Genomic DNA, 57,671 nt, shown 5'->3' with positions numbered 1-57,671 from the left:
CTGCAGTCCTCAAATTCTTCTGTCACCTCAAAGGTCTGTCGGTTATTTTGATCTGTCATGAGATTTCACTCCCGGTTTTAGTGAGTTTCCAAGTTCTTTTAGATCCTGATCCTTATAATAAAACAAAACTGTCAATATCAATATGACCGCGGAACATGTTACATAAATATCTGCTACATTAAATACAGGAAAATTAATAGCAGAAAAATAGAAAAAGTCAACTACATATCCCTGAAGAAACCGGTCTATAAAGTTTCCCACGGCTCCAGCTGCTATCAAAACAAGAAGTACTCTTAATAAAACAAACCTTTTGTGAGCAGGCATTCTGGCATAAATATATACAATCACAATTAGAATAACAATTGTAATAGCAATAAAAAACGGTTTACGTCCCTGCATAATACCGAAAGCTGCCCCTCTGTTTTCAAGATAATAAAGCTGAAAAACATTCCGAATCAGGTCTATGGGCTGCTGATCCTTTAAGTGCAGTACAGCAGCCTTTTTGGTAATCTGATCAATCAAAATTAAAACAAAAAAAGCAACAACCCCTATTACATTATAACAAATCTTAATATTTTTCTTCATAAATTCACTCAATCATTCACTTATTTTTTTTCAATACTTTGAATGGCCTTTAACAACTCTTCATCTGAAACAGATCTTTCAATATAAGCTTTGCCAGGAGCGCAAAGTAGAATAAACTTAATCTTACCTGCTTCCATTTTTTTATCATGTTTTGATGCTTCCAAAACACTTTCCGCAGAAGATACAGATGCCGTTACCGGCAGATGAAAGGACTGAAGAACCTGACAGATTCTCTGCTTCTCTTCTGCTGTAATGTTTCCTTTGATAACACTGAGCTCACAGGCAGCAGCAATCCCAATAGACACGCAGAATCCGTGAATCAGTTTAAAATCTGATAATTTTTCAATGGCATGACCAAGGGTATGACCAAAGTTTAACAGTGCTCGTTCTCCCTGCTCTTTCGGATCCTGTTCTACTACTTCACGCTTAATATTACAGCTGACTGCAATCATTTCCTCTAAAACTTCCGGTGATCTGTTAAGAATTTCCTGCCGGTGCTGAATCATCCATTGAAAATAGGAATTATCTTTGATTAGTCCATGCTTTAATATTTCCCCCAGCCCGGCATAAAAATGGTCCTTAGGTAAATCCTTTAAGGTGCTGATATTCATATACACCAGTCTTGGCTGATAAAATGCTCCCACCATATTTTTATATTGTCTGAAATCCACACCGGTCTTGCCACCAATACTGCTGTCCACCTGCGAAAGCAGTGTAGTAGGAACCTGTATAAAGTCTATCCCCCGCAGATAAGTTGCTGCCGCAAATCCGCACATGTCACCGCATACTCCGCCCCCCAAAGCAACAAGGAGGTCTTTTCTGTCAAAATGCTCCAGAATCAATTTCTCATAAATTTGGCCGATGGTTTCTAAGTTTTTCTGCTCTTCACCCGCCGGAAATACAAATGATGTAACAGTATCAAAAATCGTGCCAAGTTCCTTATGTATTGCCTCCAGATACAGAGGTTCCACATTTGTATCTGTAACAACGCATATTTTTGTAGATTTTAAATATCCAAGTTCCTTTATTTTAGAAGCCAGCAGATGAAAATCATGCTGAATTACAATCTCATAACAGGGCAGTCCGTTATAATTTACCTGAATACTTCTGCTCATAACATTTTACAACCTCTTTTTCAATTATTTCAGCAAAAATGAATCCTGCTTTAAAATTCTTACAGGAGATTGCTTCCTGTAAAATCAAAAAAACCAGCCAGTGATATTTATCTACCAACTGACTGGCGAATATACTTTCTAAATATCTGTCTGAATAGAAGATACATCAAACGCATCCATAATATTCTGGAAATCACCGGAAATGTCTACAGCTGCCGGTGTAACGATGAAAATATAATTTGAGATTTTCTGAAGATTTCCGTCAATGGCAAAGCAGGAACCTGATGTAAAATCAATGATTCGCTGAGCAATATCCAAATCCAGCCCTTCTAGATTCAAAACAACGGTACGGTTGTTTAATAATGTTTCTGTAATCTCTCTGGCATCTTCTACACTTGTCGGTTTAATTACACATACTTCCATTGGAACACTTCCCCCCTGTGCTTTCTTTGTCGGACGCATCGGTGTGATTTTTGGTGAAACCTTCGGTGCAGCTGATTTCTCACGTTCTCTTGCAGCAGATTTCTTCTCAAAAAACTCTTCGTCCTCTTCCACTTCTTTTTCCCTGCGGAAGCTTCTTCGTCTGGCAGGAGCCTCGTATTCATCATCTTCTTCATCTAAATAGTCATCATTGTAGAAATCATCCTCGTCATCCTCTGAATTCAAACGCATTGCATTTAACATTTTATCAAAAAAAGCCATTAATATTACTCTCCTATCTTTCTTTCCTGTTAGATGCTATAGTCTCTGGCGCCGAAAATACCTGTCCCAACCCGAACCATTGTAGCGCCTTCTTCTATCGCAACCATATAGTCCCCTGTCATACCCATGGACAGAGTGCTCATAGATACATTATCAATGTTTTTTTGTTTTATGTCAACAGATAATTTCCTGATTTCTTTAAAATATTGTCGGTTATCTTCCGCATTTTCAACATAAGGAGCAATGGTCATCAGGCCCTCCACCCTGAGATTGGAAAGTCTGGAAATATGTTCCACCAGTTTCACTGCATCCTCACGGGAGGTGCCAAATTTTGTCTCTTCACTGGCAATATTTACCTCAACTAGAATTTTTGTAACAACATCATTTTTTTCCGATAAACGGTTAATCTCTTCTGCCAGACGCAGAGAATCCACAGAGTGAATTAACGCCGTTTTTCCAATGAGATACTTTACTTTATTTCTTTGAAGATGTCCGATCATATGCCACTGAATATCCGATGGAAGCACTTCCTGTTTGTCCATCATTTCCTGGACTTTATTTTCTCCAAATACTCGGATTCCCTGATCATAAACTTCTTTTAACATTTCCACCGGTTTTGTTTTACTGACAGCAATCAATGTTACTTCATCTCTAGAACGGCCGGCCCTCTTACAGGCGCTGCATATATTTTCCTCTACCTGTTTTAAATTCTCTTTTAACACAGAACATCCCTCCTGCTAATTAATCAATTCACCTTCTGATATTTCATTTCCATTTAACGCAATATGATCGTATAGCGATAAACCATAACTTGTTCCTGTTTTCAAAATCGAATACTCTTCATTTTTGGAAAGAATATCAATTTGTTTAAATACTGCATATCCTTTATTAATGTTGTAAACTCCTTTTAATTTAGCTGTCTTCTGCAGCGTGTACTGATCTGAAGAGCCTTCCTTTTGTATCACATCACCGGATTGCAAATCCGTTTCGTCAATATAATAGGAAGTTTCCGTTTCATAGTATAAATCAGTGGATATAAATTCCACAGAAGATTTTCCCTTTTTGCTGTTTACTTTCAAAACACCAGGCTGGGAATCATCATCCCCATAGGTCAGATATGTTTTGGGAATTACATAAAATTCTTTTTCAACAATAGAAGTATTCGGAATTTTAAGTCCACTCTTATGATTGGTTCCAATCTCCAGCTCTACATAGCGATCCGAAATAAATCTGACCATAGAGCTGTTAAAGGAAAGAATCAGGTACTGCTGTCCGTCATAATCTTTCATTTTCATGGAAGGAGTGGCTGTTGTTCCATCTTTGCGGAAAGTAACCGTTACATACTCTTCATCCTTTAAGTTTTTAGCCATTTCATCGTCAATGGGTACCAGGATCTCCCAGTCCTCACTGGTAGAAAGTTTATACAAAGCCTGTCCATTTGACACTTTCTCACTGTTTTTTAAATTGTTTTTGGAGTAAGAAGAAGGATCAAACATAGAGTTTTTAAAAGTTTCCCCGGTAATTTCCTCATATCCGTCCGTATAAAAAGCAACCACACCATCTGTGGGTGAGTTTTCAAATGCAAATGTCTGATTTTTTACAGCCTTTTGGGTTTGATCTGTAAGACTTTCTAATGCATCTAAATACAGCGCTTCCTGAACCTGGGAATCAATACTGTTTTTAAATGAATACACATTGTAAAAAGTCATATCGGAACATTCTGCTATATATGTTTCAATGGAATTTTCAATAGCTGACAGACTTTTTTTATCCAGCTTGGTGCCGTCAAGTCCTGCTTTACTGATCTGTTCAGAAATCGTTCCCTTCTGGTCAAGGGAGCATACCAGATCATTTTTCCCTGCCTTATCTCCCTCTTTGATATAATAATTAATTGAGCCTGCACTATCCGCATATACAACCGTTTCATCTCTCAAAATTAATCCGGTATAAATATTCGTCTGGGCAATCTGTCCTTTCTGTACTTCATAGACAGCGATGTGTTTCGCCGTCAGATAGGAAAATAAATATACGCAAAAATAGATAAGTATCACTGCAAATACTACAATACCGATATTAATATGCAGAGGTTTTTTATATTTAACGATTTTCTTTTTCTTAACCATACAATTCACCTAAACTACTTTCATTTTCTGTATAATTTCCAGAAAATGTGAAAAACTATTACAAAAGGAGGAGCTTTTATGAATACAAAATTTTTAGATAACGTTTTACTGGCACTTGTAATTATCGGCGCCATTAACTGGGGACTTATCGGTTTTTTCCGTTTTGACCTGGTTGCATTTCTTTTTGGAAACATGTCCTGGCTGACAAGAGTGATTTACGCCCTTGTGGGAATTGGAGGACTTTATATGATCAGCGCTTTCGGACGCATTCATTCCCGCAAAAAATAAGGTGTCTTAAGCTGCACTTAAGACACCTGAATCAGTTATCATTTATAAAGAAACAATCAGTTTTGCCTTTGCGCACTCAGGCAGATCAACTTCGTTTCTGGAAACGCTTAAAACAAATTTAACATTATATTTTTCACTGATAATATCCAATTTTTCGATTGCATGTGTAATATCTTCTTTTTCAATATTTGCAATTGTCAGGAAGCTGTCAAGGTACATCTCCTGTAAATCATAATCCTGGGAAACGATTCCACAGATAAATCCAAGAAATTCATCACAATTTGTAACCGGATAATCGGCCACATTGATCAGACGGACTTTATTACTTAATTCATGCATATGTTTCTGACTTTTATCAAGATATACAATATTTCCGGTCACTGTCTGAACGGAATTATTTACCTTCTCTAATAAATATTTAGTTTTACCTTTTCCTTTTTCGCCGGCAATAATTTCAACCATGGTTTTGTCCTCCTACACCCTGCCTTTCCACGTCTAACAATTCTAAAATTTTGTAACATTTGTTAAGTTTCAAGCAGTTTTTTATAAAAATATTATAGTATATCCACATTTAAAATACAACTGTTAATTAGAAAAATTAGACAACATCTGAGACATCAGCAGATACAAATCTGAACGTCCATCTGCTTTCAGAACAATCGAAATAACCGGCTGTTTTTTTCTGTTTTCGCTTAACAGCACCAGACAGTATCCGGCATCTTTTGTAGTACCTGTTTTTCCACCGATCACCGTCACACCTTCCGGCTGTGCTTCTTCACCTGTAAGATACTTGTTTGTATTTTTCCATTTTTTCTCAACGGTCTGACTGTCTTTATCTTTATATACGGCATCATATTCTTTTGCATTTATAATTTCCACAAACTGCTCATTCTTTACAGCTACCTGAAAAATCAGATATAGATCATATACACTTGTATAGTGGTCTTCATCCGGCAATCCATGGGCATTGACGAAATGAGAATCTGTAGCTCCAAGAGCTAATGCCTCCTGATTCATTAAATCAGCAAATTTTTCCCTGCTCCCGGAAATTGTTTCTGCAATGGCTTCCGCAGCGTCATTTCCACTGCAAAGCATTAGACCGTATAGAAGGTCTTTCAGTGTCAGCTGATCTCCTGCCTGAACACCGCATACAGAAGAACTTGGATCTAGTCCCTTCTGAGATTCCTCTGAAACAGTAACTGTCTGGTCTAAGTCTCCATATTTTAAAGCTATGTAAGCTGTCAGTATCTTTGTTGTACTGGCCGGATAAAGCTTTTCATGTACGTTTTGAGTATAAGAAGCTGTCTTATCGGAGATCAGAAAAACACCTGCACCTTCGGCTGCTTCTGATAAAACATCATCACTTTCTGTATTATCAAATCCTGCAATACACAAATCCTGGGCAAAAGGTTTGATCATATTATCGGCCTCTGCCTGGGTCAGGCCATACTGGGCAGAAGTATTGTAAACATTATAAGCATCTTTGATGCTTTCCTTCTGGTTTGTGCATCCGCTGACAGGAAGTATTATAAATGCTCCGGACAGGAGCACAGCTATCAGTTTATTTATACATTTCACGCCAGTCAAGGTCTCCTCTGTCTAATGCATGAATTAAAAGCTCAGCTGTGGCAACATTTGTTGCCAGCGGTATATTGTGAGTATCACAAAGTTTTACTGTTTTGTCCACATCCGGTTCATGTACCTTAGGAGACAGGGAATCTCTTAAAAAAATAACCATATCCATATAATTCCCTTCGATATCAGCCCAAAGCTGATATTCTCCCCCAAGGGGACCCGGCAGATATTTGTGAACATTTAAATTGGTTGCTTCTTCAATCAGACGACCGGTTGTTCCGGTTGCAAATAATTTATGCTTCCCAAGGATTCCGCGGTAAGCAATGCAGAAATTCTGCATCAGCTTCTTCTTAGAATCATGCGCTATTAATCCTACATTCATTATATATTATCCCCCGATCCATATTTTCTGGGCTGCAGGCCCACATTCAGTACTAAACCTATTCCAATAAAAAGACTGACCAGCGACGTTAATCCATAGCTTACAAAAGGCAGAGGCAAACCTGTATTAGGCATCAGTCCGGTGGCAACACAGACATTTACAAATCCCTGAAAGCCAATCCATGCAGCAACCCCGCAGCAGATTAAACGTCCTGCAAGACCGTGGGCTCTGCGTGCAATTAAAATGCATTCTATTACAATTAAAAACAGCAGGATAATTACTATGATGCACCCTACAAATCCCAGCTCTTCGCCTATAATTGCAAAAATAAAGTCTGTCTGGGGCTCTGAAATAAAATTTGCATTTTTCACGGATGCTATGGAATTATTATTCAGTCCCTTTCCCCAGAGCTGTCCGGAGGCGATGGCCATAATTGAATTTGTCTGCTGATAAGCACTATCTGCATATTTCTCAGGCTGAAGCCAGGCAAGAATACGCTGATACTGGTAATCTTCCAGCGGCAGAACCTGATTCACAAGCAGAATCAGTCCCACAATGGTAACAGGAATACCTGCCGCTAGTATTGTTACTATTATTTTATAACTTAATCCCGCAATAAACAAGAGCGTAATAAAAATCAATGTAACGATTATTGTTGTGGAAAGGTTTGGCTGCTTTACAATCAGCAAAAGCGGAATTGCAGCAAGAACCAGTGAGATGCCAAGCATCTTCCAGGTATCCAGATAGTCCCGGTACCTGGTGAAAAAAGCTGCAAAAAAACATATAATCAAAACTTTGCAGAACTCTGACGGCTGAAATTGAAACCCTCCGATGGCAATCCATCTGGTGGCACCGTTTGCATCCTTGCCCAGAACATAAACGCTTGCAAGTAAAAGGATGATCAGTAAATAAATCAACGGCCAGAACCGCAGTATATATTTGTAATCAATCAGCGATACAACCGCCATACAGATAATTCCGCCCACAACGCCGATGATCTGTTTTGTCTGATATCCTTCTCTTGCACTTCCAACTACCAGAATTCCAATGATACAAAGTACAATAACGTATGCTACCAGGCGAAATCTATAATTTTTTAACTGATACTGTTTAAACATGGTACTTCCTTTTTTCTTATCTTATCTGTTTCATACTTATGACCGGAATCTTTGCATTAATATAGGATGTCCCGGAACCTTTATCTTTATTTGGCTGTTCAAACTGAATATGAACGCCCTTTTCATCCAGCTCCAGATATTTAGACATACAACGTATCAGATCCCGCTGTATGCGTTCTGTAAGATCAGATGAAAAATTCATTCGGTCTGCAACCAGGAGTATTTTCAGTCGTTCTCTGGCAATATTTCCAGAAGTCTTTCGTTTAAAGAAAAGAAACTTTTTCATACGAAATCCTCCTATTTACGATGCCCTTTCTGTTTTCTCCTGAAAAACCGCTTTTTCGGCGCCAGATTTAAATACGCAACCCGTTCGCCTGTCACTCTCCGGCTGATATTCATATAAGCCTGTCCGGCGGGAGAATCCGTTCCAACTAGAGGATTCCCCTGATTTGTAGAAATTACGATATTTTCATCATCCGGGACAGCTCCGATTAGATCAATTGCCAGTATTTCCGACACATCGTCAATGGACATCATATCTCCCCGGCGGATTAAATCCGGCCGGATACGGTTCACCACAAGCTTGGAATCCCGTACTCCGTTGGCCTCTAATAGTCCGATGATACGGTCTGCATCACGAATAGCAGATACCTCCGGTGTAGTAATAACAAGAGCTCTGTCTGCGCCTGCAATGGCATTTAAAAATCCCTGTTCAATGCCGGCCGGACAGTCCAGAATAATATAATCAAATTCTTCCTTTAGTTCCTCTGTTAATTTTTTCATCTGTTCCGGATTGACTGCATTTTTATCCCTGGTCTGGGCGGATGGCATCAAATACAAAGAATCGTATTTTTTATCTCTAATTAAAGCCTGCTTAACCCTGCAGCTTCCTTCGATCACGTCAACCAGGTTATAGACAATCCTGTTTTCAAGCCCCATCACTACATCCAGATTCCGTAATCCGATGTCGGTGTCTATCATAACCACCTTTTTTCCCAGTTTTGCAAGTCCGGTACCTACATTTGCCGTTGTCGTTGTCTTTCCGACACCACCTTTTCCGGATGTCACAACAATCACTTCGCTCATGCAAAATCCTCCTGAATTCTAAATACTGTTTAAATATCCTTTTGTAAGAGGTTCTATCATAATTCTGTTATCTTTTGCAACTGCGACCTGGGAAGAAGCTTTTTTCTTTTTTCTGAATCCTCCCAGAGATACCTTTGTATTTTTATATACGGCGTCAGCAATCCGGATATTCTCGGAAGCAAAGTCCAAAGCACAGATAAATGCGCTGCTGTTTCCGCTGGCTCCCGCAAAAGCATAACCGCAAAGAGAGCCAAGCACAATAATATTTCCCTTTGATATCACTTTTCCGCCGGAGAGTACACTCCCCATTACAATAACGCTGCTGTCACTTTCCAGGGTTTCTCCAGACTGTACGTTCCCTTTGAAAAACTGACCGCTTTTCATTAGTTTCTCATCATGAATCTGCTGCAGTTTTTCAGAAATATAGTCGTCCAGCAGATCATTTTCCTCTAAAATGCAGACAATATTTGCTCCGCAGCTTTCTGAGACCACATCTACAATGGCACATTCTTCTTCGGTATTTAAGACTCTGCCGCTAAAAGAAATAGCAAAATCTGCATTTTGAAAAAAATCTTTCGATTCTGTAAACTTTTCCCTGATTTTGCAAAGCAGCTCTTCAAAACTGACCTCACTGCTTAAAACCAGATGTATTCCCTTTTTTGTACTTTTTACAATCACAGGAAGCGCCATACTGTCATCCTCCTTAATCGTTTACACTGTTGGAAGAAGCGTCTACATTGGCAGCTGTTCCACTCAGCAGTTCATCTTTATCTTCCGGATTAAAGTAATATTGAATTACTTTAGCGGCGAAATCCGCTGTATTAGAAGAAGTATATCCACATGCAATTCTTGTTGCAATAGCAATTTCAGGATCATCATAGGGCGCATATCCTACAAAAAGTGCATGGTTCGGGGTGTTGGCCTGCTGTGCAGTACCTGTTTTTCCTGCAACCTGTACAGTCAGATCATCAAACTGGCTGTGGGTATCTGCTACCATCTTCATACCATAATGAATGGCATCCCAGGAAGAAGCAGCAACGTTATCCATGGTATTCTTAACGGTGGGACTGTAAGTCTCTAATACTTTCCCATCTGAATCTGTCACCTTACTCAGAAGTGTCATATTATAAACCGTTCCTGAATTTGCCACCGCGGATACATAACGGGCCAGCTGAACAGTGGTAAAGTTATTATTACTCTGTCCGATTGCTGTGGTAACCGGATATTCATCCGAAACACTGGCTTTGGCTTCATCAATTTCAAGCCCGGTTTTTTCGCCCAGTCCAAAGTCCTTCGCATACTGCGATAATATATCTACACCTTTCTTCTCATTATAGGTATCGCCGGACAAACTCAGACGATAACCAAGATCATAGAAGAAATAGTTACAGGAATCTCTAATAGCCTCAGAAATATTAATACTGCCGTGATTGGAAGGATAAATCCAGCATTTCGGGCTTGGGTGAATTTTATCAAACTGCCCTTTTGTCTGGATTTCCGTTGACGGGGTAATAATCCCTTCCGTGAGAGCCGCAGCTGCGGTCACCATCTTATAGGTAGAACCAGGAGCCGTTGTCTGCTGTGTGGCATTGTTATACAGAGGATGTGAGCCATCCGTATACAGCTTGTTATAATAATCTGAATCCATAACATTGGCAAGTTTATTGTTATCATATCCCGGATAGCTGACACAGGCCAAAAGCTCTCCTGTTTTGGGATTTGTAATCACACAGGATCCGGTACAGGGATTTAATGCCAGCTGAGCAGGTGTAATATCCAGATTCTTAATTTTTTTCCGCAGGAACGAGTAAGCACTCATAGAACCGGATTTTACAGAATCGTAATCACTATCTTTCTCCGGATCCAGTACTCCCTGCTCATACAAAATAACGCACAACTGCCTGCCGCTGATGGAATCACCCATAATCAGAGATTCATACACAAGCTTATCAAACTCTGCATCGGCTGAGAGTTCTTCTGAAATATAAGATACCAGTGCGTTATAAACTTCTTCAGAATCCGCATATTTATCATTGATATTAAATGCGGTAATATCAATCCACTTTTCTGAGATAGCATGTTCCAGATATTCTCTGATGCTGATACTCTCATTCCTCCAGTTCTGGTAAACGGTGTCAGAGGAATCTACTTTGTCCGCATCAAACACTTTTGTTTCCTGCAGCCAGGAAACAATATATTTCACATAGCTTTGCATATCATCTGACAGATCTTCATAAGGGGTATCTGAATTTTTCAGCTGTGTTTCTATCTGAGGGATGACCTGTTTCTTTTTGGACTGAAAGGTATCATAAACCTGCTTTTGAACGGAACTGTCGTCTGCTTTTTCAAACAGGCTGCTGTCAATGACACTGTTGCTTATCAGCGCTTTGTATACATCATAAATGGGGACAATCACATCAGAAGATGCTTTTACAGTGGTACTTTTAACATCCCGGATTTTTGAATATAGAATGCCGGCAAGCTGCTGTTCCAGCAGATTATAAACTGCCTTTTGAAGATCCGCATCAATGGACAGATACACATCATTGCCGGGAGCAGAGTCCGTGGAATCTTTAATTTTCTGCACTTTCCCCAGGTTGTCCACATAAACGGTTTCTTTCCCTTTTGTGCCTTTTAACTGGGATTCCATGGCCTTTTCAATACCGGAACGTCCCACAATATCTGTTGTCTCATAACTTTCGTCTTCCGCGTGAAGGGTTTCATATTCTTCTTCGGAAACTTTTCCAGTATATCCAATAATATGGGAATAATATTCCGGCTCATAATAGACCCGTTTGGTGTCTTCCAAAATTTCTGCACCCTGCAGCTGGTCTGCATTCTCCTTAACCATAGCAACGGTTTCATTGGAAACGTCTGTTGCAATTGGAGTTGCCACATATTTTTGATATGCATTTTGTGCCAGTGCATAGCGGAGTGTCATAATCTCAAATCGGCGCGTTTTATCATAATATACGGCTTCAGTAGAAGTCTGGCTTTCACTTTCCTGATATTTCTCATAATCCTTCTGAGTATCCTCCAGTCTGACATCATACTTATTCCGTGCACAAAGATAATCTACAATCTGCTGAGCGCTGGCTTTTGCTTCGTCGTAATCAAGATCCTTATTAAATTTCAGATCAGACGTTTTTTTCCGTCCATATACATCTGCCCGGAAACGCTGGAGACTAGAGCCCTCAACAGTAAATTTGTAATTTCCGTTTCCATCCATTACGATTGGAAAATCTTTTACTATTTCATCACCATTTGACTCAATCATATCTATCAGCGTATCAAATTCCTGATTCAAGGACTGGTTTTTTTCGTAAGTTGTATTATAGGTTCCATTGTCTTCTACTGTTACAGAATAGGACAGTTCATTGGACGCCAGAAGTTTGCCGTTCCGGTCATAAATATCTCCCCTGGTACCGCTGATGGTTCTGGTTTTTTCAATCTGCAGTGTGAAATTGTTCTGATATTCCTTACCATTTACTACCTGCAGGGAAAACAGATGCTGAATCAAAACCGCCGCCAGAATTACCATCACCAGAAAGAGAACTGTCAGTCTGGATTTTATTATTTTTACGAGAAGTTCTTTTATTGCATCAACCAAACTTTTTTGCACTCCTTTTTTCTATTTCTTCCAGCTTCTGATTTACTTTCAAAAGCAGGAAATAAACTACAACAGCTACAATCATTGTATATACAAGTTCCGGAATCATAATATGAACAAAATAGTAAAGAATTTCAAATCTGGATCTGAACAGGAACATCAGAAAATAAATCACTATATTAAAAGACAGATCACTGACTGCAATCAGAAAGATTGGCAGCTTAATATCTTCCGGATAAAAAATTTTCTTGAATATTCCATTGATATAACCAATAAACATATATAGAAGGGCATAAATACCAAGGACCGACCCAAAAAACAGATCCATCAGCAGACCACAGAAAAATCCTACAAACAATCCCTCTTTCCGACCTCTCATAAATCCAAAAGCCGCGGTAACCACAATCAGCAGATTCGGAGAAATGGAGGCAAAAGATAGTTTCTGAAAGATTGTTGACTGGAGTAAAAAACATATTAAGATAGTCACTGCTAAAACAATTTTTCTGCGCATAGGTATCCCCTTATTTCTTTAATGCTTCGGAATAATCTTTGGTCTGTTTAATCACCAGCACTTTTTCAAGGTGCTCAAAGTCTACAACAGTAGCAAGGTAACCGGATTTTGTCAGCTTGTTGGTATCCGTCTCTACTTCGGTCAGGTATCCGATGGGGATCCCCGGCAGATAACGGTCACTGATATTGGATGTAACAATCTGATCTCCTGCTTTTACCTTATTATCTTTATCTCTCATATCGGAGATTTCTAACTGCTGGCGTTCGTTCATTGTTTTTAAACCGCCGCTGACAATACAGGTATCTGAAGTAGACAAATCCATACCGCTGACATTACTGGTATCATCTATGATAGATTTTATTTTCGAATAATTATCTCCTACATCTGTTACAATTCCAACCAGACCGCCGTCGGCTATTACATTCATACCGATTTCAATCCCGTCTTTGCTTCCTTTGTCAATTAGAAAAGAAGAAAACCAGTTGCCGGCATCTTTTCCAATTACGTTGGCCGCTGTTTTGTCATAAGAATCATAACTCTGATCCAGCTGATACAGCTCTCTTAAACTCTCCAGCTCATACTGTTCTAGAGACACCCGGCTCAGCTGATCTTCCAGATCGGCTACCTGCTGCTTTAGTTCATCATTTTCCTTTTGAAGTTCTTTTTTGGAAGCTAAATTTTCACTTCCCAGGTGCAGAGCGTCACCGATTTTGTTAAGTCCCTTCTGCATGGGAATCACTACATATCCAACTGCTTTTCCCACAGGGCCGCTGGAAATCCCAAAGCCCACACTGCATCCGATAATGATCAGACAGAATACTGTCATAATCAACAAAATATATTTTGCCGGAAATTTATTGTTCTTTTTCCCTTTCATAGATGCCCTCTTACATTAAACTTATTTAAACACTTTCGTTTTCATACTGTAGGCCAGATGTTTAAATTTACTGTCCTTAACTACCAGACTAAGACCTCTTGCCACACATTCATCCGGATCCTCACAGGTATTCACCCGGATATTGGTCAGCTCCTTAAACAGATCGTCCAGCTTTTCGATTTTTGAACCTCCTCCGGTGAGATAAATTCCGGAAGCAATAATATCCTTTGCCAGCTCCGGCGGAATCTTTTCCAGAATCATCTTGATTGCATTGCACAGTGAATTCAGATTTTCTTTGATAGCATTATAGACAGTATCCGCAGTTACCTCCATCTGAATAGGCAGACCGCTGACCACATCAAGTCCTACGATTTCCATGGAACCCTCGGCATCCGGCATAGCACAGCCTAGATGCTCCTTTAACTGCATGGCTGTTTTCTGTCCGATTACAAGATTAAAATTGCGCTTCAGATAATTAATGATGGATTCATCCATTCTGTTTCCCCCAAAATGAAGGAGATTGCTAAGAACCAGACCGCCCAGAGAAATAACAGAAATCTCTGTTGTGTCCGCTCCCATATCTACAACCATAATACCTGTTGGCTCATTTACATCAAGTCCTAATCCAATGGCATCTGCAATAGGTTTATCACACAGCAGTACAGATTTCGGCTTATACTGGCTCTTATAAAAAAGGTCAAAAAAAGCCTTTTTCTCTACTTCTGTGATATCCGTTGGAACCGCTATAATATATTCTGACCCTTTCAGTCCTGATTTTGTATATTTCTCCAGAAAACTTCCAATCATGGTCTGAATATTATTATAATCGGCGATAACCCCGCTGACGATGGGAAAAGACACCTTGATACTTTCCGGTGCTTTTTCATACATAGCGTAAGCATCATCTCCAAAGGCATACATCTGATTTTTATTAATAATTGCGATTGTATCTTTTTCTTTTACAATCTGATCTGACTGTTTGTTATACACTTTCAGATTACATGTTCCTAAATCAATACCATAAACATTAGACATTATGATCTCCCTTTCTCTATAGGATGTCCTGCTCCTGAAAACTAAAATACCGGTTATCTCCGATAATAATATGGTCAAGCAGCGGGACTCCCAGTAATTTCCCACACTCTTTTATTCTGTTTGTGACGGCATAATCTTCTCTGCTGGCTTCCGGATTTCCACTTGGGTGGTTGTGAACCAGTACTACATATACTGCCTGATAAGTCAGCGCTTTTACAAAAATCTCCCGGGGCGAAATCAAAGACGCATTGCAGGTTCCTACTGACAGCACAATATCTTTTAAAAACATGCACTTACTGTCATACATGGCAAGAATCAAATGTTCCTGCTCCTTATGCCGAAGCCGCTCCATATAATAAGCGGCAATGGTAGATGCATCCTGCATAATCACAGATTCTGCCCTCCTGGTAGCTGCGATCCTTTTAGAAATTTCAGCCACACATTTTAACTGTACTGCTTTCACTTTTCCAATCCCATGAATGTTCTGCAGATTTTTTGCCGTCAGATACTCCAGATTCAAAATTCCTCCGGGAGAAACTTTTAAAATACGCTGAGCCAGGGCAACCGCTTTTTCCTGACGGCTTCCTGTCCGTATTACCACCGCAATAAGTTCTGCATCTGTCAGACTTTCTGCGCCGTCCTTTAGACACCTTTCATAAGGTTTTTCTGAATCCGGCAGTTCTTTCATACTTATATTTTTCTGCATCTAAAAGCCTTTCTACTCTTCTCTATGCAGCGGTTATGTAAACTAAAATGGCCATAACCGTATGTTCAATAATAGCACAAACGAACTTTTCTGTATATAAAATATCCGAAATAATCTCAGGACTTTTTCTTAAAACTTTCTTAAATAATGTTCTCTTCTTTTACAATTCCTGCATCCACAAGTTTCTGCAGGGACATTAAAATGCCAAGCTTGGCATGGTACCAGGTCAGTCCTCCCTGAAAATAAACCGCGTAAGGCGGTTTAATGGGACCGTCAGCACTAAGTTCGATGGATGAGCCCTGTACAAAGGCTCCCGCAGCCATAATAACCGGAGCATCATATCCCGGCATATCCCATGGTTCCGGGGTGACATAACTATCCACAGGCGCTGCCGCCTGAATCCCCTGGCAAAAAGCGATTACTCCCTCTGGAGAGCCAAAGGTTACCGCCTGAATAATGTCATGCCGGCTCTCTGTACTGTCAGGCACTACAGAAAATCCCAGCTTTTCATATATATTTGCGGCGAAAACTGCGCCTTTTAGCGCCCCCGCCACCACTGTGGGCGCCTGGAATAATCCCTGATAAAAAGACTGTATCACGCCAAGAGACGCCCCCACCTCTTTTCCAAGTCCCGGAGATGTCAGCCGGAAGGCTGCATTTTCAATGCATTCTTTTTTTCCCACAAGATAACCGCCGATAGGTGCCAGTCCTCCTCCAAGATTTTTAATCAGAGAGCCCACCATCAGATCGGCCCCCACCTCTAGAGGCTCTTTTTCTTCCACAAATTCGCCGTAACAATTATCCACCATGCAGATGACATCCGGCTTTATACTTTTTATAAAAGAAATCAGTTCTCCAATTTGATCTACCGAAAATGAAGGCCGGGCAGCATATCCTTTGGAACGCTGGATCGTAACCAGTTTTGTTCTTTCATTGACAGCCTGACGAATCCCGTCAAAATCAAAATCTCTGTCATTTATCAGATCTACCTGGCGGTACGTGATACCGTACTCAGCTAGTGAGCCCTTTGAGGGCCGGATACCTATCACTTCTTCCAGGGTATCGTAGGGTTTGCCCACCGGAGATAGTAGTTCATCACCGGGACGGAGATTTGACATCAACGCCAAAGCCAGTGCATGGGTACCGCAGGTAATCTGCGGACGCACCAGCGCCGCTTCTCCACAAAAGCATTCCGCATACACTTCCTCTAGTGTATCCCGTCCCAGATCATTGTAACCATAGCCGCTGGTGAATTGATTCAGACACTCTGCTGAAACTTTTCGTTCCTGCATGGCATGGATTACTTTCATCTGATTGTATTCTGCCACAGAATCAATGGTTTTAAATCTTTTTTCTAATTTTTCTTCTATTTTTTTTCCAAACGCATATACTGTAGGAGAGATTCCCAATTTACAGTATTGCTGGTTTATGACTTCGTCATTCATCAGAATGCCTCCTTATTATCTTATCAGCGCTTTGTATCATAAAAGTTAGAATTTTGTCATCATCATACTGAAATTCGTTTTTATTAACCCAGATTACATTCCTTTCCCGCCGAAACCAGGTTAACTGCCGTTTTGCAAAATGTCTGGTATCCCGTTTCAGAATATAGACAGCTTCTTCTAAAGATATCTCTCCATCCAGAAATGAAAGAATTTCTTTATAGCCAAGTCCCTGCATGGAAACCATCTCTTTTTGATAACCTTTGTTTTTCAGACCCTTTACTTCTTCTATCAATCCCTGTTTCAGCATCAGATCCACGCGTTTCTCAATTTTTTCATAAATATGCTCCCGCAGATCGTTTAAAACAAAGTAACAAAAATCATAGGGGGACGGCCGGGACGCCTCCTGTTCATTGTGATCTGAAATCCTTGTTCCGGTCTTCTCATAAAATTCCAGCGCCCGGATCATTCTCTTTACATTATTGCAGTGTATTTTCTCTGCCGATACCGGATCTGCTTTTTCCAGCATAGCGTGAAGGGCTTGATTTCCCTTTTCTACAGCCAGCTGTTCCAGCTTTTTCCTGTACAGGCTGTCTTCCTGCTCACTGGTAAAGTCAATATCATATAATACCGCCTGAATATAAAACCCGGTGCCTCCCACGAGAATCGGAATTTTATGCTTCCGGTATATTTCTTCCATAGCTGCTTTTGCCATTTCCTGAAAACGTACTACATGAAAGTCTTCATCCGGGTTTAGTACATCAATCAGATAATGAGGAATGCCATTCATTTCCTCTTTTGTTATTTTAGCCGATCCAATGTCCATTCCTTTGTATACCTGCATGGAATCAGCGGAAATTACCGCGCCGTTTATTTTCTCTGCCAGCTTCACAGAAAGAGAAGTCTTCCCCACTGCGGTAGGACCGGCTATGATAATCAGAGGTTTCTTTTGTCCCTGCTCCATATTATCCGCCCCTTTTCGTCTTATTATTTTCTTTTACTCTTTTAAAATGATATTTGTTATATAATACGTTTAAATTTCTTTTCTATTTCATATTTGCTCATAGAAACAATCACCGGTCTGCCATGAGGGCAGTGATATGGATTCTCCAGGGTCAGCAGTTCTCCAATTAACGTTTCTATCTCCGCCTTTGAAAGCCTTTGATTTCCTTTTACTGCTGCTTTGCAGGACATCGTGGCAACTTTCTCCAGTACCTGTTCAGGGGCTTCCTCTGCTGTAATCTGACTTAACCCGTCCATAATTTCCACTACAAGCTCCTGCCCGTCCAGATTGTAAAGGTTTCCCGGAACCGCACGGACTGCATATTCTCTTCCTCCGAAAGGCTCTATTTCAAATCCCAGCTTCTCAAACTGAGGCAGAAATTTCTTAAGTAATATTTCTTCCTGCATAGTCAGTGAAAGAATGATCGGCGGGCTGATATACTGAGAGGTAAATTCTTTGTCCTGATAAGCTTTCATGGTCCGTTCAAACAGTACTTTTTCATGGGCCGCATGCTGGTCGATCATATACAGCTGATCCCGAAACTCTACCAGCCAGTAGGTATCAAACAGCTGACCTATGATTTTATGATAAGGAACGGCAGTCTGATCTAACAGTTTGTCCGTTTTTGGAAGCAGATCTTTCATTTCCAGCTGGGTCGTTTCCTGCTTGGCGGAATCTGTACCTTCTCTTTCTGCCTGTGGATCCGCTTTTTTCTCTGCTTTCGTTGATAAGCCTGCATCTGATGTTCCATCTGTTTTCTTTATTTCCTGTTTATCCGTCCATATACATTCAACTGTTCTCTCATTCTCTGCAGCTTCTTTCTGATTTAGAGACGAAGTTTCTTTTAAAACGTTTCCAAAACTGTTTTTCTGCTGTTCTAACACAGACTGATAGACACTTCTAGAGGAAGATTCTTTCGGAAATTCCGTTTCGTCCGGAAGAGGCGGCAGCTTTGGCCGTTCCTGCTTTCTGTCATATTTCTTCTCATAAGGACTGTCCTTTGCCACAGACCTGCGAAGCTGCTCTATGCGTTGAACCTCAAAAGGTTCCGGAATGGCTTTTTTTATAATTTTCTCTTCCTTTTTTTCCTCTTCCTGGAGCGAAACCTGGGGAATCAGCTCTCTGCCCCTTAAAACCTGTTTGATTTCAGAGGCCAGATGACGGTAGATTTCTTCTCCATTTGAGAAACGAAGCTCCATTTTTGCCGGATGTACATTTACATCCACCAGCTCCCCCTTTAAAGATAATTTCAACACTGTAAAGGGATATTTATGCTGCATCATAAAGCCTTTATAGGCATCTTCAATTGTCTTTGCCAGCAGACTGCTTTTTACATATCGTCCGTTTACAAAATAATTTTCAAAATTTCTGTTTCCCCTGGAGATCACCGGCTTTCCAATAAAGCCGGATACAGAAAAGCTGCCAAACTCTTTTTCTATAGGCAGAAGATTAGCGGCAATGTCCCGGCCGTATACATGATAAATAATATCTTTCAGATTAGAATTTCCAGAAGTATGCAGCTTCACCTGGCCATTATTAATAAACTTAAATGATACTTCCGGATTGGAAAGAGCAAGCCGTTCCATCAGGTCACTGATGTATCCGGCCTCTGTGGAAGCAGTTTTTAAAAATTTCCGGCGGGCAGGGGTATTATAAAAGAGGTTTTTAACAAGGAAGGTTGTTCCATTGGGGGCCCCGATATCTTCTAACTCTTTTTCTTCCCCGCCTTCTATCAGGTAACGGCACCCGGTAAGCTCACCGGATGTCTTCGTAATTAACTCCACCTGGGCCACAGAGGCGATACTTGACAGAGCCTCCCCCCGGAAACCAAGGGAAGAAATCGTTACAAGATCTTCCACTGACCGGATTTTACTGGTGGAATGCCGGCAGAATGCAAGCTGAATCTGATCCTTTTCAATCCCGCATCCATTATCTGTAATGCGGATAAAAGAAATCCCGCCTTCTTTAATTTCCACCGTTACCGCGGTAGCTTTGGCATCAACGGCATTTTCCACAAGCTCCTTTACCACAGAGGCAGGCCGGTCCACAACTTCCCCTGCGGCAATTTTATCAATTGTATTTTTATCCAGTAATGTAATCTGAGGCATGACATACTCCTTTCCCCTTCAATTACCAGCGGTTTTTTATCTTATTCTGCAGTTCATACAGTTTATTCAGTGCATCAATGGGAGTCAGATTTCCAAGATTTAACTCTCTTACCTCTTCGATAATATCATCATCCTTTACCGTATCGAACAAAGAGATCTGGGCCATTTCAAGATCATCCGGTTTTTTTGCCTTTTTCTTACTGCTCTGCCCTACTTCCAGATTTCTTGTAATATTGCTCAGATCTGCCAGCTCAAGCTCTTCGCAGATTTCTTTAGATCTGGCTATTACCATTTCTGGGACGCCGGCCAGCTTTGCCACCTGAATACCATAGCTTCTGTCTGCTCCCCCAGGCACAATTTTACGAAGAAAGACAATATCGTCCCCCTTTTCTTTTACGGCAATACAGTAATTATTGACATTACTCAGTTTTCCTTCAAGCTCTGTCAGTTCATGATAGTGGGTGGCAAACAATGTCTTGGCTCCTAAAAGCTTTGGATTGCTGATATGCTCTACAACTGCCCAGGCAATACTAAGCCCGTCAATGGTGCTGGTGCCTCTGCCGATCTCGTCTAAAATCAGCAGACTGCTGCTGGTGGCATTTCTCAAAATATTGGCAACTTCTGTCATCTCCACCATAAAAGTACTCTGTCCCGAAGCAAGATCATCAGAAGCTCCCACTCTGGTAAAAATCCGGTCCACAATCCCGATATCTGCACTGTCTGCCGGAACAAAACTTCCAAGCTGGGCCATCAGAACAATCAGTGCGCTCTGACGCATATAGGTAGATTTTCCCGCCATATTCGGGCCTGTAATAATAGAAATCCTCTGATTTTTATTATCAAGATAAGTATCATTAGCAATAAACATATCATTGCTGATCATCCGCTCCACCACCGGATGGCGTCCGTTTTTAATATCAATGATACCTTTTTCATTGATTTTGGGACGGCAGTAACCGTTCTGGTCCGCAGCAAAAGCCATAGATGCCAGCACATCAATGGCAGCCACGGCTTTTGCTGTCTGCTGAATCCGAAGCACTTCATCTGCAATTTTTCTGCGCACCTGGCAGAAAATATCGTATTCTAACGCTGTCAGCTTATCTTCTGCTCCCAGTATTACATCCTCTAGTTCTTTTAGTTCCGGGGTAATATACCGTTCTGCATTTGTAAGCGTCTGTTTTCTTGTATAATAATCCGGAACCATGTCTTTGTAAGAATTGGTAACCTCCAGATAATAACCAAACACTTTGTTGTATTTAATTTTCAGGTTTTTAATCCCTGTTTTTTCCCGTTCATCCTCTTCTAATTTCGCCAGCCAGCTTTTTCCTTCTGTTTTGGCGTTTCTTAAACGGTCGATTTCATCATCATAACCATTTTTGATCATTCCTCCATCCCGTACGGAAATAGGAGGGTCATCATCTATGGATTGTTCTATCAAAGAACACAAATCCTTTAGTGTATCCAGCTGCTCTGACAATTTGCTAAGCAGACTGCAGGAAAAATCTTTCATAAGGACTTTCACCGGCGGAAGCATTTTCAAAGAATTTTTAAATGCAGTAAGATCTCTTGGATTGGCTGTCTGATATACCACTTTTCCAATAAGCCGCTCCAGATCATAAATGGGATTTAGATATTCCCGGAGTTCTTCTCTTGTAATCATATTCTTATTGAGTTCTTCTAACGCATCCAGTCTGGCCTCAATTTCACTTTTTTCAATGAGAGGCTGTTCTAACATAGTACGGAGCATCCGCGCACCCATAGCTGTTTTTGTCTTATCCAGCACCCACAAAAGAGAACCTCTCTTCTGCTTTTCCCGCATGGTTTCCACAAGTTCCAGATTCCGTCTTGTGGAGCTGTCTATAATCATAAATTTACTGGTGGAATAGGCCTGTATTCTGGACATATGTTCCAGAAAAGTTTTCTGAGTTTCATAAAGATATTTCAGCAGCGCTCCTGCAGCGATGACTCCACAGTCGTATTCCTTAAGTCCAAGTCCGCTTAAAGAAGCCACTTTAAAATGACTCTTTAAGGTATCAATGGCCGTATCATCCCCGAAATACCAAGATTCCAGCGAATAGACAGTAATGCCCAGCCGGTGTCTTAAATCCTCAAGATCTACAGAACTCATATAAAAAGATTCATTACAGATAATCTCTGAAGGCGTAAACTTACTGATCTCATCCAAAAGCTTTCTCTCAGTATCCACCTCTGTCACATAATAATCCCCGGTTGTTACATCAGCAGTGGAAATACCGTATTTATTTTCAGTGTATACAATACACATAATATAATTATTTTTTGTCTCATCTAAAGCATTGGTATCCAGATTGGTGCCGGGTGTAACAATCCGTACCACTTCCCGTTTTACCAGACCCTTAGCCGTCTTTGGGTCCTCCACCTGTTCACAGATAGCTACTTTATAGCCTTTAGATACCAGTTTATTTAAATATCCCTCCACCGAATGAAAAGGAACTCCGCACATAGGCGCCCGCTCCTTTGTTCCGCAGTTTTTCCCGGTAAGGGTAATCTCAAGTTCTCTGGAAGCTGTCAGGGCATCCTCAAAGAACATTTCATAAAAATCGCCCAGACGGTAAAATAAAATACAGTCTTTATATTCTTCTTTGGTTTCCAGATATTTCTGCATCATTGGTGTGTATTCAGCCATTGATTTACCTTCCATTTCTAATTTCCCTCTGGGGGATATATTTTTTCATTACTGCCTCCGCAGTTTTCATACCATCCATAGCTGCTGAAGTAATTCCTCCTGCATATCCGGCACCCTCTCCGCAGGGGTAAAATCCCCGGACACTGCTTTCAAAAGTCTCATCCCTTAAAATCCGCACCGGAGAAGAAGTTCTGCTCTCAACTGCCGACAAAATAGTATCCGGCCGGTCAAATCCTTTTATTCTGGATGCAAAACCGTGCATTCCTTCGCAGAAAGCCGTATTCAGCTCTTCTGGAAGAATGCTTCGAAGATCTGCAAATACAGTCTGCCCCTTCTCACAGCCCCTAAAGTCTCCGTAGCTTTCAGAAATTTTATTGCTTTCAAAATCACCAAGCAGCTGCTGGGGAATCTTTCCCTTTCCAAGCTGATAGGCAGTACGCTCCAGCTTCTGCTGAAACCGCATTCCTGCTAGTACATCATCACCGGAAAAATCATCCGGCGTTACAGAAACAATAACAGCACTGTTTGCATTCCGGCTGTCCCGTTTCCGGTAACTCATACCATTTACTACCGTTTTTTCTGCCTCTGAAGAAGCATTTACAACGTATCCGCCGGGACACATACAAAAAGAGTAAACACTGCGGCCTCCTGGGGCGTGATAGGTTACTTTATAATCTGCCGCCGGCAGATAGGTTCTGTCTGTAGTCTCATATTGAGCCATCTGAATCATATCCTGGGGATGCTCTACCCGAAAGCCCACTGCAAAAGACTTTGCTTCCATAGGAAACTGTTTTTTTGCTAAAAGCAGAAAAGTATCTCTGGCACTGTGACCCCCGGCAAAAATAACAAGGTCTGCGGGATAAGCAGTCTGATGATTCACCGTAATTCCATTTACTCTGCCCCATTCCGTCTGAATATCTGTCACACAGGAATTAAAATAAAATTCTCCTCCAAGCTCCTGAATCTTTTCACGCATCCGCCTGACAACGTTTTTTAATATATCAGTTCCAATGTGAGGTTTATTCACATATAAAATATCTTCCGGCGCCCCGAAGGATACAAATGTCTCTAAAACAAAACGATTTCTGCCGTATTTATCTTTCACTGCTGTATTCAGCTTTCCATCTGAAAATGTCCCGGCTCCTCCCTCTCCAAACTGTACATTGGATTCCGGATTCAAAACACCACTTTCCCAGAAAGCTTCCACATCCTTCTGGCGCTGTTCTATCATCTTTCCCCGTTCAAATATCCGGGGACAATATCCGTTTAATGCCAGCAGATAAGCACAAAATAAACCGGCCGGTCCGGTGCCGATAATCACCGGAGAATTTCTCAGTTTTCCGCTGCCAAAGATAGGCATCTGATATTTTCTTTGCTCTGTAACGGAAATATCCGGATGTTTTCCTGTCAGCTTTATCTTTTTAGCCAACACCAGATTCACAGCATAAATATACTGAATCTGCCCTTTCTTTCTGGCATCTATGGATTGCTTTGCAATTTCAAAGGTCTGGATATCTGATGGTGATACTCTAAGTTTTTGGCAGACCTTTTTAATAATATCCTCTTTTGCATGATTGAGGGGCAGTTTCAGCTGCCCGATATGTATCATCTGTTTCATGATTTTTTGTCTTTTCCATTGTCTTTCTTTTCTTTTTTATTTCCAATGCTTTCACCCACTGTGCGCCATGGCGTCCCGCACAGTATCCGGAAGACCATGCCCACTGAAGATTATAGCCTCCGCATTTTCCGTCAATATCTATTATTTCTCCGGCAAAATAAAGCCCCTTTACCAGTTTTGATTCCATGGTATATTCGCAGATCTCATGGGTGCAGATACCTCCTGCCGTTACCTGGGCCTGGTGAAAAGACTTTGTTCCGCTAATGGAAATTTTTGTTTCTTTTATTTTCCTGCAGAGCACATCTGGCTCTAAGGGTACCGTATCCGCAAGAACATCTGCAATTTTTTCATTGACCAGACCGGAGAGTATCTTTTTTACAAAAACACGTTTTCTTTTCTGATCATCGCCGGCCCATTCTTCTTTCAAGGACTTACCGGCTTCCTTTCTTCGTCCGCCTTCGTTCATCCGCTTATTCAGCAGTCTGAATAGCTCACCTGCTTCAATTTCCGGCAGGAAATCAACGGAAACAGAAACATCTTTTTGTTCATCCAGAGCTTTTGCCGCATAACGGCTGATCTGAAATACCGGAATCCCTGAAATACCATAATCAGTAAACTGCACTTCTCCTATATCGGAAACGATCTGCTCCCCCCTGGCAAGCAGAGTAACCCCGGCCCAGGCCCTGACGCCAGCCGTTTGTTTCAGCCACCTCTCCCCAGACAGAAGCGGAACAAGCCCCGGCAATACAGTTGTACATGTATGGCCGAAACCTTTGGCATAAATATATCCGCTGCCATCACTTCCAGACTTTGGCGAAGCTTTTCCTCCCGCAGCTAAAATACAGATTTTAGAACTGTAAATACCGGTTTTTGTTTCGAAATAAAAAATGCCGTTCTTTTTGGTGATACTGCGGATACCAATATCACAATGTATATCCACACCCAAAACAGACAGTTCTTCTAACAATGCATTGCGTATAGCTGATGCCTGCATCGTACGGGGATAATAATATCCATTTTTTTCCTGGGGTAAAACACCAAGAGACAAAAAAAACGCTGCCGTATCCGATGCTCCAAATTGCTTTAATGCAGGCAATACAAAGGCAGGGGTTGTTCCTCTGTAACACTCACACCCCTGCACTTTATTCGTAAAATTACATCTTCCATTTCCTGTTGCCAGTATCTTTTTTCCCGGCATTTCTTTATGTTCTAAAATGCAGACCCGGCATCCTTCCTTGGCTGCTGCAATGGCTGCCATCATACCGGAAGCGCCGCCTCCTACTACAATTACATCCATTCGTAACGTACTCATCATTTATTTCCTTTTTCTCCTGACCTCTTCCTCTCCCATGATGGCTTTTAAAATATCCTCTTCCTCAGAGGGAATTTCTTTTTCTGTGACTGCCAAGTCTTCTTCCTCTTCCATTACGGATTCAGATAAATTCTTCTCTGCAGCCGCCCCGCCATCATTTTTATGGAGAAAGCTTTTATTTTCATCTGCATGATTCTTCTTTGGTTTTTTCTTGATTTGCGGAAACATCCCGTACTTTTGATATTGCTTTACTGCCTGTGAAATATAGAAGGTACTGAATATTCCAACGCCGCCGTCAGCCACCAGAATTACATAAATATACTGCTGCTGTCCGGTTTCTAAATCCATGGGATTTAAAATTATCAGAACAGATAATGCAATAAATACCAGGGCGGCTGCCAGAAAAATCAGCCAGTACGGATGTCTCATACTGTTTAAAGCCACTGCATTCTGGAGCTTTACAATACCAGTCAAAAGGATACAGATTCCAAGAAAAACGCCAAAATATACAGCCACTTCTTCCGCCCGAATCAGCAGACAGCACCCAGCTGCCACAGATAAAACACCGACGGAAAACCCGTAATTTCCAAGCTCTTTATAAGAAGCATTCACAAAATACTTTACAATCATAAAAATTCCAAGAGCAATTAGTCCGGCGCTCACCAGATATAAAATATATACTTCCTCCATATTCGGAACAAGGAGCATAATCAGACCAAATACGGCATAGATAACAGAAATGATAAACATTGCGCCTGTGCCAAGTTCTGCTTTTGTTTTCATTATTTTTTTATCCATAGTAAAACTCTCCTTCTCATTCGTTTTATTTTAGCATAATAAGACAAGAAAAGGAATAACAATCAACGAAAATTGACTGTTATTCCCATTTTCAGCTGGAGTAACTTTCAAGAAAACTGTATACAGCTTCAAGATCATAAAATTCAATTCCCTTTGCCGCTTCTTCCTTCAGATCATTGGGCAGGTCTGCAGCCGGAATATCTGTTTCAAAATATACTTCATCTGTAGCTGCAATATAAACAGTAAGATAATCGTCAGACTGCTTAATATAGTATTTTGGAGACTCATATACGTTGCCGCTCTCCACAGTTTCATCTTCTGTGCCATCTGCAGTATCTTCAGCGCTTCCGTTTTCTGTCCCATCAGCCGACTGTCCATCATCATCTACAGCAGATGCGGTCCATTTTGAGGCATCTTCCCCGGCAGTGGTTTGTGTCTCATTTGTTTTGTCTATATCTTCTGTCTGTTTCTGCGAGTAGTATAAGATATCTGCTTTTTCCTGTGTTACTTTTCCAAATCGAAAGCCAATCCAGAATACGGCAAATACACAAACTGCCGCAAGAATAAAAAATAAGCGAACCTTACGTGTATTATTCATAGTATCATAACTCCTTTTTACGTAGTATTCACTTATTTTTTTAATCTATGCAATTATTATTTTAAAACAAATATCAGATTCTATAAAAGATGAAACTTTTTGGCAATCCGGATAATAACCGTTCCCTTAGGAAAGCTTTTCAGCTCTTCTTCTGTCAAAGCTTTAACCAGAAGAATTGCAGCAAAATATACAATGATTCCCACTAGAATCCCAACAACGGTCCATACGGCATTGCTTGGCAGCAGTTTATTTCCAAAGAAATATACGCCATATACAATAACGCCCATAATTACAGAAGCCGCCGCCGGTTTTACAAATGTTTTCATAATATCCGGACGGTAACCGGAATAGCGCTGTACGGAAATCCCGTTTAAAATGCACATAAGCAGTGCAAAAAACGCAGTAGATAAAACCACCGCATAAATATTTAACCGGAACAGATACATTAAAATCAACAGGCAGGCAATATGTCCGCCCAGAGCAATGATGGCATTGCGCACCGGAATGATCATGCGGTTGATTCCCTGGAGAATTCCGTTGGACAATGTGGATATAGAATAAAACACAATGGAAACAGCACCAATTTGAAGCAGGCGCTCTGCCAGCTCTCCGCTCTCGTGAAACAAAAGCTGCAGAATCGGGGATGCCAGAACAATAAATCCTACCATACAAGGGAAGGCAACAACCATCACAAAACGCATGGAGGAATTAATTTTTGAACGCACTGCATTTTTATCTCTGTTGGCAAACGCCGCCGTCAGACTTGGCACCCCGGAGGCTGCAATTGCAGAAGCAATAGAAATGGGAACATTAATAAGTACTTTATATTTACCTGCAAATATCCCCCACCATACAGAAACAGTATGAGAATCATATCCCTGAATGGAAGCTATATTCTTAAAAATTCCCTGATCAATAATAGAACTGATATTATATATCGTGGTACTCAGCAGTACCGGTGCGATTGTAAGAACTAAAATCCTGATAATTGTCTGGTAGGATTCCTCCTTCACAGTTCCACGTTTGATTTCCCGTCGTTCCGCCCGCTTCATAGAAGGGCGGTAAATTACAAATACAAACAGCATAAATGCCAGACCCACAGCCGCACCAATGCTGGTGCCAAGGGTTCCTCCGGCTGCACCATAGGCAGCGCCGTATGTATCCGCATTTCCAAGCACCGCTCCTATCCGGGTACCGTATCCGAACAATACAAAAGCTGCTCCCACGCTGACAGCCGCATTTACAATCTGCTCTAGAATCTGGGATACCGCACTTGGAATCATGGTTCCGATTCCCTGAAAGAAACCGCGGATAACGCCGAGAACAGCTACAATAATTAATGTAGGAGCAAGAACTTTTAACGCAAAAATACTCATGGGAGTTTTAAATACTTCACTGGTAAGAAAATCTGCGGCAAAAAATACAAAGATGCAGCCGGCAGTACCGGTAATTCCGGCGATGGCAAGAGCTCCCTTTAATACTTTATGGGCATTCTTTTTCTGACCGAGAGCCATTCTGGCAGAAACCATTTTGGAAACTGCCAGAGGAAGGCTGTAGGAAGAAATCAGCAGCATCATACTGTAAATCTCGTATGCACAGCTGTAATAATCATTTCCCACATCCCCAATGATCGCCTGTAACGGAACTCTGTATAATAATCCAATGATCCTGCTGACAATTGATGCTACCGCAAGGATTGATCCTTGAATCAGGAAGTTTGATTCGCTCTTTTTTCTTGCACTCATGTAACCTTATCCTCTTTTGATATCCTAAGATTTAAAATTCCTCTTTCGTACTGTAAAATCCGATCTTATCCGCATACGTATCCTGCAGGACGCACACCCAGGTCTTTCCCTGGTTTAATGTAATCTCCGTTCCATCTTCCAGAAAATAACGGGTAGGTTCTGACTGAGATTCCTTTGACCAGGTAACCGGAACAGCTTTTCCATTGGTAATATAATATCCTTTCCCTCCGGAAGTGGTATCTACATCCAGATACCCATACTTTTGATCTATCACTTTCCAGTCACAGATCTGTAAAAGAATATTTTTACATGAAAGCTGTGAATTGTCAATTGCATCTACCTGCTTCTCCTTATATTCATAGCGGTAATACAGCCCGTCTTTATCATTATATTCAAACCACGGGGCATTCTGACGATAACCCGGGCTTACAACAACAGCAGCTTCACCCTCCTCTAACTGTATCTGTTTGTCATCATCTTCATTAAATTGATAATGTCCTTTGTAATCCGAAGATACCTTTGTATCATAGCCTTTCATTGCAATAGCCGCCTGAATATGTTCTCCGTCTGTATAGGAATTATGAGGCGCCTTTCTTGTGGAATCTCTCAGATAAAGCTCTCTGCTTAACTTTGCTTCCATGCCGTTTAAATTATCCACATTATCCTGGCTCAACACATCTTTCGCATATTTTGACTGTCCGTAATGTGCATAAATGGCATCAAATTCCAGCGCCCAGTCTACATAATAGTGGCGGCAGCTGCGCACAGACATAATTTTTTCTGCATCTTTATAATCCTGAAAAACCGCCATAATTCTTGTGAGCGCCCCCTCTACCGGAGCCTCTATTATGACATCTGCAGCTGAAATCCCATACTGTGGCAGCGCCTGAGGGGTATTTCCAAGCATTACGGCAAGGGGCCTTGTATCGGCCAGCTCTTCATCTACCCACTCTCCGGTCAGAATGCTTCTGGCCTGTCCCTCATGAATATCTTTTTCTTCTGAAACGCTGGCACTTACAGGATCACTAGAAACTTCTGGTTCTTCTTTTTTTCCGCATCCTGACATCAGAGTAGTCCCCAGTGCAGCCAGAAGCAGACACAATACTATTTTTTTCATCCTTCTATCCTCATCGAAATATTTTTAAAGCATCTAATATCATTTTCTGGTGTGTTTCCATCACAGAAGCCTCCTCTGGTTCCATATGATCATAACCAAACAGATGAAGCATACTGTGCACAATCAAAAACGCAAATTCCCGCTTCTGGCTGTGTCCATATTCTTCTGCCTGTGCCTTTATCCGGTCCGCTGAAAGGACAATATCTCCAAGCATTACCTCTCCAGTATCCGGATTTATCGTATCATACTGCTGCTCAATCCCGGAAAAATCTGCCGGGGATGCATACTCGATCATAGGAAACGACAGCACATCTGTAGCCCTGTCAATCCCTCTGAATTCCCGGTTGATTTCCTGAATCCTGATATTATCTGAAATGGTCAGATTTACCTCGGGATCATATGGAAAATTTTCCATTTCCACAGAACACCGTATCACCTTTTCTGCCAGCTCCTTATAGTGAAACTGAAATTTTGCCTGTACCTCATTTATAATATTAATTGTCATCTTTTTGTCCTTTATTCAGCCTAACGCTTTTTCCTGCTGTTTTTCTTTTCATTTTTGGATTCAAAATCTTCATAGGCCTGTACAATTTTCTGCACCAGCGGATGTCTTACCACGTCTTTGCTGGTCAACTTGCAGATTCCGATTTCTTTTATATTTCCCAGCACCTTTAAAGCTGCATCAAGCCCCGATTTTGAGCCGGGCGCCAGATCTTTTTGTGTGGCATCCCCGGTAATAACAGCCTTAGAGCCAAATCCAATCCGCGTCAGAAACATTTTCATCTGCGCCGGTGTGGTATTTTGGGCCTCATCTAAAATAATAAATGCATTATCCAGCGTCCGCCCCCTCATATAGGCAAGGGGAGCAACTTCTATCAGACCCTTTTCCTGATTCCGCATAAAGGTTTCCGCTCCCATGATCTGATACAGCGCATCATACAGCGGCCTTAAGTAAGGATCTATTTTACTCTGCAGATCCCCTGGCAGAAACCCCAGCTTTTCACCTGCTTCAATAGCCGGCCTTGTTAATATAATTCTTCCCACTTCCTCCCGCTTAAAAGCGGTAATAGCCATGGCCATAGCCAGATAGGTCTTCCCGGTTCCCGCCGGTCCCATGCCAAACACGATCATCTTTTCCCGGATCTGATCTACATAACTTTTTTGTCCCAGGGTTTTTGGCTTTACCGGCTTTCCCTGTATGGTATGACAGATGATATCTTGATCCATCTCCAGAATCGAACTGCCCATAGACTGGCTGTTCAGATCCAGAATATAGTTTACATTCTGTTCTGTGATTTCATTTCCTCTTCTAGACAGCTCTAGCAGCTGCAAAAATACCTCTTTGGCACTTGCAGCTGCTTTGGACTCTCCCATAATTTTTAATCCCTGATCCCTTACTACAATGGTCACATTTAATGCCTTTTCTATCTTTTTCAAATAAGAATCAAACCGGCCAAAGAGATTGGCCATGTGCTCAGTTGGAATTTCCATTTGTTCCTGTGTCAATCCCATTTTCTTCCTGCCCTTCTTTTTCTTCTAACTTCCGTTTTTCTGTCTGCTGTGTCTTAGAAGCTTTTTCTAAAACCTTAAGCTTTCCGGAAACTGTAATTTCCGATTTATCAAAATTAATCTTAACACTTTTTTCCAGAATTTCAAAATCTTTTTCCGTTAACTTTTTGCAATATAATTCCAGATGTCTGCCTGCGGTCTGTTTTGCCTCTTCTTCTGTATATGTATGTTTCTGGGGAGAAAGTTCGTTAATCTTCGTCCATTCAAGCTGAATGGGCAGATAAAAGTCTTCTCCAAAATGAATGGTTTCCAGCTTTGTGAGTTTCTCAAAATCAGTAAATGTATTTTTACGCAGGGCAATCTCAAACCTCTTTTTTTTCGTACAAAATGCCAGGGCATATCTGGTTTCCCCTGTTTCTTGATATCTGGTCTCAACGGCAGGGAATTTATCTTCATAGGGCAGCGAGCTTTCTACATATACATCGGCATCTGCGCTGCAATACTGGTAACCGGACACTTCCCCCGCGTCATTAAAAATCTCCAGGCACCCGCTGACAAGCACATCTCCGGCCTTTACCTGATCTCCCTTTTTCACACACGGGGTTCCCGCTCTTGTAACAATGGAGGTTACCGTGCCATCATACTGAGCCACCAGATCTGTTCCTTCCGCCTCCTCATCATCCTTTTCCCTTTCGGCGGCAACTTCCTGAATATCCACAACCAGACGGGTTCCTTTTACGTTTACTGATACCCAGATAATATCCGGGTAATCTGTCCGAATCTGCTTTTCTATTTCTTCACATTTCAGATCTTTTTTCCGGCTTCCGTACCCCACGCCCTGTTCCTCTAAATATTTTGTCAGCGTCTGGTCGGAAAAATAGGAATTACCATCAATCTGCACGTTCCAGATGAAACGGGACATTGTAAATAAAAGAAGCAGTGCCGCCGCAATTCCCACAAAGAAAAACTTATGTTTCCGGTACCTGAAAGCCATAAACGGGAAACCGCTCTTTTCGATGATATGTATCTTTGTTCCTGTTTTTTTCAGAATCGGTTTCAATTGTCTGAATGCCTGAATGCTGATATAAAATTCGTATCCATTTTTAGAGGGCAAAAGATCCCAGAGCAGAATATTGCGGTTGCTGCAAAGATTTAAAAAACGTTCCGGAGAATAACCGGTTACATGTACATGCAGATAACCGTTAAAAAATTTCATCAGACGAATCATAACAGCTCCTTACATAATATAACTTACTTGCTGGATATACCCGGTAATTTTCATATTATCATTGGTATAATAATCGATCTTTAACGACCGGCCGGTAACTTCCATCTGACCACCTTTGATTGACAGACGGATCCGGTCCTCCCCATAAAGTAAAATTCCACGATAATTTTCTATTTCAATCTCACTCTGCCCTGTAATATGGACTAATACAGCCCCAAACATCAGGTCTTTGGGAAGCTCCAGTCTGTGGACCATTTGTTTTTTCCATTCCTTGGATTTTGATTTCTTCATAGAAAAATTATATGTATGAAATTTGATTCCTATTCAGGATTCAGATACAATTTCCTGTCTATTCAAGTTTCGCTTTCGCGAAACTTGGTGCGCGATTCGGGTCAGCTTTGCTGACAATATTCTATTATAGAGGCGGGAATCATCTCACATCTAATATAAAAGCCGCCAAAATATTGGCGGCCCTTTTCCTGCGTTCAATTATATTATGTTTTTTCTGTTCAGATAAGCTTTTACTGCCCTTAAATGACTGACATACCCGGTACATCGGCAGAGGTTTCCTGACAGATATTCTTTGATCTCTTCTTCACCTGGCTGCTTCAATTCCCGTTCCATAGCAAGGACATTCATAACGAATCCTGGATTACAGTATCCGCACTGGTCTGCTCCCTGTGCAGCCATAAAGTGTGCAAACTCCTCCGCTTCCTTCTTAAGTCCCTCCAGGGTCACAATTTTTTTATCCTGGACTCTTACAGCCAGAACACTGCAGGACAATACCGGCGTTTCATCCACCCATACCGTACACAGTCCACAGTTTGATGTTTCACAGCCTCTTTTTACGCTGTAGCAGCCTTTGGAGCGGAGATATTCCAGCAGCGGCTGATCCGGCGCTATTTCATCTGTATATTCCTTGTTATTTATCCATACATGCAGACGCATCCTACACTTCCTTTCTGATCTTTTCACAGCACCGCAAAAACAGTACCTTTGCCACATGTTTTCTATACTCTTTCGAAGCACGCCGGTTACTGCCAAAACTCAGATTTTCAACTACATTTTGAATGGTAAGATAAAGCCACTCTCTGTTAGAAAGACAGGCGGCGTCCACATCTGTTATCTTCACCACTGATGCCTTTGCCGGACGGGCGCCAATACTGACAGTCAGCGCCTTCTCCCACAAAGCTACGCCGCAGGTAATAAGAGGAAGATCTGTATCGGTATTGCGTTCTGAAAGATATGCCGCACAAATAAGATTTTTACTAACAAAAATCTTCGTCAAAATCCGTTCATCCGGCTGCATATGTACAAATTCAGAAAGAGGCATTCTGCCCGTAGGATACAATTCCACCTCCGCGTCAAGGGCAAGAAACAGTGTTATCACATCCGAAAAGCCAAATCTTCCGGCAATACTTCCTCCCACAGTGGCACAGTTGCGAAACTGAGTTCCCACAATATGCCGCAGAGCTTCTTTTACTGCTCCGCTGCAAAGTCTTGAAAGCCCCTGGTGCAGTTCCAGCTGGCGCAAAGATACCATGCATCCAATTTCAAACTCCTCTTTGGTCTCAGTAATCTGATCAAACCCAAGTGCTGACAGATCAATTGCCGTCTGTATAGGAAAATCACAGCATTTCAGCCAGACTCCTCCCCCTAGTATTTTATTTTTCTTTTTCTGATTTAATTCATAAGCCTGTTTTAGACTTTCTGCCAGGCAGTAATTCTGAATAGCAAGCATAACATCCTCCATCCGGTATGCACAAATAATGCAATTTATCTTACGAAAGATTATATCCGGTATTCCTGTTTTTTACAACCCGTTTCCGGCACTAGACCCTCTTCCACTTATTTCATTCAAGGTTTCTTTCAGTTTCCTTTCCCCTCTGCTTTTCACAACCCGGATTCTATGCTATACTTTGCCTAGGTTTTGTATGCCGCAGACACAGACGGCACATTGAATACACAAAAAGGAGAATATCCCAAAATGAAAAATACACATAAACATTTTATCAAATATCTGGAAAGCATTGGACGGGCTATTGAATTGATCCTGGCCGCTGCAATTATAGCAATTGTTGTTTTGTCTATCATCCAGCTTTTCTATGATCTGACACAGATACACGTTTTTGACATGCACGCGGACTTCTTTTCCGACTTTCTTGGAAAGACTCTGGCTCTTGTTGTGGGCGTTGAGTTTATAAAAATGCTCTGTGAGCATTCTGCTGATTCTGTGATCGAAGTACTGCTGGTGGCAATTTCCCGTCAGATGGTGGTAGAACATTTAGACAGTATGCAGACATTAATCGGAGTTATTGCTGTTTTTATTTTGTTTGCAGCCCGCTGGTTTTTCCAGCAGAAAAATCCGAGAAAGAAAAAAAGTATTTTCGGCAGAAAAAATTCTGCATCTGCTATTCCAGAATCTGAAATGCCAGAATCCGCTTCTTCCGATTCTATATCTTCGGAAGCCCAGATACAAAAAACGGACGACTTTGATGAATTGGATTAACAGAAAACAGCTGCAGCGCAGACGTTTATTTGATAGTTCTAATATCTGCAAAACAAACTAAGAAATGGAGATAACGATATGACAAACAGAGAACTGATTTTAAAATTTTATGAGGAAGTATTTAACAACCGCAATCTTTCTAATCTGGATCAATATATGAAAGAGGATTATATTCAGCATAATCCAACAGCCCCCACCGGGAAAGCAGGATTCTTAAAGTTCTGCGAAAAATTTCTTGCCATGAAGCCCAAAATGGAAATTATGCAGATCATTGAGCAGGATGATCTGATCTGTGTTTTTTTCAAATGCACTATGCTGGAAAATGGCATGGAAAATAAAGTATTTGACCTTTACCGGATAGAGGACGGTAAACTGGCGGAACACTGGGACTGTGTGGAGCACAATATCGGCGCAGTCAAACCGGTTCATGAAAACGGGTTATTTTAGATTTTCATTACATCTTTTTAATATACATAGCTGCTGAATCCTGACTGTGTACAAAGTCTTCTTTTTCATAAAAATCAATTAAACCACTGTGCTCTGCGATTAAAACTACACACAGATTATCTTTATATCGTTCTTTCGCCAGCCCAACAAGCTTTTTGCCAATTCCTTTTCCCTGGTATACGGGGTGAACCAGCACATAGTGAATGTAAGCTGTCATCCCGCCATCACCGATGGCTCCCAAAAGTCCTGCCAGATTTTGGCCTTCCCAGGCAGTGATCACAGTTTCGTAATTCTGCAGTGCTTTATAAAGACGCGTGGGATACTTCCCTGAGTCCCAGTGGACTGCTAAAAACAATTCTTCCAGCTGTTTCTGAGAAAACTGCCGTTTGCATGTATATGTAATTTCCATATTTAATCTCCTGATTCTCTCTTAACCATACATTTTATGTTCGAATAGAAACTGCCATACCCCTAATACCAAAAAACTATCACTTTTCTAAGAATAAAAAAACCTGTTATTTCGTATTCTTCCTGGTTATGCATAACCTTTTTCAAATTACATAAACTAGGAAATAAACAGATTTTATATTTTGAAAAAAGGAGCATACTTATGCATTTTAAATTTAAATCACTTATTATCAGCATTGCCATTACACTGGCTGTAGGCGCACTGTCAGGATTTATTACCCGCAATGATATGACCCATTACCAGTCACTGAATCAGCCTCCCCTTTCTCCTCCCGGAATTTTGTTTCCGATTGTCTGGACAATTCTTTATATACTAATGGGAATTTCCGCATGGCTGGTTTATGAATCTGCAGATCCTAAAAATCTAAAGGCTCTTTTATTATATGGAATCCAGCTGATCATAAACTTTTTCTGGCCAATCTTATTTTTTAATTTTTCCTGCTACTTTGGCGCACTTCTATGGCTCATTCTCCTGCTGATTCTTGTTATCGTTATGATTTGGAAATTCATGCAGATTTCCAAATGCTCCGGTATCCTGCAGATTCCGTATCTTCTCTGGCTGTTATTTGCATGCTATCTCAATATTGGTATTGTGCTGCTGAACTGATAGTATCAAATGGGCATGTTATCTTTGGCCTTCATCTTCTCTTCATATATGTTATAATAAAACTGATCAAACCGTCAAACAAGATTTGATCAGTTTTAACATTGATCAGGAGGTATACATTTATGTGGATAATACTTGCCTGCGGCTCCGCTGTCTTTGCAGGTATTACTTCTATTCTTGCAAAATGCGGAATAAAAAGGACAGACTCTGACCTGGCCACGGCTCTTCGAACAATTATTGTTTTTTTATTTTCTCTGCTGATGGTCTCTATCGCAGGTTCCTTTAAAACAATCAGTCAAATCAGCTGGCATTCACTGCTGTTTCTCATTATTTCCGGTATTGCCACCGGTGCTTCCTGGCTTTGTTATTTTAAAGCTTTATCCACCGGTGATGTTAATAAAGTTGTTCCTATAGATAAAAGCAGCACAATTCTGTCTATGCTGTTTGCCATAGTGATCTTAGGGGAAACCAGCCGCCTTCTGGTAAAAGCAGCTGGTATGCTGTTTATTGGCTCAGGTACCTTTCTTATGATTGATTACACAAAAACAAATCTGAAAAAGTCTTCCGGAAACTGGCTTATATATGCTTTACTGTCAGCTGTTTTTGCGGCTCTGACCTCTATTCTTGCGAAAATTGGAATTGAAAATGTAGAGTCCAATCTTGGCACTGCCATACGCACAGCAGTTGTTTTGATTATGGCATGGCTGATTGTATTTGCCCGTGGAAAACAGTCTGGAATAAAAAATATCTCACAAAAAGAGCTGGTTTTTATAATACTCTCCGGCATTGCCACTGGCGCTTCCTGGATCTGCTATTACAGTGCAATACAATCAGGAATTGTCAGTATCGTAGTCCCTGTTGATAAACTGAGTATTCTTGTATCTGTTCTGTTTTCCGTTCTAATTCTAAAAGAAAAAATTTCCAAAAAATCCGTTTTGGGACTGATTCTTATTATTTTCGGAACACTAGCCATGGTATTCTTCTCATAAGACAAAGAAATTTTAGAAACTGCAGTCTAGTTATCCAAGATCACTTACATAGGCATCCACAGCTTTATCCCAGTATGAAAATCTGGGATCCGTACGTTTATCTGTCAGTATATTCCCATAGGTATGTATCAGATACTTTCCCAGATATTTCATGGCACGCTGTGCACCGTATACATTATAATGATTTCCATTATCCCTGAAATCATTTGCAAAATCCACCTGATAATCCGGGGAAGATACATTCATATCCAGAAAATCAATATTATTTTTATCTGCATATTCCTGGATAAAATTGTGTTTTGCATAAGTCCAGGTAGTTGCATTTGCAAATTCTATAAATACTACCTCTATCTGATTTTCCCGGCAGATTTTCACAAAACGATCCAATTGTTCCAAAGCTTCACTTCCGGGGCTTTTGGGCTTTTGTGTACTGTCCCCCATATAGTCCCCCGGATGGTAACCGGAAACTTTTTTGCTGAGGAAAAAACCTTTGGAAATATCCTCGCTTCTCATTCTGGGCAATTGATAAAAATCTCTGAATTTTAATGTATTCCATCGGTAATGATAAACAAAGGGCGCTAAAAGTGTCTGATAACAGTTTAGCATCCTTTTGCGGATATACAAACAGTCCACATCTAAAAAGACAATCTTTGGTTTCTGATACTTCACCGCCTCTTCTAGCAATTTATTAATTTTATCTATTGGCTGCAGACAGGCGCCTGAAGCGTAAGATGTAATTCCAAATTCCTGAAACAGCGCTACAGGAGAAAAGCCGGAATATACACCGGAATGTCCAAATGCAATTACATCAAAGGCTTTTTCTACCGGTTCAGATAAAAATCCTTTTGACTCATAATACTTGCTTCCTCCTTTATCCGATAAATCTTTCGGGACAAATATAAAACACAAATATGCATAAACGCATAATATGATACCTAGACAAAGAAGGATTTTCTTTCTTCTTTTTCTTCTTTGCATTTTTACAGCTCCTCTACAATTCTTTCCATCCATTTTTCCGTTTTTATTATGCTTTTATTGTAGAACAGCTTTCTTTCCAAACTCCTGTATAAATTCTTAATACTTCCTAAAGACAGCAAAAGATTCTGTGTATCATGATTTCTATTTATATCTCTCTATACCAGTGGTATAAATAATGTTCTGGTATCAGCAGTCCCATTGACAGCGCTTTAAATCCACGTGCGTACAATTTTTAAAAGGCACATCCTCCAAAAGGAGCAGATCTCTTTGTTCTATCCATCCGGGAACCAGTCTTCCCGCATGATTTACAACTCTGTGACAGGGATAGGTTCCGTAATATTCTGCCATACTAAGAACTTTCCCTACAAGTCTCGCATTTTTATCTCTTCCAATCAGACGGGCAATCTGTCCGTAGGTAGCCACATTCCCCTCCGGAATTTCTTCTACTACAGAAAGGATTTCATAAATCAGATGCTCCTGTAGAATTTTTTTGTTCCTCTTATTTTCCATAATCGCAGCTCCAATCTGTTTTTGTTTTTCAGTTATGTTTACAGCTAAAACAGGGAAATCCGACGATTATTCATAATCTGTCAGATTTCCCTGTTTTTTAATGATTTGTTATCTTGATTCAGACGGCTGCCAGGTGCTTTATATGAAACATGACAATACAGCACCTCTTACTCTTTTCGTATCCTATTTGTCTGTGATCTCTGCATGATATTCCTGCAGAGATTTTAATTCACTGATTCCATGCTTTTTCAAAGACCTGATTCCGCTGATAGTAGCTTTCGCCGCAGCCATTGTTGTCATATAGGCGACCTTCTTTTTGATTGCAGCTTTTCTTAAATAACTGTCATCTGCTTTCCGTTCCTGACCAACCGGAGTATTGATAATTAAATCAATTTGACCGTTTGTAATCAGATCCAGCATATTGGGTCTTCCCTCCTGAAGCTTATTAACCATCTCAGCCTCAATTCCAGCTTCACGAATCAAATCACAGGTGTGTCTAGAGGCAATAATCTTGAATCCTGCATCTGCAAAATCTCTAGCCAGATCTACAACTTCCGGTTTATCCTTGTCATTTACAGAAATAAGCACGGTTCCTTCCAGGGGCAGCTTTGTCTGGGTGGCTTCCTGAGCTTTATAGAACGCTTCTCCATAATACCGTGAAAGGCCCAGAACCTCTCCTGTAGAGCGCATTTCAGGTCCCAGTACCGGATCAACTTCCTGGAACATGTTAAAGGGAAATACAGATTCTTTTACTCCATAATATGGAATCTGCTGTTCTTTTAATCCGGGAACCGGTGATGGTCTGCCTGTCAGTTCCGATGTTACAATATCAATTGCCAGAGGCACCATGCGGATATTGCATACTTTTGATACCAGCGGTACCGTACGGGATGCCCTTGGATTTGCTTCCAGAACATACACTTTTCCGTTTTCAATGGCATACTGCATATTCATCAGGCCTTTTACATGCATTTCCTCCGCAATCTTTCTGGTGTATTCCTTGATTGTTTTCACATTTTCTTCTGAAATATATTTTGAAGGCACAATACATGCGGAATCTCCGGAATGAACCCCTGCAAGCTCAATGTGTTCCATAACAGCGGGAACAAATGCATGGGTTCCGTCGCTGATGGCATCCGCCTCACATTCTGTAGCATGTCCCAGGAACCGGTCAATTAAAATTGGTCTGTCAGGAGTTACTCCTACCGCAGCTTCCATATAACCGGCCATGCTGTCCGCATCATATACCACTTCCATTCCCCGACCGCCAAGAACATAAGAAGGACGAACCATAACAGGATACCCAATCTCATCTGCAATTTTTAATGCTTCTTCTACATTGACTGCCATACCGGACTCTGGCATGGGGATTTCAAGCTTATCCATCATTTCCCGGAACAGATCGCGGTCTTCCGCCAGATCAATCACAGATGGAGCAGTTCCAAGGATTTTTACTCCGTTTTTCTCCAGATCAGAAGCCAGATTTAACGGTGTCTGGCCGCCGAACTGCGCAATAACCCCAACGGGTTTTTCTTTTTTATAAATGCTTAACACATCTTCCAGTGTCAGCGGCTCAAAATAGAGTTTATCTGATGTATCGTAATCGGTTGAAACAGTCTCCGGATTGCAGTTTACAATAATGGTCTCAAATCCCAGTTTCTTTAAGGCCAAAGATGCATGTACACAGCAGTAATCAAACTCGATTCCCTGTCCAATCCGGTTAGGACCTCCACCGAGAATCATAATCTTTGGTTTGTCACTGGCGATTGGATTTTTATCCTCTGCATTATAGGTTGAATAATAGTAAGCGCTGTCTTTTGTACCGCTTACATGAACACCCTCCCAGGCTTCTTCCACACCAAGGGCAATTCGTTTTTGGCGCACTTCATCTTCTGTTACATCCAGAATTTGACTCAAATATTTATCAGAAAATCCGTTTTTCTTTGCCGAAATCAGGGCTTCATCAGAAGGCAGATGGCCTTTCTTTGCAAGCAGGGCTTCCTCTTCCTCCACCAGTTCTTTCATCTGCTCAATAAAATAATGTTTTACTTTTGTGATTTCATGGATTTCATCCACGGAAGCGCCTTTTCTTAAGGCTTCATACATAATGAAATGACGTTCGCTGGATGCCTGGATCAGCATCTTTAAAAGCTCTTCCTTTGATTTTTTATCAAAATCCTTAGCATGTCCCAGACCATAGCGTCCAGTCTCCAGGCTTCGGATTGCCTTCTGAAACGCTTCTTTGTAGGTTTTCCCGATACTCATAACTTCGCCTACCGCACGCATCTGGGTTCCCAGCTTATCCTCTACGCCCTTGAACTTTTCAAATGCCCAGCGGGCGAACTTGATTACCACATAATCTCCGTCTGGAACATATTTATCAAGGGTACCGTATTTTCCACATGGAATATCTTCAAGAGTCAGCCCGGTTGCAAGCATGGCGGAAACCAAAGCGATAGGAAAACCGGTTGCTTTGGATGCAAGTGCAGAAGAACGGGAGGTTCTTGGATTAATTTCAATAACAATGTCCCTGTCTGTTTTCGGATCATGGGCCCACTGCACATTTGTTCCTCCAATAACCTGAATGGATTCCACAATCTTATAAGATTTTTCCTGAAGACGCTTCTGCACTTCCTCTGAAATGGTAAGCATTGGCGCAGAACAGAAAGAATCCCCGGTATGCACGCCTAAAGGATCAATATTTTCAATAAAGCAGACCGTAATCATATTGTTATTGGCATCCCGGACAACTTCCAGCTCCAGCTCTTCCCAGCCAAGGATGGATTCTTCTACCAGAACCTGTCCCACAAGACTTGCCTGAAGCCCTCTGGCGCATACGGTCTTTAACTCTTCTACATTATAAACAAGACCGCCGCCGGCGCCTCCCATTGTATATGCAGGACGAAGTACAACCGGATATCCAAGCCGGTCTGCAATCTCTAAAGCTTCTTCCACAGAATAAGCCACTTCGCTCCTTGCCATCTCAATGCCAAGACTGTCCATGGTTTTCTTAAACTCAATCCGGTCCTCGCCACGTTCAATAGCATCCACCTGAACTCCAATAACCTGAACATTATATTTGTCCAGAATCCCTGCCTGTGAAAGCTCTGAACATAAATTAAGACCGGACTGTCCTCCAAGATTTGGCAACAATGCATCTGGTCTCTCTTTTGCAATAATCTGCTCAATTCGCTCTACATTCAACGGCTCAATGTAAGTTACATCTGCTGTTTCCGGATCTGTCATAATAGTTGCAGGATTTGAGTTTACAAGTACGATTTCATACCCCAAACTTCTGAGGGCCTTGCAGGCCTGGGTTCCTGAATAATCAAATTCACACGCCTGACCAATGATGATAGGACCGGAACCGATTATCAGTACTTTATGGATATCTTTTCTTTGAGACATCGTATTTCCTCCTGTTTGTAAAGTCTTCTGAATTCAAAAATAATATCTAAGATGAAGCTTTCCCGTTCTCTTTACAGGCATGATTCATCCTCCTTGTGATATTATACACCAAATGGGAATCTCCGCAAGGAGTAATAAAGGAAAAAACCTGATTTTTTTCTCACCGGCCCTGCCCCTTTTCCAGAATTTTTCTGTATTGTTTTTCTGTTTTTTGTTTCCTTAAAAATGCGCTGACAACATTTCTGATACCTTTCAAAACCTGTCCGTTTACAATCTGTACCAGTCCTTCTGCCATTTCCATATTGATGAAACCTCCTGTCAGTTTCGCCATGCTGCGAAAAGTCATGTTATAGATAAACAAAATATTCAGACCTGGTTTACCTAGGCGCTGTCTTCTGTTTATAAGCCGTATAAGACAGCGGCACACAAATCTGGCTCCCCGGTTTCTGGCATAAATCATCTGACTGACGGTATCATTTCGTTCAAGCGGTTCCTGCCAGACGCCGTCCGGGACGGGATATCCAAGGAGACATTCGAACTCTTCCTTTGAAATCTGGGCAGCTGCCCCTTTATAATAATTTTCCATCTCCTCTCTCTGATATGGGAACAGCTTTGTTGTCCCTTTTACTTCAAGCTCTGCCATCAGCCGGATATCCAAAACATCTGAACCGATCATAATCTGATACCTGCCGCCTTCCACCTCCCAGCTATTTGTTTTAACATTCCAATACCGAAAGGTCTTATCATCAAAGAAAAGTGTAATTTGTTTTGTTTCTCCGGCTTTCAGAAACACTTTCTGAAACCCTTTTAATTCTTTTGCAGGGCGAAAGATCTGACTATCCTTCCTTCCTATGTACAGCTGGGCTGTTTCTGCGCCGTCAAAGCAGCCAGCATTCTTTAAACAAAAGGTTGCCCCCTCTTGGGACAAAGAAAGATCTGAATAAGCAAAATCCGTATAAGACAGTCCGAACCCAAAAGGGTAACGTACAGGAATCCCGGCAGTTTCATAGTATCGGTATCCCGTATAAATGCCTTCTCTGTATTCGGAATTTTTTCCCGTTCCGGGAAAATAGCTGTATGAGGGACAGTCTTTGTAACAAACAGGATAGGTTTCACTGAGTTTTCCGGAAGGATTTACCCGCCCGGTTATCAGATCGGCCACAGCTCCTCCTCCGGCTTCTCCTAAAAGACCTCCATACAGGATGGCTTCACAGCAGGATTCCCAGGGCGCCTCCACCGCAGAGCCGCCGCTTAAAATTCCTACAATATGTGAATTGACTTCTGACAGTTTATACAGCAGGTCAATCTGATTTTGAGGAACTCTCATATGGCTCCGGTCAAGGGCTTCGGACTCACTTGCTTCTGTCAGGCCAAAAAAATATAAAACAACATCTGCACCTGCCGCTGCCTTTAAAGCTTCCTGTTCCAGTTTCCGGCTGCTTTTCCCATTCCGGAGATATCCATGTGCCCAAGCTGTTTTAAGACCGGATAAAAAAAGCTCATCCTTTGGTGTATCCAATAAAACCGGACGCACCAGTGAGGATCCCGCTCCCTGATATCTTGGTGAAAATGCAAAGTCGCCGATCACAGCTGCCTTGCATCCAATTTTCAGCGGCAGAAGATGATTCTCATTTTTTAACAAAACGCAGCTTTGGGCCGCTGCTTTTCGGGCAAGCCTGTGATGTGCCTTTTGTGAATATAAATCACCGGTCTTTTGCTTTTTACTTTTTAAATCCAGCACTGCCCGCAAAAGCTCCAGCACTCTCTGGTCTAGTACTTCTTCTTTCAAACTGCCGTTTTCCACAGCTTCCACCAGTTCTTTTGCAGAAGAAAGCCCGGATGCCGGCATCTCCAGATTCGAACCGGCTTTTGTTCCTTTTACATGATCATTAGAGCCTCCCCAGTCTGTAATTACGATCCCGGAAAATCCCCATTCTTTCCTGAGAATCTCCCTTAAAAGATGCTCATTTTCATTGGCATATGCTCCATTCACCCGGTTATAGCTTGTCATCACGGCTTTGGCTTTTCCTTCTTTTACCGCAATCTCAAAGCCGGTAAGATATATTTCCCGAAGTGTGCGCTCATCAACCACCGCATTTACAGACATCCGCCTGCACTCCTGATTATTTACCGCGAAATGCTTTATACAGGCATAAACGCCTTTTTTTTGGATGCCTCTTACATAAGCCGCCGCCATTTTCCCCGACAGGCAGGGATCTTCTGAAAAATATTCAAAGTTTCTGCCGCACAGAGGATTCCGTTTAATATTCAGTCCCGGGCCAAGTAAGATCTGCACATCCTGTAAAACAGCCTCTTCTCCCAGAGCGGTTCCGATTTCCTCTGCCAAAGTCTCATCCCAGCTGTTGGCCACTGCAGATGCCGTTGGAAAACAGGTGGCCGGAAGCGAGGTTCTAATTCCAAGATAATCCCCCTGCTTTCCCTGACGCCTCAAACCGTGGGGTCCGTCTGCACAGAACACAGAAGGAATGTCCAGTCTCTTTATATCTCTTGTCTGCCACATGGTTTTCCCGCTTAACAGCGCAGCCTTTTCCTCCAGGGTAAGTTGTCCAAGAATCTCTTCCGGTTCCATAACATACACTCCGTCACTTTTATTTCCTAATTTAGAAATAATTCATTTTCTTTCCGTTCACTGCAGGCTTTTTTCATCTTCTGAGAAGCCAGCCATACCAGTTTTTTATCAATTTTTCTTGCCTGCTTGGGACAGACAGAAATACAGTGCATACAGGAAATACAGTGTTCTGCATTTACTGTATCCGGATTCTCTCTTGGAATAGCTCCCACAGGGCAGGCCTCCGCGCAGGCACCGCACCGGTCACAGTTTCTGCCGGCTTTTGGTTTAAAGGGAACTCCTGTATATTCTTTCAAAGGTTTGTTTCCGGGAACTTCTGCTTCTGTCCGTTCCTTCGGGTTTTTATTCCACATTTCTGCAATCTGAACCGCAAATGTTTTCAGCTGTTCCTGATCTTTGGCATCCGGTCTTCCTGCCGCAAACTGATGCATAATCGAATGCTCCGCCACCGCTGCAATAGCCGCCACGCAGCGAAATCCCGCCTGGTCTGCACATTCTTTCAGCTCTAGAAGGGTATCATCATAATGACGGTTCCCATATACAACTGTCAAAACAGCGGCCGCCTGATTTCCATTCATCTCAGACAGGTGCCGCAGCACAGGTTCCGGAACACGTCCTCCAAAAGAAGGAACAGCAATCAGGCAGATATCATCCTCATTAAAATCGGCCGCCGGCAGTTTTCTTCTCATCAAATCAATCTCTGTTTTTTCAAAATTCCATTCCTCACAGATCAGATCTGATACTTTTTTTGTTCCCCCTGCAGGACTGAAATATATTTCATATAGCTTCATCTTCAACACTCCATTCTTGTACGATAAATTTGTTTTTTCCAGCAGCTTATCAAATTTTCTGTTTTACTTTTGCAGTCAGAAGAACAATACCGGCAGCTCCCGCTCCAGATACGATTACCCAGAAAATCAGGAAAGATTCATCACCGGTTTTTACAGCTTCCGATTCAGATACGGTTTCCATATTCGTTTCCGGATTTTTATTCTCTTTTTCTGTCTGATCATTGGGTATCTTTGGTTCCTCTGACGGTGGATTTTTCTCAGTCTCCCCTTCGGTTTCGTCTGCTATCGGATCACAGCTTCCATCCGAAAGAAATGTAAGTACCGGTATCTGGCGAAGATCATCCTCTGCAATTCCAAGTCCCGTATAATTATCTACATAGATTTCTTTTTGTGCATCAGACAGCCGGATTCCATGTCCGCCGTCAGATACCTGTATTTTCAAAAGGCCCTGCGCATCTGTAGTTCCATTTGTACGTTTTCCTCCGTCTACCCGGTAAGAAAGCTCTTTATTTTCCAGAGGCACCCCTGCTTCATCTGTAATTTTTACAGAAACTGTATAATCTTTTGGCTGGTACACACTTCCTGTGTAGGAAATCCGGCCCTGGGTTCCTGCATACTGATCCATAATTCCCTGTGCCAGACACTGCTTTAAATACTCCTGAATCGTCTCTAATTCTCCGCCGGCCTCTCTGTATTTGGGAAGATCTGCCAGCATGGTATAATCATTTCCGCCGCTCATAATATAATTATTACTTACCAGAAGAATAGCAGTTTTTGTATCATTCCGGTCCAAAGCTTTTTTCTGTCCGTCCAAAGTTACCGAAACTACTCTGTTTCCATTCTCTCCATCCGGATTAAATACAACCTTAAATCCGCCAATCTGCAGAAATCCGCCGGAAATCTGCTTTTGAAGAAGCATTCCGGTATTCTGGTCCTGTCCTGCAAGAAGGCTTCCTGACTGCTCCATCATCTGATACAAAACAGCCGGCGTAATTTTTTTCATATACAGTGTATTGGAAAAAGGAAAGGTAGAAATCAGATCCCCTTTTGTAATGGTTCCGTTGGCTACTGCTTCCCGGATACCACCTCCATTTTCAACGGCGATTACCGGCATCTGTTTTTCCTCTTCGGTTCCATTACTCTGAACAATTGCGGTACCGGCATTCAAAAAAGCATCCGCCGCAAAGTTTCCATAATTGGTTTCTACCAGCCGTGTCATGGCAATGTCGCCAATCCATCCTGCCCATAATGTTGTCTGAGCTTCCCCGGCTTTTTCCTGCAGTAAATCCGCCTGTGAATCTGTGATCTGCTGCAATTTTTCTTCCACGGAGCTGCTTGGCCGGATCTGGTTAAGATCAGATGGTTTTAAAAGCTTTTCTGTAACAGCAGTCACCTCTTCCCCTGTAAAGGTCAGCGTCAGCTCTCCTACTGCACTCATGCCATAACCGGTCTGAACAATCTGTACCCCGTTAACAGTTTCATTTTCCAAAGTATGACTGTGTCCGTCGATGATAGCGTCCACTTTTCCTTCATATGCTCCGGTAAGGCTTTCTGCAAGTTCCGGTGCCGTACAAGGAGCATCGCCATTCCCAAGATGGCAGACCGCCACAATGGCATCTACATCCGCGGCCTCCAGTTCATCAATTTCATCCTTTGCAATTTCTGTTTCCTCTAAAAACTCAAGGTCTGAAATTCCGGAAGGATTGGTAGCTGTTGCGGTCTGAACTGTTGTAAGGCCGAAAAATCCAATCTTTTTTCCATTCCGTTCAATAATCGTGTGGCATCCAGAATTTCCTTCCTGCACGCCTTTTAAAAGCGGCGCCCCGTCTTTATATATGTTCGCTGCCAGAACCGGAAAATCAGCCAGACGGACATTTTTCAGAAAAGCCTCTGTTCCAAAATCAAATTCATGATTTCCGGCAGTCATCAAATCATAACCAGCAAGATTCATCAGCTCTATCACATCATTTCCCTGGGTCAAAGATGCAATGGGCAGTCCCTGGGTGGCATCTCCTGCATCTACAAGAATAGAATCCGGATCTGCCTCTTTTAATCCTCCCACAAGAGCCATTCCCACTACATCCGTTCCGTCACCGGTTAGGTAGCCATGGGTATCATTGGTATGATAGATGGTAATATCCGTTATCCCATTGTCTGATATTTTCATATCAGTGATGTTATCTTCTGTTGTCCGGGTATTTTCTTCTGCAGACACAGCCGCCGGAACAAATACCATTGACATAGCAAGAAGTACTGCTAACAATTTTCTTTTCATAATTCCTTTCCCTTCTAAAATTTCCATATGTATCATTTACTTTTATTACCTGTCAAAAAGCAGAGCGTTACAATAACTTCTGCCGCACTCTGCTTTTTGATTTCTCTGTTTTTGTTTCAATGCACCTTTTCCATAATCAGCTCTTTTACTTCCTCCCTGTCAATGCCAAGGGAAACAGACAGCTCTCCATACAGATTCATCTGTGCCATATGAAAGTATCGCTCATCCTGTGAAGTAATTTTTTTGCCCTCAGATTTCCGCTTCTGTTCTCTTAAATAGATGGTCTTTATCAGCTTTACAAGTTCTCTGCAGTCACATTTCTGAAAAGAAGCTCTGTAATCTTCCTCTCGTTTTTTCTCATTTTGGATTCCCAGCAAACTGGTTTTTTCCATTTCATCAATAAGCTGCCACGCCTCCTTCCGGCTCAATACCGGCCGCATAATTACTTTCTGATTATCCACAGGCGTAAAAATCTTTCCTCTCTGATCATAACAGGGCTGCAGGGTATAATACAGTCTGTCCCTTAAAACCCCCGGAAGATCTACCCTTCCTACTTCTTCTACCATACATACGCCAATGTTTCCATAAACAATGTAGTCTCCTAGCTGAAACATACTTCACTTCCTTTCTGATTGAATCCGAAAACTATTTTCAGACTATATTATTATTTTAACCATTTTTTCGAAAAATTGTAATATTTTTCCGAAATTTATGATTTTTCTATTGGTTTCAGAAATTTCAATCAAAAGGATGCCGTATGTTTTGAGTATAACAAAAAAATTCCTGTTTCACAACAAACTCCCTAAAAACCGGCAGCAGACCATATTCACTGACAGAAGTTATTTATTTTTTTATTTGTTCTTTTGTCAGCTGTTTTATTTCCTCAATCAAAGCATTTACCTCCTCCCTAATTGGATCCGGTTTTACTTTCGGCACCTCATTCTGCGCAAAAAAATCGCCGGACCAGTAACCGTTTGCTTCTAAATAATGCGCACAATTTTCATCATCAAAAATAAAGTTATAAACATAATCTTTGTACGGTTCTTCATGAACTTCTGTTATTTCTGTAGTTCCATAAGGAGTCATAAGTATATCCCCTGGTTTTAATGTTCTTGCACTCGCCCTTTCGCCATTCCAATTTTTTCCATCAAATACCTTCATTGCATGTCCTCCGGAAACCCTTATATTATTTCCATCGGCTGTAATAATTTTAAATATCGTTGGATCCATCCCTTTTAATACATCTTTCACTACAAGATTTTTATCTCCAAATACCCAGAGCTTATCTCCGATCCTAATTTCATCAGCTCGTTTTAAAATTCTTTCTCCTGTCCGAATAAGCGTTTCTTTTGCATAGCATCCCCAGTAAATGACAATTGGCGGAATATACACGTTCAGCTTTCCTTCTGTACTGACATAATATTCACTTCCCTTTGGTACCTCATCGGCGCTGATGACAGAAATATAATATCTATCATTTTTTCTTCCTACCCGCGGTTCATGCTCAACATTCAGAACGAATCCTCCATTCAAATAGCATTTGTGGGAACTGTCATCCAGAAAGCCGCCTGAAATATTGCAATCCCAGTCATAAGGGCTGATACTAGAGTCATTGGGATATTTCATATCAAAACTTGCACTGTTTGCAGCAGAATCAAATTCAATATCTCCCTGCTCATTTAAGATTCCGCCTAAGTCTTCAAGTCTTGTATTATTATGAAACGATGCCACACAACTTCTGCCCCTTGAAATATTGTAGTCAAGATAAAAAGGACTATACTTGCCCTCGCCGTCTTGATAAGAATCAATTGCTGCGTTCAAAACTTTCTTTTCTGTATTATGAAAGGCAATTTTTCCTGTAATTGGAATAATTGTACGCAATAATCCTTTATCAAATTGATTCTTAAAATAATAGCCATCCTCGTCATAATAATCCGCAGCGGAATATGCCTGGGACGAACTAAGCGTCCTGCCATACAGAAATATAATATCCCCTGCTTTTTTACTATGCTGCCAATGAGGGTTTGTAATCTCTATTTTATCAATATAAGATTCCTGCTCTGTATTGTCGAAGCTGACCACATTTCCGGCTAATTCCGCATAAGTTATGGAACCGTCGTGATTTTCGTATGTTACATCCGCAGACAATTTAAATCTTCTTCCGTTGAGTTTTTCTGCCGGAAATATATCGGTTTTGATCTTGTTCAGCGTTCGCATAACGTCCCCTTCACCATATATGGAATTATTATAGATCACTTCCTTTGTATCTTCATCTTTTATTCGAACTGAAACCTGATATGCAGCCGGTACCGGAAGATTATGGCCATCTGGATAATGGATAATATTGGTAGACGAGTTGGCATAGGACAAACTGACATCTGCATACATCTGGTAAAAATTATATACCGTATTTCCGTCTTCTTTTACCAATTCATTTGTTTTACAGTCAGATACGCCGCTGACTCCAACCCGCTCAACCTGTGTAATGTTTCCATATATCCTTACCTCTTGGGCATCACACTCATTTGCATTTATACTCTGAGCCTTTTTTCTTGTTTTCAGAGCTGCATCCCATATATGCGGAAATTTTTTCAGCTTCTTTTCACCGCCATGCTTTTGAATGAATATTCTGAAATCCCGATCATCTGCAAAATTCAATGTATGAGCGCCTGTTCTTAGGTTATCCTGGGATTCTTCGTAAACCTCCTCATCATTTATCGTACATCCCCCATCCGGATGATGAATCGTGACTACAGCATCTTTTCCTTGTAAACCGCCGTTGCCTCCGTCTCCAAACTTCCCGCCGGCAGTCCCTTTTTGTCCACACTCTCCGCCGATTCCATATCCGCCTGTGCTTGTTCCGCCGCTGCCTCCTTTTCCTCCGCTCCCGCCTCGAAATGAATAAACATATGCATAGCTTGTTGATTCCGGATCTTTTCTTTCATAGGTAAAATCCACTTTGGCTCCGTCACCGCCATCACCGCCATTGCCGCCTCTGCCTCCGTCTGCTCCTTCTATTCCTTTTCCGCCTCTGCCGCCATTGCCGCCGGAAGCTTTGATATGAATATCTCCCACCAGATCAGATACCATTATTTTGACATTTCCTCCGGCTTCGCCTATGGTTCCGTCCTCTCCTGAACCATAGGCTCCATCTCTGCCATCTGCCCCGGTAACTAAAATATCAAAATCACAATGTCCCGGATACTCTTTTTTGTTGATCAAGCAGCCAATCCGGAGTTCTTCTAGTGTATTCGGAACAACAATGCATCCATTTTCTCTTAACTCAACACATTCCAGATTTTTTTCGACCTCGTACATATCAGTAATTACTTTTTTCTCCATATTGGAACCCTCCTTTAAAATTGATATTCCCAGACAGAGACACCCTCTTCTGTCTGAAATGCAGCTACTATCATCTGATCGTCCTCAGGACCTGCTATAGGATATGTTCCTGCTTTAAATTCAGGAAAAAAATGTGTATCTGTGAATTTCTCCCTATCGCTTATCTCAAACATATACCCGCTCAAAAGAATATAAATGGCATTTGTTTTAATCAGATAGATATTATCGTCCTTGACGTTTGGACATTCAAATATATTGTTTTTATAATCATCCTCTAAATCATAAAAGAACACTCTTCCAGTATCATACAGAACCGCCGCACATCCCCGTGCTCCATATGATAAAACATCCAATGCCTTGATTTTCGCCCCTTTTGGCTTCTTTAAATACCTGCCGTTCATCCATTTGCCTCCAATCACCTCAAAAAAGCCGATGTCCTCGCGGGAGGCAAGAACGCTCACAGGCGGCTCACCTTCGGAAAGCAGCACATGGGCAGAAATAATCCCTTCTGTAAATTCCTCATACTTTTTCCATACTTTCTCTTCAAAGTCCATTTCACAGTAAGTCACACGGTCAGTGCTCACATAACAAACACAGAACTTCTGCTCAGAGAAAGAAGATGAATAGAAATTAAATTTTGAAGGCGAGCACATATTTGGGGAATAGATATTCCATGTTTCCAAATCCTGACTGGTATATAAAACAGGATGAACGTAAAGAAAATAATCACCTTCATAGCTTTTGTAAAATTTACAGCGCCCAAATTCATCTGTCTGTGGGAATCCTTTTGCTCCTATTCTCTGTTTCCAAAGTGTACGGTACACATATAATTCTTCTGTAACGGAACAAAAATCATTGTACGCAGTTAAGGTAAATTTTCTGTCTTTATCTATTTTGGTAAAATACGGCGGGAGATTGGCAGCCAGGGCCCCATGTTCATCATACAAAAACGCTGATGCTTTTTCATTCTCTTGTATTTCCCATGATATATAAGCTGAATCTCCCTTGTGTACTGCATTTACAGGATGAAACAAATCCGCTTCCGTATATGCACCGAACCTTTCAATATACACAGCAAATCCTCTTTCCAAACTTATCTGATACTGCATCCTGTCAGAAAGATCAGGAAAAAAATAATCAAAATCATCCACGTATATTTGAAGGGTAAGGGGTTTCTCCGTATCTGGTATTTCTGTAAAGATACACTTATCAGACAGATGAAACCCCACAGTGAAATCGGGAGCAAGAAAATCGGCAGCCGTAGTGATTACCGCACATCTTTCTTCCGTATCTCTAAACCTTCCATAAGAAATACTCCAGTCCATATTTCCATTAGAATGGAACATTTTAAAAAAGGCTTCCAGCTGAATCTCCTGTGTACCATTATCTTTAAAAAGCTGTTCAAAACCTTTTATATAAATGGCAGGATACATCTCCCCTCCTCTTTTTTTGCCCCTCTCTCCATGCTCTTCTCCACACAAGCTTTTATAAATCGTAATATAAAAATCATTTTTTACAATATACTTTCCGGGAGCATTGGAAAAAAATACTTTCTCAGGTATCTTAATGCTTATTCCTTCCATCCATATCACCCCGTTCTATCAACATGCCATCTGTAATCAATGTTTCTCCTATCTCTCCTATGGATATAGAGGAATCTTGGATATTAAAACATTCATACGTTACCTGACCATTTTCCAACCTCGGATAAAATCGTACAAAATCTGCCTTTCCGGCAAATGGCGGCAGTACGGCTCGATTCTTTTCTGAAATCATTGTATGGAGTTCCGATGACAATAACTGATATTTTGAAAAATCCCCATGCTCTCCAAACAGTTCTATTTGTTTTGCAGGCAGAAATCCCGTGTTGACGGTTATCTTCAATGCCGGATCGAAAAGGAGCGTAACATTTTTAACCCCATCCGCAGAACTAATTGTAAATGGTTCGCTGTTTAAATACTGGGCAGACTTGTGTTTGCCCCCAAACATTGGAAATCCACTGGAAAATCCATCATAAAATCCACAGCACACACCATCCGTCTCTCTGTTCTTATCCCCAAACTGAACCACAAATTCCTGCCCGGCAAGTCCCTCATCATTAAATGTTCCGATGTCATCATCTTTTTTTGACCATTCCGGCGCTCCAAAAAATTCAAGCTCCATGGAAATCTCTGCCAATACAAGAGCCCGCCCGAATATAAAATGATTTTCTGACAAAGGAAGTGTCTGATTCAGCTTTTGTTCAATCATATCCATCACTTCTGCAAATGCAGTGTTATCTTTTGTCAATGCCAAAATAAAACTTTTGATCCGCGGCTCCATCTCGTCTGGCGCACCCGGAGATGGCACGAACCTCCCGACGGCCGTCTTCTGTCCTCCCAGATACCGATAAACCGTCTTAACTATTCCAAGGCTTACTCCAGAATTAGAAAAAACATTTATATTCCGATTCAGCATATCCGGCAGAAAAATGCCTATTATCGGTGTCTCCCCAGGCAGCACAGAAGACCTTACACCATCATCTGCTGCCGTAACAAAATCTGCTGAAAGTCTTGCCGCCGAAGTCAAGGCAAGCGGCAGAAAACACAGTTCTTTATTCTTTGGCAGTAAATTCTCCGATATATATCTTTTTCCCTTGAATGCAAGCTCATCGTCAAGAATTTTCCTTTGCTTTCCAAAAGAAGATACCAAAGCCAATTTAGTAATACCAAAAAATCCTTCCCGAAGCGGAAAAATCTGTGTATCATTGCAGACTGCCAATCTTTCTACAGCCGGCTCCGAAAAACTCTGAACCGTTGGTTCTAGGCATTCTGCTATAGCTTTTGAAGTATGATCCAGGGGATCTATGTCAATGGGATACTGAAATACATGTTCTAATCCACTTAGACTGATATGAAATCCCCCTAAACTTTGAGAAACGGCAGCAAGATCTTTGACTTTCTTGGCACTCTGCGCCGCATCTGGTGAATCAGAGTGATATTCCAGATATTTTTCCAGCTTATCCTGAAGATTATAGACTCCATGTGGAGTCAGAACCGTAACTCCACTGCATCTGATTTCCTGCTCTGACTCTGTACCACAATACACATAATCCGTATTGCCATACAAAAGACTGCTCTCTTTCGGTTCTGCTCCTTGGTAATTCGGATAGAAGGCAGTCTCCCACTGCATCAGCAGTGTAACCTCTTCCATAGGAACTCCGTTATACATCACTGGGGAGTATTTTTCCTTTATAACTGGATTCAGATTCAGATGCAGTCTTATATTTTTTTCGTCCAGCAATACTGCTGTAACCAGATACTCCCTGTAATTTTTCCATACATCTTCTATTCCGCTGACATTCCTAAAATATCCAAGAATCGTTTCTGCAGGAATGTCTGAGGTCAAAGGCAGGGTTAGACAAAAAAGTGTATGGTCTTTCTCAAATCTTCCCTCCTCTCCAAAGGCATACGTTCTCTCCATCCCTTTTCCACACAGCATAAGCGCAGGATCTTTTGGCAGATAAAATGGTTCTGACGACACAATTTCTAATTCGCCATTTTGGTCAGCAAGAAATTTTTTCAACACATTTCTTTTGCTTTCTCTATCCTTTAATGCTCTTAAGATTTTTTCTCTCAGCATGGATATATCCTTTACAAGAGGAGCTATGTGCTCCATAATTTCTCCTTGTTTTTTTAGGGCTGCACCTTCATATATCTCCCACAGATAATATAGCGACTTCTTTTTATATTCTAAGGTCCGGCGGAGCTTTCCGAGCCCTCGTTCTAAAGCGTCCAGCTCCAAATACTGTTTTTTTAGTTTTATTTCGCTGTCTGTCTTGAAATCTTTCGGCAATTTTAGAGAAGAGATATCCTCCATAGCATCCATACGTGAAAATCCTCGGTAATGGATATCATCATCAATCTTAAAATTACCATCTGGCTGTGCTGATTCATCTGCAGTATCATATTGAATCGAGGTCAGGAAACGCTCCATTGAGGAATCAGAGCCGTAAAAACGCTGGCTTATGACTGCAGACAACGCTTCAGCCGAGGTTTTCCCGATCCCCACATCAATTTCTCCTGCTGGTACCGGTTCTTCTTTTGTAAGATCAATCCCTCCGATTTCGCCGAACAGTATACTGGAATTACACACTGATATGTTTTCATCCGGAACAGATAAATGATATTTCTCCAACATGGCTTTCATATCATCTATTGTTTTTACATCATTGAGGATATCATTTTTCGAATCTGAATAATATCCCAGGACAAAATATGTAAGAACCGCATCGGACGGTACCCCTTCTAGAGCATCATAAAAACCAAATACGCTAAAACAGCTGGGATAATAGGCAGAAAACATGGGATCTCCCGCACCCACCGCAGTGATCTTGTCAAAATATCCGCATTCTCCCACACATTCAGGTACAGGCGAAGACGCCGGATAATTCCTGCCCATATAACGGAAACGGTGTCTTTGCCGAAGATCATCAAATTTGGGAATCGTTATACTGTCACTATAAGTACTGTCAAGTGAATAAAAATTACTTTCCACAATATTGCAATCTGTACAAATTTCTCCGTTTCTCCAATACATTCTCGTTACGATAAAGCGGTCAGGAACAGCAGGATATTCCAAACGCTTTCTTCCATTGTTATCTTCTGTCTCATATCCATTTTTCAGCGCAGATGGAAGTACAAAGTGAAGGTGAATGCCTTTTTTTAGAAGAATATTCTTATTAAATGCTCCAGGGGTTGCATCCTTTCCAAGATAAGACCTTAAAGCGGTCTTATAATTCGGATTGATTGCCGGTACCTGGAGCGGAGTTTTGAAATGCCGGGCAAGGACAATCATTGGTATTATAAGCTGAGCAGACATTTTACACCTCCCCAGAGGAACGTTTGAATTTGGCCCGATGTGCTGCAGCAATCATTTCGAACGCAAAACGTGAAGACGAAATTTCGTCATTTCCAAGTTTGCCATAGTTTTTCAATTGTGTCCCCACAGAATATGCAAGTTTTTCAGCATGAATCCTTCCGTTATCATCTGTGAAATCATCAATGCAAAAAGAACAGATTCTTTTTCCCAGGTCAGAATCATCCTGCGCAGATCTAAGATCAATGCTTCTTGTTATTTTATTGCCATGCCGCTCTACTGACGATGCTCCAAAACACAGCCCTGTTTTCGGTTCTTCCACTAAAATTTCCTGCACATCACCAGAGAAAAGACAAAGCAGTACATCGTCCGCAATGGTTTCCATCCTCAGAATAGGAATCTGCTCTCCTTTTTCTTCCTCCAAAGCTCCAGCCTTATCAAATCCATACACATGCAGACCCTTCATCCTGGCTGCAAGCTGAGAATGCATGATGAATCCACTTATGAGGTTATAATCTTCTGGTTTCTCACGGAATTTCTTTAAGCATTTCTTTTTATGATTGGAATGCATTCGTTTCATTCGAGGTGTTTCCATGTAATCCCTGGATTCTGCTGCCTTTCGCAATAAGACTTTGTCTGCTGTACATTCTTGTCTGCATACTCTCCCAATAGAAAATGCACCGTCTACCAGCGCATCTGTCCAGTTAATATCCACATAAAAGAAACGGATACTTTCTTTTGGCAGCTCTGATACATCCGAAAGCAGATAGGTTAGAGGGATACCATTTAAAAGCCTTAGAGAATCCGCATAATCTTTTAAATGATCGGGTATTTCAATGGGTACAAAATTTACTTGATCATATTGCTTTGTAACAAAACGCCTTTTCATAACTTCCCCTCCGATAAAAATCCGCAAAGTTCTTGTAAATCAGATACAGAGATGCCAATTGCGGCCTTTTGCCTTTTCAGATGTTCTCTCACCGCCAGCTCTTTTCTCCATGCCGCTATATTTTCCGCTTCGGACCGTCGGCTTAACGTAAGCAA

Annotated in this window: 52 protein-coding genes (2 of these 52 only partly in view); 5 read left to right on the top strand and 47 right to left on the bottom strand. The window is 41.3% G+C overall.

The annotated features are described in order from the left end of the window. The 6 genes from OCV88_RS02655 to OCV88_RS02630 all read right to left on the bottom strand — a co-directional run. Positions 1-59, bottom strand: partial view of an RluA family pseudouridine synthase gene (locus OCV88_RS02655; protein ID WP_158424082.1) — the 5' portion only. 871 nt of this gene lie to the left of the window's left edge; the window shows 59 of its 930 coding nt (coding positions 1-59); the start codon lies at positions 57-59; its stop codon lies beyond the left edge, outside the window. Further along, positions 43-585 (bottom strand): signal peptidase II, encoded by a 543-nt coding sequence (gene lspA, locus OCV88_RS02650; protein ID WP_158424081.1) that lies wholly within the window; start codon positions 583-585, stop codon positions 43-45. The genes OCV88_RS02655 and lspA overlap by 17 nt, the downstream gene beginning before the upstream one ends. Before the next feature lie 20 nt (positions 586-605). Continuing rightward, positions 606-1,700 carry a 3-dehydroquinate synthase gene (gene aroB / locus OCV88_RS02645; RefSeq protein WP_158424080.1) on the bottom strand — a complete coding sequence of 365 codons (1,095 nt, stop codon included), beginning with the start codon at positions 1,698-1,700 and terminating at the stop codon, positions 606-608. A 138-nt stretch (positions 1,701-1,838) separates the two neighbouring features. Beyond that, positions 1,839-2,402: a cell division protein SepF gene (locus OCV88_RS02640; protein WP_158424079.1), complete on the bottom strand. Its 564-nt coding sequence runs from the start codon at positions 2,400-2,402 to the stop codon at positions 1,839-1,841. Between the two features lie 29 nt (positions 2,403-2,431). After that, on the bottom strand, positions 2,432-3,124 hold the full coding sequence (locus OCV88_RS02635) for a YggS family pyridoxal phosphate-dependent enzyme (protein ID WP_158424078.1): 693 nt from the start codon (positions 3,122-3,124) through the stop codon (positions 2,432-2,434). A gap of 15 nt (positions 3,125-3,139) precedes the next feature. Beyond that, on the bottom strand, positions 3,140-4,525 hold the full coding sequence (locus tag OCV88_RS02630; protein ID WP_158424077.1) for a biotin/lipoyl attachment domain-containing protein: 1,386 nt from the start codon (positions 4,523-4,525) through the stop codon (positions 3,140-3,142). A 78-nt stretch (positions 4,526-4,603) separates the two neighbouring features. Between OCV88_RS02630 and OCV88_RS02625 the strand changes: the two genes are divergently transcribed. Then, complete coding sequence (locus OCV88_RS02625) at positions 4,604-4,813, top strand: DUF378 domain-containing protein (protein ID WP_158424076.1); 210 nt, start codon at positions 4,604-4,606, stop codon at positions 4,811-4,813. Between the two features lie 42 nt (positions 4,814-4,855). On the opposite strand, the gene OCV88_RS02620 is transcribed toward OCV88_RS02625, so the two are convergent. The 28 genes from OCV88_RS02620 to OCV88_RS02485 all read right to left on the bottom strand — a co-directional run bounded on the left by OCV88_RS02620 (position 4,856) and on the right by OCV88_RS02485 (position 34,597). Beyond that, positions 4,856-5,275, bottom strand: a complete 420-nt coding sequence (locus OCV88_RS02620) for a twitching motility protein PilT (RefSeq protein WP_158424075.1) — start codon at positions 5,273-5,275, stop codon at positions 4,856-4,858. 123 nt (positions 5,276-5,398) lie between these two features. Then, positions 5,399-6,391 (bottom strand): D-alanyl-D-alanine carboxypeptidase family protein, encoded by a 993-nt coding sequence (locus OCV88_RS02615; RefSeq protein WP_262590609.1) that lies wholly within the window; start codon positions 6,389-6,391, stop codon positions 5,399-5,401. Beyond that, positions 6,375-6,770, bottom strand: coding sequence for a methylglyoxal synthase (locus OCV88_RS02610; RefSeq protein WP_158424074.1), 396 nt, complete (start codon positions 6,768-6,770; stop codon positions 6,375-6,377). Before OCV88_RS02610 ends, OCV88_RS02615 begins: the two co-directional genes overlap by 17 nt. Then, positions 6,770-7,888: an FtsW/RodA/SpoVE family cell cycle protein gene (locus tag OCV88_RS02605; protein ID WP_158424073.1), complete on the bottom strand. Its 1,119-nt coding sequence runs from the start codon at positions 7,886-7,888 to the stop codon at positions 6,770-6,772. The genes OCV88_RS02610 and OCV88_RS02605 overlap by 1 nt, the downstream gene beginning before the upstream one ends. A gap of 16 nt (positions 7,889-7,904) precedes the next feature. After that, positions 7,905-8,174 (bottom strand): cell division topological specificity factor MinE, encoded by a 270-nt coding sequence (gene minE, locus OCV88_RS02600; RefSeq protein WP_158424072.1) that lies wholly within the window; start codon positions 8,172-8,174, stop codon positions 7,905-7,907. Positions 8,175-8,185: 11 nt separating this feature from the next. After that, a complete protein-coding gene (gene minD / locus OCV88_RS02595) occupies positions 8,186-8,974 on the bottom strand; it encodes a septum site-determining protein MinD (protein ID WP_158424071.1) in 789 nt (262 codons plus the stop codon). An 18-nt stretch (positions 8,975-8,992) separates the two neighbouring features. Beyond that, on the bottom strand, positions 8,993-9,664 hold the full coding sequence (locus OCV88_RS02590; protein WP_158424070.1) for a septum site-determining protein MinC: 672 nt from the start codon (positions 9,662-9,664) through the stop codon (positions 8,993-8,995). A 13-nt stretch (positions 9,665-9,677) separates the two neighbouring features. Further along, positions 9,678-12,584, bottom strand: a complete 2,907-nt coding sequence (locus tag OCV88_RS02585) for a penicillin-binding transpeptidase domain-containing protein (protein ID WP_262590608.1) — start codon at positions 12,582-12,584, stop codon at positions 9,678-9,680. Then, positions 12,577-13,095 (bottom strand): rod shape-determining protein MreD, encoded by a 519-nt coding sequence (mreD, locus tag OCV88_RS02580; RefSeq protein WP_158424069.1) that lies wholly within the window; start codon positions 13,093-13,095, stop codon positions 12,577-12,579. The genes OCV88_RS02585 and mreD overlap by 8 nt, the downstream gene beginning before the upstream one ends. Before the next feature lie 10 nt (positions 13,096-13,105). After that, a complete protein-coding gene (gene mreC / locus OCV88_RS02575; RefSeq protein ID WP_158424068.1) occupies positions 13,106-13,972 on the bottom strand; it encodes a rod shape-determining protein MreC in 867 nt (288 codons plus the stop codon). Between the two features lie 21 nt (positions 13,973-13,993). Then, a complete protein-coding gene (locus tag OCV88_RS02570) occupies positions 13,994-15,010 on the bottom strand; it encodes a rod shape-determining protein (RefSeq protein ID WP_158424405.1) in 1,017 nt (338 codons plus the stop codon). 13 nt (positions 15,011-15,023) lie between these two features. Next, positions 15,024-15,713 (bottom strand): RadC family protein, encoded by a 690-nt coding sequence (gene radC, locus OCV88_RS02565; protein WP_158424067.1) that lies wholly within the window; start codon positions 15,711-15,713, stop codon positions 15,024-15,026. A 140-nt stretch (positions 15,714-15,853) separates the two neighbouring features. Next, positions 15,854-17,158, bottom strand: coding sequence for a methionine gamma-lyase family protein (locus OCV88_RS02560; RefSeq protein ID WP_158424066.1), 1,305 nt, complete (start codon positions 17,156-17,158; stop codon positions 15,854-15,856). Then, positions 17,151-18,119 (bottom strand): tRNA (adenosine(37)-N6)-dimethylallyltransferase MiaA, encoded by a 969-nt coding sequence (miaA, locus tag OCV88_RS02555; protein WP_158424065.1) that lies wholly within the window; start codon positions 18,117-18,119, stop codon positions 17,151-17,153. The genes OCV88_RS02560 and miaA overlap by 8 nt, the downstream gene beginning before the upstream one ends. 56 nt (positions 18,120-18,175) lie before the next feature. Beyond that, positions 18,176-20,266 carry a DNA mismatch repair endonuclease MutL gene (gene mutL / locus OCV88_RS02550; protein WP_158424064.1) on the bottom strand — a complete coding sequence of 697 codons (2,091 nt, stop codon included), beginning with the start codon at positions 20,264-20,266 and terminating at the stop codon, positions 18,176-18,178. Positions 20,267-20,288: 22 nt separating this feature from the next. Then, positions 20,289-22,931, bottom strand: coding sequence for a DNA mismatch repair protein MutS (gene mutS, locus OCV88_RS02545; RefSeq protein WP_262590707.1), 2,643 nt, complete (start codon positions 22,929-22,931; stop codon positions 20,289-20,291). Positions 22,932-22,935: 4 nt separating this feature from the next. Next, positions 22,936-24,540: an NAD(P)/FAD-dependent oxidoreductase gene (locus OCV88_RS02540; protein ID WP_158424403.1), complete on the bottom strand. Its 1,605-nt coding sequence runs from the start codon at positions 24,538-24,540 to the stop codon at positions 22,936-22,938. Next, positions 24,482-25,864 carry a BaiN/RdsA family NAD(P)/FAD-dependent oxidoreductase gene (locus OCV88_RS02535; RefSeq protein WP_262590607.1) on the bottom strand — a complete coding sequence of 461 codons (1,383 nt, stop codon included), beginning with the start codon at positions 25,862-25,864 and terminating at the stop codon, positions 24,482-24,484. The genes OCV88_RS02540 and OCV88_RS02535 overlap by 59 nt, the downstream gene beginning before the upstream one ends. Beyond that, complete coding sequence (locus OCV88_RS02530; protein ID WP_158424063.1) at positions 25,865-26,659, bottom strand: HdeD family acid-resistance protein; 795 nt, start codon at positions 26,657-26,659, stop codon at positions 25,865-25,867. Positions 26,660-26,750: 91 nt separating this feature from the next. Then, on the bottom strand, positions 26,751-27,257 hold the full coding sequence (locus OCV88_RS02525; protein WP_158424062.1) for a hypothetical protein: 507 nt from the start codon (positions 27,255-27,257) through the stop codon (positions 26,751-26,753). Positions 27,258-27,337: 80 nt separating this feature from the next. After that, a complete protein-coding gene (locus OCV88_RS02520; protein ID WP_158424061.1) occupies positions 27,338-29,002 on the bottom strand; it encodes a putative polysaccharide biosynthesis protein in 1,665 nt (554 codons plus the stop codon). 31 nt (positions 29,003-29,033) lie between these two features. Then, the gene (locus OCV88_RS02515; protein WP_158424059.1) at positions 29,034-30,119 is read right to left on the bottom strand and encodes a DUF3048 domain-containing protein; all 1,086 of its coding nucleotides are present in this window, start codon (positions 30,117-30,119) and stop codon (positions 29,034-29,036) included. 10 nt (positions 30,120-30,129) lie between these two features. Continuing rightward, positions 30,130-30,624, bottom strand: a complete 495-nt coding sequence (gene ybeY / locus OCV88_RS02510; RefSeq protein ID WP_158424058.1) for an rRNA maturation RNase YbeY — start codon at positions 30,622-30,624, stop codon at positions 30,130-30,132. Positions 30,625-30,644: 20 nt separating this feature from the next. Then, on the bottom strand, positions 30,645-31,631 hold the full coding sequence (locus OCV88_RS02505) for a PhoH family protein (RefSeq protein WP_158424056.1): 987 nt from the start codon (positions 31,629-31,631) through the stop codon (positions 30,645-30,647). Then, the gene (gene yqfD, locus OCV88_RS02500) at positions 31,594-32,856 is read right to left on the bottom strand and encodes a sporulation protein YqfD (RefSeq protein ID WP_158424055.1); all 1,263 of its coding nucleotides are present in this window, start codon (positions 32,854-32,856) and stop codon (positions 31,594-31,596) included. Before yqfD ends, OCV88_RS02505 begins: the two co-directional genes overlap by 38 nt. A 9-nt stretch (positions 32,857-32,865) precedes the next feature. Then, a complete protein-coding gene (locus tag OCV88_RS02495; protein WP_262590606.1) occupies positions 32,866-33,111 on the bottom strand; it encodes a YabP/YqfC family sporulation protein in 246 nt (81 codons plus the stop codon). Positions 33,112-33,345: 234 nt separating this feature from the next. Beyond that, positions 33,346-33,804 carry a (2Fe-2S)-binding protein gene (locus OCV88_RS02490; RefSeq protein WP_158424052.1) on the bottom strand — a complete coding sequence of 153 codons (459 nt, stop codon included), beginning with the start codon at positions 33,802-33,804 and terminating at the stop codon, positions 33,346-33,348. A gap of 1 nt (position 33,805) precedes the next feature. Continuing rightward, positions 33,806-34,597, bottom strand: a complete 792-nt coding sequence (locus tag OCV88_RS02485; RefSeq protein ID WP_158424051.1) for an FAD binding domain-containing protein — start codon at positions 34,595-34,597, stop codon at positions 33,806-33,808. Positions 34,598-34,843: 246 nt separating this feature from the next. Here OCV88_RS02485 and OCV88_RS02480 point away from each other — a divergent pair, with 246 nt between their 5' ends. Together OCV88_RS02480 and OCV88_RS02475 are read left to right on the top strand one after the other, a co-directional pair. Then, entirely contained in the window at positions 34,844-35,365 is a 522-nt protein-coding gene (locus tag OCV88_RS02480) for a phosphate-starvation-inducible PsiE family protein (protein ID WP_158424049.1), read from the top strand. 78 nt (positions 35,366-35,443) lie between these two features. Continuing rightward, entirely contained in the window at positions 35,444-35,812 is a 369-nt protein-coding gene (locus tag OCV88_RS02475; protein WP_158424048.1) for a nuclear transport factor 2 family protein, read from the top strand. Between the two features lie 7 nt (positions 35,813-35,819). Here the strand turns inward: OCV88_RS02475 and OCV88_RS02470 are convergent, their stop codons facing one another. Continuing rightward, positions 35,820-36,221 (bottom strand): GNAT family N-acetyltransferase, encoded by a 402-nt coding sequence (locus tag OCV88_RS02470; RefSeq protein ID WP_158424047.1) that lies wholly within the window; start codon positions 36,219-36,221, stop codon positions 35,820-35,822. Positions 36,222-36,422: 201 nt separating this feature from the next. Here OCV88_RS02470 and OCV88_RS02465 point away from each other — a divergent pair, with 201 nt between their 5' ends. After that, entirely contained in the window at positions 36,423-36,887 is a 465-nt protein-coding gene (locus tag OCV88_RS02465; protein WP_158424045.1) for a TspO/MBR family protein, read from the top strand. Between the two features lie 122 nt (positions 36,888-37,009). Then, complete coding sequence (locus OCV88_RS02460; protein ID WP_158424044.1) at positions 37,010-37,876, top strand: EamA family transporter; 867 nt, start codon at positions 37,010-37,012, stop codon at positions 37,874-37,876. A gap of 30 nt (positions 37,877-37,906) precedes the next feature. Here the strand turns inward: OCV88_RS02460 and OCV88_RS02455 are convergent, their stop codons facing one another. From OCV88_RS02455 to OCV88_RS02400, 12 genes are all read right to left on the bottom strand, one after another. Further along, positions 37,907-38,854 (bottom strand): hypothetical protein, encoded by a 948-nt coding sequence (locus OCV88_RS02455; protein WP_158424043.1) that lies wholly within the window; start codon positions 38,852-38,854, stop codon positions 37,907-37,909. A gap of 186 nt (positions 38,855-39,040) precedes the next feature. Next, on the bottom strand, positions 39,041-39,364 hold the full coding sequence (locus OCV88_RS02450) for an MGMT family protein (protein WP_158424042.1): 324 nt from the start codon (positions 39,362-39,364) through the stop codon (positions 39,041-39,043). A 183-nt stretch (positions 39,365-39,547) separates the two neighbouring features. Beyond that, complete coding sequence (gene carB / locus OCV88_RS02445; protein ID WP_158424041.1) at positions 39,548-42,772, bottom strand: carbamoyl-phosphate synthase large subunit; 3,225 nt, start codon at positions 42,770-42,772, stop codon at positions 39,548-39,550. Between the two features lie 160 nt (positions 42,773-42,932). Next, on the bottom strand, positions 42,933-45,362 hold the full coding sequence (locus OCV88_RS02440) for a glycoside hydrolase family 3 C-terminal domain-containing protein (RefSeq protein WP_158424040.1): 2,430 nt from the start codon (positions 45,360-45,362) through the stop codon (positions 42,933-42,935). A gap of 26 nt (positions 45,363-45,388) precedes the next feature. Then, positions 45,389-46,153, bottom strand: coding sequence for an EFR1 family ferrodoxin (locus tag OCV88_RS02435; protein ID WP_158424039.1), 765 nt, complete (start codon positions 46,151-46,153; stop codon positions 45,389-45,391). A gap of 49 nt (positions 46,154-46,202) precedes the next feature. Then, positions 46,203-48,428 (bottom strand): bifunctional metallophosphatase/5'-nucleotidase, encoded by a 2,226-nt coding sequence (locus tag OCV88_RS02430; RefSeq protein ID WP_262590605.1) that lies wholly within the window; start codon positions 48,426-48,428, stop codon positions 46,203-46,205. Positions 48,429-48,544: 116 nt separating this feature from the next. Beyond that, the gene (locus OCV88_RS02425) at positions 48,545-49,042 is read right to left on the bottom strand and encodes a CarD family transcriptional regulator (RefSeq protein ID WP_158424038.1); all 498 of its coding nucleotides are present in this window, start codon (positions 49,040-49,042) and stop codon (positions 48,545-48,547) included. Positions 49,043-49,271: 229 nt separating this feature from the next. Next, positions 49,272-51,770, bottom strand: coding sequence for a Hint domain-containing protein (locus OCV88_RS02420; protein WP_262590604.1), 2,499 nt, complete (start codon positions 51,768-51,770; stop codon positions 49,272-49,274). A gap of 14 nt (positions 51,771-51,784) precedes the next feature. Then, positions 51,785-53,353: a hypothetical protein gene (locus tag OCV88_RS02415; RefSeq protein ID WP_158424036.1), complete on the bottom strand. Its 1,569-nt coding sequence runs from the start codon at positions 53,351-53,353 to the stop codon at positions 51,785-51,787. Then, a complete protein-coding gene (locus tag OCV88_RS02410; RefSeq protein WP_158424035.1) occupies positions 53,334-56,630 on the bottom strand; it encodes a hypothetical protein in 3,297 nt (1,098 codons plus the stop codon). The genes OCV88_RS02415 and OCV88_RS02410 overlap by 20 nt, the downstream gene beginning before the upstream one ends. 1 nt (position 56,631) lies before the next feature. Further along, positions 56,632-57,516 carry a hypothetical protein gene (locus OCV88_RS02405; protein WP_158424034.1) on the bottom strand — a complete coding sequence of 295 codons (885 nt, stop codon included), beginning with the start codon at positions 57,514-57,516 and terminating at the stop codon, positions 56,632-56,634. Continuing rightward, a protein-coding gene (locus OCV88_RS02400; protein ID WP_158424033.1) for a hypothetical protein crosses the window boundary here: on the bottom strand, positions 57,513-57,671 show its end. 1,017 nt of this gene lie beyond the right edge of the window; the window shows 159 of its 1,176 coding nt (coding positions 1,018-1,176); its start codon lies beyond the right edge, outside the window; its stop codon occupies positions 57,513-57,515. Before OCV88_RS02400 ends, OCV88_RS02405 begins: the two co-directional genes overlap by 4 nt.

This window comes from Brotonthovivens ammoniilytica, from assembly GCF_025566885.1.
Lineage (GTDB): Bacteria > Bacillota > Clostridia > Lachnospirales > Lachnospiraceae > Brotonthovivens > Brotonthovivens ammoniilytica.
Note: the sequence above shows the minus strand (reverse complement) of the source record. Positions and strands in the feature narration are given on the sequence as shown.

What these genes read in the sequence shown, in the direction of transcription:
- lspA (WP_158424081.1), bottom strand. Translation starts at nt 585, where the DNA reads ATGAAGAAAAATATTAAGATTTGTTATAATGTAATAGGGGTTGTTGCT.
- aroB (WP_158424080.1), bottom strand. Translation starts at nt 1,700, where the DNA reads ATGAGCAGAAGTATTCAGGTAAATTATAACGGACTGCCCTGTTATGAG.
- OCV88_RS02640 (WP_158424079.1), bottom strand. Translation starts at nt 2,402, where the DNA reads ATGGCTTTTTTTGATAAAATGTTAAATGCAATGCGTTTGAATTCAGAG.
- OCV88_RS02630 (WP_158424077.1), bottom strand. Translation starts at nt 4,525, where the DNA reads ATGGTTAAGAAAAAGAAAATCGTTAAATATAAAAAACCTCTGCATATT.
- OCV88_RS02625 (WP_158424076.1), top strand. Translation starts at nt 4,604, where the DNA reads ATGAATACAAAATTTTTAGATAACGTTTTACTGGCACTTGTAATTATC.
- OCV88_RS02620 (WP_158424075.1), bottom strand. Translation starts at nt 5,275, where the DNA reads ATGGTTGAAATTATTGCCGGCGAAAAAGGAAAAGGTAAAACTAAATAT.
- OCV88_RS02610 (WP_158424074.1), bottom strand. Translation starts at nt 6,770, where the DNA reads ATGAATGTAGGATTAATAGCGCATGATTCTAAGAAGAAGCTGATGCAG.
- OCV88_RS02605 (WP_158424073.1), bottom strand. Translation starts at nt 7,888, where the DNA reads ATGTTTAAACAGTATCAGTTAAAAAATTATAGATTTCGCCTGGTAGCA.
- minE (WP_158424072.1), bottom strand. Translation starts at nt 8,174, where the DNA reads ATGAAAAAGTTTCTTTTCTTTAAACGAAAGACTTCTGGAAATATTGCC.
- minD (WP_158424071.1), bottom strand. Translation starts at nt 8,974, where the DNA reads ATGAGCGAAGTGATTGTTGTGACATCCGGAAAAGGTGGTGTCGGAAAG.
- OCV88_RS02590 (WP_158424070.1), bottom strand. Translation starts at nt 9,664, where the DNA reads ATGGCGCTTCCTGTGATTGTAAAAAGTACAAAAAAGGGAATACATCTG.
- mreD (WP_158424069.1), bottom strand. Translation starts at nt 13,095, where the DNA reads ATGCGCAGAAAAATTGTTTTAGCAGTGACTATCTTAATATGTTTTTTA.
- mreC (WP_158424068.1), bottom strand. Translation starts at nt 13,972, where the DNA reads ATGAAAGGGAAAAAGAACAATAAATTTCCGGCAAAATATATTTTGTTG.
- radC (WP_158424067.1), bottom strand. Translation starts at nt 15,713, where the DNA reads ATGCAGAAAAATATAAGTATGAAAGAACTGCCGGATTCAGAAAAACCT.
- OCV88_RS02560 (WP_158424066.1), bottom strand. Translation starts at nt 17,158, where the DNA reads ATGAATGACGAAGTCATAAACCAGCAATACTGTAAATTGGGAATCTCT.
- miaA (WP_158424065.1), bottom strand. Translation starts at nt 18,119, where the DNA reads ATGGAGCAGGGACAAAAGAAACCTCTGATTATCATAGCCGGTCCTACC.
- mutL (WP_158424064.1), bottom strand. Translation starts at nt 20,266, where the DNA reads ATGCCTCAGATTACATTACTGGATAAAAATACAATTGATAAAATTGCC.
- mutS (WP_262590707.1), bottom strand. Translation starts at nt 22,931, where the DNA reads ATGGCTGAATACACACCAATGATGCAGAAATATCTGGAAACCAAAGAA.
- OCV88_RS02540 (WP_158424403.1), bottom strand. Translation starts at nt 24,540, where the DNA reads ATGATACATATCGGGCAGCTGAAACTGCCCCTCAATCATGCAAAAGAG.
- OCV88_RS02535 (WP_262590607.1), bottom strand. Translation starts at nt 25,864, where the DNA reads ATGATGAGTACGTTACGAATGGATGTAATTGTAGTAGGAGGCGGCGCT.
- OCV88_RS02530 (WP_158424063.1), bottom strand. Translation starts at nt 26,659, where the DNA reads ATGGATAAAAAAATAATGAAAACAAAAGCAGAACTTGGCACAGGCGCA.
- OCV88_RS02525 (WP_158424062.1), bottom strand. Translation starts at nt 27,257, where the DNA reads ATGAATAATACACGTAAGGTTCGCTTATTTTTTATTCTTGCGGCAGTT.
- OCV88_RS02520 (WP_158424061.1), bottom strand. Translation starts at nt 29,002, where the DNA reads ATGAGTGCAAGAAAAAAGAGCGAATCAAACTTCCTGATTCAAGGATCA.
- OCV88_RS02515 (WP_158424059.1), bottom strand. Translation starts at nt 30,119, where the DNA reads ATGAAAAAAATAGTATTGTGTCTGCTTCTGGCTGCACTGGGGACTACT.
- ybeY (WP_158424058.1), bottom strand. Translation starts at nt 30,624, where the DNA reads ATGACAATTAATATTATAAATGAGGTACAGGCAAAATTTCAGTTTCAC.
- OCV88_RS02505 (WP_158424056.1), bottom strand. Translation starts at nt 31,631, where the DNA reads ATGGGATTGACACAGGAACAAATGGAAATTCCAACTGAGCACATGGCC.
- yqfD (WP_158424055.1), bottom strand. Translation starts at nt 32,856, where the DNA reads ATGATTCGTCTGATGAAATTTTTTAACGGTTATCTGCATGTACATGTA.
- OCV88_RS02495 (WP_262590606.1), bottom strand. Translation starts at nt 33,111, where the DNA reads ATGGTCCACAGACTGGAGCTTCCCAAAGACCTGATGTTTGGGGCTGTA.
- OCV88_RS02490 (WP_158424052.1), bottom strand. Translation starts at nt 33,804, where the DNA reads ATGCGTCTGCATGTATGGATAAATAACAAGGAATATACAGATGAAATA.
- OCV88_RS02485 (WP_158424051.1), bottom strand. Translation starts at nt 34,597, where the DNA reads ATGCTTGCTATTCAGAATTACTGCCTGGCAGAAAGTCTAAAACAGGCT.
- OCV88_RS02480 (WP_158424049.1), top strand. Translation starts at nt 34,844, where the DNA reads ATGAAAAATACACATAAACATTTTATCAAATATCTGGAAAGCATTGGA.
- OCV88_RS02475 (WP_158424048.1), top strand. Translation starts at nt 35,444, where the DNA reads ATGACAAACAGAGAACTGATTTTAAAATTTTATGAGGAAGTATTTAAC.
- OCV88_RS02470 (WP_158424047.1), bottom strand. Translation starts at nt 36,221, where the DNA reads ATGGAAATTACATATACATGCAAACGGCAGTTTTCTCAGAAACAGCTG.
- OCV88_RS02465 (WP_158424045.1), top strand. Translation starts at nt 36,423, where the DNA reads ATGCATTTTAAATTTAAATCACTTATTATCAGCATTGCCATTACACTG.
- OCV88_RS02460 (WP_158424044.1), top strand. Translation starts at nt 37,010, where the DNA reads ATGTGGATAATACTTGCCTGCGGCTCCGCTGTCTTTGCAGGTATTACT.
- OCV88_RS02455 (WP_158424043.1), bottom strand. Translation starts at nt 38,854, where the DNA reads ATGCAAAGAAGAAAAAGAAGAAAGAAAATCCTTCTTTGTCTAGGTATC.
- OCV88_RS02450 (WP_158424042.1), bottom strand. Translation starts at nt 39,364, where the DNA reads ATGGAAAATAAGAGGAACAAAAAAATTCTACAGGAGCATCTGATTTAT.
- carB (WP_158424041.1), bottom strand. Translation starts at nt 42,772, where the DNA reads ATGTCTCAAAGAAAAGATATCCATAAAGTACTGATAATCGGTTCCGGT.
- OCV88_RS02440 (WP_158424040.1), bottom strand. Translation starts at nt 45,362, where the DNA reads ATGGAACCGGAAGAGATTCTTGGACAACTTACCCTGGAGGAAAAGGCT.
- OCV88_RS02435 (WP_158424039.1), bottom strand. Translation starts at nt 46,153, where the DNA reads ATGAAGCTATATGAAATATATTTCAGTCCTGCAGGGGGAACAAAAAAA.
- OCV88_RS02430 (WP_262590605.1), bottom strand. Translation starts at nt 48,428, where the DNA reads ATGAAAAGAAAATTGTTAGCAGTACTTCTTGCTATGTCAATGGTATTT.
- OCV88_RS02425 (WP_158424038.1), bottom strand. Translation starts at nt 49,042, where the DNA reads ATGTTTCAGCTAGGAGACTACATTGTTTATGGAAACATTGGCGTATGT.
- OCV88_RS02420 (WP_262590604.1), bottom strand. Translation starts at nt 51,770, where the DNA reads ATGGAGAAAAAAGTAATTACTGATATGTACGAGGTCGAAAAAAATCTG.
- OCV88_RS02415 (WP_158424036.1), bottom strand. Translation starts at nt 53,353, where the DNA reads ATGGAAGGAATAAGCATTAAGATACCTGAGAAAGTATTTTTTTCCAAT.
- OCV88_RS02410 (WP_158424035.1), bottom strand. Translation starts at nt 56,630, where the DNA reads ATGTCTGCTCAGCTTATAATACCAATGATTGTCCTTGCCCGGCATTTC.
- OCV88_RS02405 (WP_158424034.1), bottom strand. Translation starts at nt 57,516, where the DNA reads ATGAAAAGGCGTTTTGTTACAAAGCAATATGATCAAGTAAATTTTGTA.